The 57,671-nt window shown below is 46.6% G+C and carries 53 protein-coding genes and 1 tRNA gene (1 of these 54 running past the window's edge); 29 read left to right on the top strand and 25 right to left on the bottom strand.

Annotation, left to right across the window (positions count from 1 at the left end):
• Window positions 1–453, bottom strand: partial view of a S9 family peptidase gene (locus ACNA7P_RS01515; protein ID WP_416256833.1) — the 5' portion only. It extends 1,842 nt beyond the left edge of the window; only the first 453 of its 2,295 coding nucleotides appear in the window; the start codon lies at window positions 451–453; the stop codon falls past the left edge of the window.
• A gap of 240 nt (window positions 454–693) precedes the next feature.
• Between ACNA7P_RS01515 and prlC the strand changes: the two genes are divergently transcribed.
• On the top strand, window positions 694–2,772 hold the full coding sequence (prlC, locus tag ACNA7P_RS01510) for an oligopeptidase A (RefSeq protein ID WP_416256832.1): 2,079 nt from the start codon (window positions 694–696) through the stop codon (window positions 2,770–2,772).
• 93 nt (window positions 2,773–2,865) lie between these two features.
• On the opposite strand, the gene ACNA7P_RS01505 is transcribed toward prlC, so the two are convergent.
• Together ACNA7P_RS01505 and ACNA7P_RS01500 are read right to left on the bottom strand one after the other, a co-directional pair.
• A complete protein-coding gene (locus tag ACNA7P_RS01505) occupies window positions 2,866–3,144 on the bottom strand; it encodes a DUF2970 domain-containing protein (protein WP_416256831.1) in 279 nt (92 codons plus the stop codon).
• Window positions 3,145–3,165: 21 nt separating this feature from the next.
• The gene (locus ACNA7P_RS01500; RefSeq protein WP_416256830.1) at window positions 3,166–3,450 is read right to left on the bottom strand and encodes a hypothetical protein; all 285 of its coding nucleotides are present in this window, start codon (window positions 3,448–3,450) and stop codon (window positions 3,166–3,168) included.
• Between the two features lie 278 nt (window positions 3,451–3,728).
• Here ACNA7P_RS01500 and rpe point away from each other — a divergent pair, with 278 nt between their 5' ends.
• From rpe to ACNA7P_RS01485, 3 genes are all read left to right on the top strand, one after another.
• Window positions 3,729–4,406, top strand: coding sequence for a ribulose-phosphate 3-epimerase (gene rpe / locus ACNA7P_RS01495; protein WP_416256829.1), 678 nt, complete (start codon window positions 3,729–3,731; stop codon window positions 4,404–4,406).
• Between the two features lie 138 nt (window positions 4,407–4,544).
• Window positions 4,545–5,549, top strand: coding sequence for a tryptophan--tRNA ligase (trpS, locus tag ACNA7P_RS01490; RefSeq protein WP_416256828.1), 1,005 nt, complete (start codon window positions 4,545–4,547; stop codon window positions 5,547–5,549).
• 195 nt (window positions 5,550–5,744) lie between these two features.
• On the top strand, window positions 5,745–6,608 hold the full coding sequence (locus ACNA7P_RS01485; RefSeq protein WP_416256827.1) for a prohibitin family protein: 864 nt from the start codon (window positions 5,745–5,747) through the stop codon (window positions 6,606–6,608).
• Window positions 6,609–6,616: 8 nt separating this feature from the next.
• Here ACNA7P_RS01485 and ACNA7P_RS01480 read toward each other — a convergent pair whose 3' ends face one another.
• Window positions 6,617–7,501, bottom strand: coding sequence for a LysR family transcriptional regulator (locus ACNA7P_RS01480; protein ID WP_416256826.1), 885 nt, complete (start codon window positions 7,499–7,501; stop codon window positions 6,617–6,619).
• 167 nt (window positions 7,502–7,668) lie between these two features.
• Here ACNA7P_RS01480 and ACNA7P_RS01475 point away from each other — a divergent pair, with 167 nt between their 5' ends.
• The 8 genes from ACNA7P_RS01475 to ACNA7P_RS01440 all read left to right on the top strand — a co-directional run bounded on the left by ACNA7P_RS01475 (window position 7,669) and on the right by ACNA7P_RS01440 (window position 18,283).
• The gene (locus ACNA7P_RS01475) at window positions 7,669–10,389 is read left to right on the top strand and encodes a TonB-dependent receptor (protein WP_416256825.1); all 2,721 of its coding nucleotides are present in this window, start codon (window positions 7,669–7,671) and stop codon (window positions 10,387–10,389) included.
• A gap of 76 nt (window positions 10,390–10,465) precedes the next feature.
• A complete protein-coding gene (locus ACNA7P_RS01470; protein ID WP_416256824.1) occupies window positions 10,466–11,314 on the top strand; it encodes an N-formylglutamate amidohydrolase in 849 nt (282 codons plus the stop codon).
• Between the two features lie 8 nt (window positions 11,315–11,322).
• Window positions 11,323–12,786 carry a YfcC family protein gene (locus ACNA7P_RS01465; protein ID WP_416256823.1) on the top strand — a complete coding sequence of 488 codons (1,464 nt, stop codon included), beginning with the start codon at window positions 11,323–11,325 and terminating at the stop codon, window positions 12,784–12,786.
• Window positions 12,787–13,133: 347 nt separating this feature from the next.
• Complete coding sequence (locus tag ACNA7P_RS01460) at window positions 13,134–13,781, top strand: anthranilate synthase component II (RefSeq protein ID WP_416256822.1); 648 nt, start codon at window positions 13,134–13,136, stop codon at window positions 13,779–13,781.
• Between the two features lie 290 nt (window positions 13,782–14,071).
• On the top strand, window positions 14,072–15,283 hold the full coding sequence (locus tag ACNA7P_RS01455; RefSeq protein WP_416256884.1) for an aspartate aminotransferase family protein: 1,212 nt from the start codon (window positions 14,072–14,074) through the stop codon (window positions 15,281–15,283).
• Window positions 15,284–15,300: 17 nt separating this feature from the next.
• Entirely contained in the window at window positions 15,301–16,314 is a 1,014-nt protein-coding gene (astA, locus tag ACNA7P_RS01450) for an arginine N-succinyltransferase (RefSeq protein WP_416256821.1), read from the top strand.
• 55 nt (window positions 16,315–16,369) lie between these two features.
• Window positions 16,370–17,839, top strand: a complete 1,470-nt coding sequence (astD, locus tag ACNA7P_RS01445; protein WP_416256820.1) for a succinylglutamate-semialdehyde dehydrogenase — start codon at window positions 16,370–16,372, stop codon at window positions 17,837–17,839.
• A 42-nt stretch (window positions 17,840–17,881) separates the two neighbouring features.
• A complete protein-coding gene (locus tag ACNA7P_RS01440; RefSeq protein ID WP_416256883.1) occupies window positions 17,882–18,283 on the top strand; it encodes an OsmC family protein in 402 nt (133 codons plus the stop codon).
• 8 nt (window positions 18,284–18,291) lie between these two features.
• On the opposite strand, the gene ACNA7P_RS01435 is transcribed toward ACNA7P_RS01440, so the two are convergent.
• Together ACNA7P_RS01435 and ACNA7P_RS01430 are read right to left on the bottom strand one after the other, a co-directional pair.
• A complete protein-coding gene (locus ACNA7P_RS01435) occupies window positions 18,292–19,170 on the bottom strand; it encodes a phosphoribulokinase (protein WP_416256819.1) in 879 nt (292 codons plus the stop codon).
• 13 nt (window positions 19,171–19,183) lie between these two features.
• Complete coding sequence (locus ACNA7P_RS01430; RefSeq protein ID WP_416256818.1) at window positions 19,184–19,480, bottom strand: SlyX family protein; 297 nt, start codon at window positions 19,478–19,480, stop codon at window positions 19,184–19,186.
• Between the two features lie 172 nt (window positions 19,481–19,652).
• Here ACNA7P_RS01430 and ACNA7P_RS01425 point away from each other — a divergent pair, with 172 nt between their 5' ends.
• The gene (locus ACNA7P_RS01425) at window positions 19,653–20,645 is read left to right on the top strand and encodes an FKBP-type peptidyl-prolyl cis-trans isomerase (RefSeq protein WP_416256817.1); all 993 of its coding nucleotides are present in this window, start codon (window positions 19,653–19,655) and stop codon (window positions 20,643–20,645) included.
• A 215-nt stretch (window positions 20,646–20,860) separates the two neighbouring features.
• On the top strand, window positions 20,861–23,428 hold the full coding sequence (locus ACNA7P_RS01420; RefSeq protein WP_416256816.1) for an acylase: 2,568 nt from the start codon (window positions 20,861–20,863) through the stop codon (window positions 23,426–23,428).
• 74 nt (window positions 23,429–23,502) lie between these two features.
• On the opposite strand, the gene rsd is transcribed toward ACNA7P_RS01420, so the two are convergent.
• Window positions 23,503–23,985 (bottom strand): sigma D regulator, encoded by a 483-nt coding sequence (gene rsd, locus ACNA7P_RS01415; RefSeq protein WP_416256815.1) that lies wholly within the window; start codon window positions 23,983–23,985, stop codon window positions 23,503–23,505.
• A gap of 161 nt (window positions 23,986–24,146) precedes the next feature.
• Between rsd and nudC the strand changes: the two genes are divergently transcribed.
• The 4 genes from nudC to ACNA7P_RS01395 all read left to right on the top strand — a co-directional run bounded on the left by nudC (window position 24,147) and on the right by ACNA7P_RS01395 (window position 30,430).
• Complete coding sequence (gene nudC, locus ACNA7P_RS01410) at window positions 24,147–24,974, top strand: NAD(+) diphosphatase (RefSeq protein WP_416256814.1); 828 nt, start codon at window positions 24,147–24,149, stop codon at window positions 24,972–24,974.
• 37 nt (window positions 24,975–25,011) lie between these two features.
• Entirely contained in the window at window positions 25,012–26,079 is a 1,068-nt protein-coding gene (gene hemE, locus ACNA7P_RS01405) for a uroporphyrinogen decarboxylase (RefSeq protein WP_416256813.1), read from the top strand.
• 113 nt (window positions 26,080–26,192) lie between these two features.
• Entirely contained in the window at window positions 26,193–27,245 is a 1,053-nt protein-coding gene (locus tag ACNA7P_RS01400) for an efflux RND transporter periplasmic adaptor subunit (protein ID WP_416256812.1), read from the top strand.
• Between the two features lie 23 nt (window positions 27,246–27,268).
• Window positions 27,269–30,430 (top strand): efflux RND transporter permease subunit, encoded by a 3,162-nt coding sequence (locus ACNA7P_RS01395; RefSeq protein WP_416256811.1) that lies wholly within the window; start codon window positions 27,269–27,271, stop codon window positions 30,428–30,430.
• Window position 30,431: 1 nt separating this feature from the next.
• Here ACNA7P_RS01395 and ACNA7P_RS01390 read toward each other — a convergent pair whose 3' ends face one another.
• From ACNA7P_RS01390 to rsgA, 3 genes are read right to left on the bottom strand one after another with little or no spacing between them, the layout of a single operon-like run.
• Complete coding sequence (locus ACNA7P_RS01390) at window positions 30,432–31,151, bottom strand: glycerophosphodiester phosphodiesterase (protein ID WP_416256810.1); 720 nt, start codon at window positions 31,149–31,151, stop codon at window positions 30,432–30,434.
• Between the two features lie 15 nt (window positions 31,152–31,166).
• The gene (asd, locus tag ACNA7P_RS01385; protein WP_416256809.1) at window positions 31,167–32,078 is read right to left on the bottom strand and encodes an archaetidylserine decarboxylase; all 912 of its coding nucleotides are present in this window, start codon (window positions 32,076–32,078) and stop codon (window positions 31,167–31,169) included.
• A 9-nt stretch (window positions 32,079–32,087) separates the two neighbouring features.
• Window positions 32,088–33,107: a small ribosomal subunit biogenesis GTPase RsgA gene (gene rsgA, locus ACNA7P_RS01380; protein ID WP_416256808.1), complete on the bottom strand. Its 1,020-nt coding sequence runs from the start codon at window positions 33,105–33,107 to the stop codon at window positions 32,088–32,090.
• Between the two features lie 128 nt (window positions 33,108–33,235).
• Here rsgA and orn point away from each other — a divergent pair, with 128 nt between their 5' ends.
• From orn to maoP, 3 genes are all read left to right on the top strand, one after another.
• Window positions 33,236–33,793 (top strand): oligoribonuclease, encoded by a 558-nt coding sequence (gene orn, locus ACNA7P_RS01375; RefSeq protein ID WP_416256807.1) that lies wholly within the window; start codon window positions 33,236–33,238, stop codon window positions 33,791–33,793.
• Window positions 33,794–33,886: 93 nt separating this feature from the next.
• Window positions 33,887–33,961, top strand: a tRNA-Gly gene (locus tag ACNA7P_RS01370).
• 230 nt (window positions 33,962–34,191) lie between these two features.
• Window positions 34,192–34,560, top strand: coding sequence for a DUF413 domain-containing protein (gene maoP, locus ACNA7P_RS01365; protein ID WP_416256806.1), 369 nt, complete (start codon window positions 34,192–34,194; stop codon window positions 34,558–34,560).
• 59 nt (window positions 34,561–34,619) lie between these two features.
• Here maoP and purD read toward each other — a convergent pair whose 3' ends face one another.
• The 11 genes from purD to ACNA7P_RS01310 all read right to left on the bottom strand — a co-directional run bounded on the left by purD (window position 34,620) and on the right by ACNA7P_RS01310 (window position 46,477).
• A complete protein-coding gene (purD, locus tag ACNA7P_RS01360) occupies window positions 34,620–35,906 on the bottom strand; it encodes a phosphoribosylamine--glycine ligase (protein ID WP_416256805.1) in 1,287 nt (428 codons plus the stop codon).
• 8 nt (window positions 35,907–35,914) lie between these two features.
• Window positions 35,915–36,781, bottom strand: a complete 867-nt coding sequence (locus ACNA7P_RS01355; RefSeq protein ID WP_416256804.1) for a class I SAM-dependent methyltransferase — start codon at window positions 36,779–36,781, stop codon at window positions 35,915–35,917.
• Window positions 36,782–36,896: 115 nt separating this feature from the next.
• Window positions 36,897–38,468: a bifunctional phosphoribosylaminoimidazolecarboxamide formyltransferase/IMP cyclohydrolase gene (purH, locus tag ACNA7P_RS01350; protein WP_416256803.1), complete on the bottom strand. Its 1,572-nt coding sequence runs from the start codon at window positions 38,466–38,468 to the stop codon at window positions 36,897–36,899.
• A 159-nt stretch (window positions 38,469–38,627) separates the two neighbouring features.
• Window positions 38,628–39,449, bottom strand: coding sequence for a DsbC family protein (locus ACNA7P_RS01345; RefSeq protein WP_416256802.1), 822 nt, complete (start codon window positions 39,447–39,449; stop codon window positions 38,628–38,630).
• A 222-nt stretch (window positions 39,450–39,671) separates the two neighbouring features.
• On the bottom strand, window positions 39,672–39,968 hold the full coding sequence (fis, locus tag ACNA7P_RS01340) for a DNA-binding transcriptional regulator Fis (RefSeq protein ID WP_007419918.1): 297 nt from the start codon (window positions 39,966–39,968) through the stop codon (window positions 39,672–39,674).
• A gap of 10 nt (window positions 39,969–39,978) precedes the next feature.
• Complete coding sequence (gene dusB / locus ACNA7P_RS01335; protein WP_416256801.1) at window positions 39,979–40,962, bottom strand: tRNA dihydrouridine synthase DusB; 984 nt, start codon at window positions 40,960–40,962, stop codon at window positions 39,979–39,981.
• Window positions 40,963–41,210: 248 nt separating this feature from the next.
• On the bottom strand, window positions 41,211–42,092 hold the full coding sequence (prmA, locus tag ACNA7P_RS01330; RefSeq protein WP_416256800.1) for a 50S ribosomal protein L11 methyltransferase: 882 nt from the start codon (window positions 42,090–42,092) through the stop codon (window positions 41,211–41,213).
• Between the two features lie 118 nt (window positions 42,093–42,210).
• Window positions 42,211–43,554 (bottom strand): acetyl-CoA carboxylase biotin carboxylase subunit, encoded by a 1,344-nt coding sequence (accC, locus tag ACNA7P_RS01325; protein WP_416256799.1) that lies wholly within the window; start codon window positions 43,552–43,554, stop codon window positions 42,211–42,213.
• Between the two features lie 22 nt (window positions 43,555–43,576).
• Window positions 43,577–44,041 carry an acetyl-CoA carboxylase biotin carboxyl carrier protein gene (gene accB, locus ACNA7P_RS01320; protein WP_416256798.1) on the bottom strand — a complete coding sequence of 155 codons (465 nt, stop codon included), beginning with the start codon at window positions 44,039–44,041 and terminating at the stop codon, window positions 43,577–43,579.
• 34 nt (window positions 44,042–44,075) lie between these two features.
• Window positions 44,076–44,555 carry a type II 3-dehydroquinate dehydratase gene (aroQ, locus tag ACNA7P_RS01315; protein ID WP_416256797.1) on the bottom strand — a complete coding sequence of 160 codons (480 nt, stop codon included), beginning with the start codon at window positions 44,553–44,555 and terminating at the stop codon, window positions 44,076–44,078.
• Window positions 44,556–44,707: 152 nt separating this feature from the next.
• Window positions 44,708–46,477 carry a protein-disulfide reductase DsbD gene (locus ACNA7P_RS01310; protein WP_416256796.1) on the bottom strand — a complete coding sequence of 590 codons (1,770 nt, stop codon included), beginning with the start codon at window positions 46,475–46,477 and terminating at the stop codon, window positions 44,708–44,710.
• A 275-nt stretch (window positions 46,478–46,752) separates the two neighbouring features.
• Between ACNA7P_RS01310 and ACNA7P_RS01305 the strand changes: the two genes are divergently transcribed.
• From ACNA7P_RS01305 to ACNA7P_RS01290, 4 genes are all read left to right on the top strand, one after another.
• Complete coding sequence (locus tag ACNA7P_RS01305; RefSeq protein WP_416256795.1) at window positions 46,753–47,283, top strand: FxsA family protein; 531 nt, start codon at window positions 46,753–46,755, stop codon at window positions 47,281–47,283.
• A 130-nt stretch (window positions 47,284–47,413) separates the two neighbouring features.
• On the top strand, window positions 47,414–47,704 hold the full coding sequence (locus ACNA7P_RS01300; RefSeq protein ID WP_416256794.1) for a co-chaperone GroES: 291 nt from the start codon (window positions 47,414–47,416) through the stop codon (window positions 47,702–47,704).
• A 111-nt stretch (window positions 47,705–47,815) separates the two neighbouring features.
• Entirely contained in the window at window positions 47,816–49,447 is a 1,632-nt protein-coding gene (gene groL, locus ACNA7P_RS01295) for a chaperonin GroEL (protein WP_416256793.1), read from the top strand.
• A 191-nt stretch (window positions 49,448–49,638) separates the two neighbouring features.
• Window positions 49,639–50,196 (top strand): DUF3016 domain-containing protein, encoded by a 558-nt coding sequence (locus tag ACNA7P_RS01290; protein ID WP_416256792.1) that lies wholly within the window; start codon window positions 49,639–49,641, stop codon window positions 50,194–50,196.
• Window positions 50,197–50,273: 77 nt separating this feature from the next.
• On the opposite strand, the gene epmB is transcribed toward ACNA7P_RS01290, so the two are convergent.
• Window positions 50,274–51,272, bottom strand: a complete 999-nt coding sequence (gene epmB / locus ACNA7P_RS01285; RefSeq protein WP_416256791.1) for an EF-P beta-lysylation protein EpmB — start codon at window positions 51,270–51,272, stop codon at window positions 50,274–50,276.
• Window positions 51,273–51,379: 107 nt separating this feature from the next.
• On the opposite strand from epmB, the gene efp reads away from it, so the two are divergent.
• From efp to ACNA7P_RS01270, 3 genes are all read left to right on the top strand, one after another.
• Window positions 51,380–51,946 (top strand): elongation factor P, encoded by a 567-nt coding sequence (efp, locus tag ACNA7P_RS01280; protein WP_416256790.1) that lies wholly within the window; start codon window positions 51,380–51,382, stop codon window positions 51,944–51,946.
• Window positions 51,947–51,953: 7 nt separating this feature from the next.
• Window positions 51,954–52,931, top strand: a complete 978-nt coding sequence (epmA, locus tag ACNA7P_RS01275) for an elongation factor P--(R)-beta-lysine ligase (RefSeq protein ID WP_416256789.1) — start codon at window positions 51,954–51,956, stop codon at window positions 52,929–52,931.
• Window positions 52,932–53,001: 70 nt separating this feature from the next.
• Entirely contained in the window at window positions 53,002–53,430 is a 429-nt protein-coding gene (locus ACNA7P_RS01270; protein WP_416256788.1) for a MerC domain-containing protein, read from the top strand.
• Window positions 53,431–53,440: 10 nt separating this feature from the next.
• Here ACNA7P_RS01270 and trmA read toward each other — a convergent pair whose 3' ends face one another.
• Window positions 53,441–54,547: a tRNA (uridine(54)-C5)-methyltransferase TrmA gene (gene trmA, locus ACNA7P_RS01265; protein WP_416256882.1), complete on the bottom strand. Its 1,107-nt coding sequence runs from the start codon at window positions 54,545–54,547 to the stop codon at window positions 53,441–53,443.
• A 295-nt stretch (window positions 54,548–54,842) separates the two neighbouring features.
• Here trmA and ACNA7P_RS01260 point away from each other — a divergent pair, with 295 nt between their 5' ends.
• Entirely contained in the window at window positions 54,843–56,669 is a 1,827-nt protein-coding gene (locus ACNA7P_RS01260) for a S8 family serine peptidase (protein WP_416256787.1), read from the top strand.
• Between the two features lie 87 nt (window positions 56,670–56,756).
• Here ACNA7P_RS01260 and ACNA7P_RS01255 read toward each other — a convergent pair whose 3' ends face one another.
• Together ACNA7P_RS01255 and ACNA7P_RS01250 are read right to left on the bottom strand one after the other, a co-directional pair.
• The gene (locus tag ACNA7P_RS01255) at window positions 56,757–57,248 is read right to left on the bottom strand and encodes an RNA recognition motif domain-containing protein (protein WP_416256786.1); all 492 of its coding nucleotides are present in this window, start codon (window positions 57,246–57,248) and stop codon (window positions 56,757–56,759) included.
• 226 nt (window positions 57,249–57,474) lie between these two features.
• Window positions 57,475–57,671: hypothetical protein (locus ACNA7P_RS01250; RefSeq protein ID WP_416256785.1), on the bottom strand; the 197-nt coding region annotated here is incomplete at its 5' end.

The raw sequence follows: 57,671 nt of genomic DNA, 5'->3' as shown, positions 1-57,671 counted from the left end.
GCCAGAATGCAGATCTAACACCCAATAATCGCCCAAGGTGTGAGTACGCCATGAACGTTTCGTATTGGTGAAAATGAGCAACTGTTGGCCATCTTCAGACCATTCGTAGTTGGCAATACGCAACGGCTCTTCTGCACCTTCTGGCTGTAGTTGGGCGGCAAATACTAATACGGTGCGCTCCTCGGTTTCTGGATGATAGCGAACAATATCGCGGCCGCCGTTATCTGCAGCTTCTAGGGTAGTGTAGCCAGATCCATCGGCAAGCCAGCGCGTGGTAGGAAAGCTTTTTGCGCTAAACGTATTACTCGCGTATATATCTGCCAGTGAAAACGTAGTATCTGCCGGCATAGGGCTGTTTTGCCCGCGCGGCATTGGCGTTTCTGGGGCGCTCGCGCAAGCGCTTAAAAATAGCGCAGCACTAGCGGCCAGCGCCAAGTGTTGAAAAGTTTTCATGATAGTGTCCATTCTTAGTTTATAAGTATTGTTATTCATGTGTGATTGTAGCGGCTTTTTCGTATGAATAAACCCTATTCGAACGAACGAAAGCAGCACTTTAACTTGAACTCTTTGCTGCTGGCGTGAGTATTAACTATACCAGTATGAGGGTTATGTAACTCTAGCGCTTACCGCCCTTGAAATTGGCAGTTGCAGGCCTCACTTATTAGCTAAAGCATTAATCGCAAGGATATCTGCATGAGCGTTTCAACTACAGCAATTCCAAACAACAATACCTCGAACAATCCACTATTAGGTGAGTTTACCCATCCGCCGTTTCACGCCATTCGGCCAGAGCATGTTCGCCCGGCGGTAGAAGCTGGTATTGCCGAGTGTAAGCGAGTAATCAATGAGATCGCTACAAAAGAAGAGGGCGCGGCCGCGGCATTAACTTGGGCTACGGTAGTAGCGCCGTTAGAGCAAGCCGATGATCAACTTTCCAAAATATGGTCGCCGGTATCGCACCTGAACTCGGTAATGAGCGATGATGCCCTGCGTGAAGCCCATGATGGCTGTTTAGAAATGCTTTCCGAGTACTCAACTTGGGTAGGCCAGCACGAAGGTTTGTTTAAGGCTTATCAGCAACTGCGTGATAGTAGCGGGTTTAATGAGCTTAACATCCCCCAGCAACGGGTAATTACCGATACTATCCGCGATTTTGAGCTTTCTGGTGTTGGCTTACCAGCAGCAAAGAAAAAACGTTATGGCGATATTCAAAACCGTTTATCGCAACTTGGTTCGCAGTTCAGTAATAATGTACTTGATGCTACTAACCACTGGTTTGCTCATGTAACTGAGGCCGAGCAGCTGGCAGGTCTTCCTGAAAGCGCTGTAGCAGCGGCAAAAGAACTAGCAGAAGAAAAGGAATTGAGCGGTTGGGTGTTTACTCTTGATATCCCGAGTTACTTGCCGGTAATGATGTACGCGGATAGCGGCGAGCTGCGCAAGCAAATGTATCAAGCTTATGTAACCCGAGCATCAGAGCAGGGCCCAGATGCCGATAAGTTTGATAATAGTGCGTTGATTAATGAAACACTGGCGTTACGCCATGAATTAGCAGAGCTATTAGGCTTCAAGAGTTTCGCTGAAATGTCGTTAGCCACGAAAATGGCGGAAAGCCCCGAGCAAGTAGTGGGCTTTTTAGAAGATTTAGCCCAGCGTTCATTGCCGCAAGCACAAGCCGAGTTTGCTGAGATTGCTGAATTCGCCGCCAACACGCATGGCGTGGGCGAATTAAATGCCTGGGATATCCCATACTATGCTGAAAAGCTAAAACAGCAGGCCTTTGAAATTTCGGATGAACAGTTACGGCCATATTTCCCTGAACAAAATGTGGTGCAAGGGCTATTTACCGTGGCGGAGCGTTTGTTTGGCATCCGCATTGAAGAAGCGCAAGCCGAAACCTGGCACGAACATGTGCGCTACTTTGCAATTAAAGATCAGCAAGGCGAGTTGCGTGCTGGCTTTTATTTAGATCTGTATGCCCGCGCGAAAAAGCGTGGTGGCGCTTGGATGGCGGATTGCGCTGTGCGCCGCCGTTTACCCGATGGCAACCTACAACTACCGTTAGCTTATTTAACTTGTAACTTTAATAAGCCGGTAGGCGATAAACCTGCGCTATTTACGCATGATGAAGTAATTACCTTGTTCCATGAATTTGGCCATGGTTTGCATCATATGCTTACCAAAATTGATGTAGCCGGGGTATCGGGTATTAATGGCGTAGCTTGGGATGCGGTTGAATTACCGAGCCAGTTTTTAGAGAATTGGTGCTGGGAACCAGAAGCGCTAGCCTTTATTTCCGGCCATTATGAAACAGGCGAGCCGTTACCAGAAGATCTGTTAAATCGTATGTTAGCGGCACGTAATTTCCAAGCGGCCATGCAAATGGTGCGGCAGCTCGAGTTTTCTTTATTTGATATGCAAATTCACGCGGCAGCAGATGTAGATGTGCAAGCTGTGTTGAATAGTGTGCGGGATCACGTTGCGGTGGTAAAACCACCAGCATACAACCGTTTCCAGCACAGCTTTGGACATATCTTTGCGGGCGGCTATGCGGCAGGTTATTACAGCTATAAGTGGGCAGAGGTGCTTTCTGCCGATGCATATGCACGGTTTGAGGAAGAAGGTATTTTTAACGCAGAAACTGGCCGTGCATTTTTAGAGAACATTTTGGAGATGGGCGGCAGTAAAGATGCGATGGAGCTGTTTAAAGCGTTTCGTGGGCGTGAGCCAGATATCGCGCCATTATTGCGCCACTCAGGTATTGCCGCGTAATCGATATGCTTTGCTACAACAGAAAAGCGCGAGCTAATGCTCGCGCTTTTTAATCGATTCGTAGGCTGTTGCTTGTTTCTGTGAACTTAGGATTTAACGTAGCACTAATCCAACAATGCCGGCTATTGTAAGCACAAACAGTATTAGTAGCACCACAAACACAATGATATACACCAGTGGGTTGCCGGAGCTAAAATCACGTTTACGGTTCGCTTCAGTTTGCACGCCAAACAACGCTGCTAACACACTAAATACTACTGTGAACAAGCCAGGTTTTCGTGATTCTGGCTGTTTCTGTTCTGTGTTGACACTATTTTCTGTATTAGTACTACCTTCTGTATTGGCACTCTTTTCTGTATTGGCACTATGCACGCGTGAATTCCTTAACTGAGTTTACAATAAACTACGATTACTACTATGCAGCGCGTCTTTTTGTTGCTGTTGGCCAAAAATAAGCTCTAACAAATCTAAAAAATGGACCTGTGGCGAACGGCTTTTTCCTGTTGCCCAAGCGGCCCAATTAGCCTTGCCTGAGCAAGGTACTTGTTGCAACTTAGGTATTTCTCCCGGTAAGTTAATCGTTACCGTGCAATCCGTTGCGGGGCGCGAGCCGATCACTTGCACAAACATTGTGGCAACAAACATCACTGCCGCAATAGAAAGCGATACTTTAAACATATAATTCCCCGAACTTTGCTAACTAATTTATTACTACGCACTCGTTGAAAACTGCATACGTTTTATTAGTTAGCTTATAGTTACTTCTTGATTGCCAACCTAACGTAATAACACACGAGTTCAGTAACCTTGATACATGTTATTTACCAAGATTACTAAAGGCGTTTAATTTAGCAGCAAATGTTAAAATTTTCCATCACCGTTTTTAGGTGAACCTTCGCGTTGCAATTGCTAAACTATTGGCCAAAATAAGCGCAGCAACCTTAAAGGACCAGAAAATGGCAGAATTTCTCATTGCCCCATCTATTCTATCGGCCAATTTCGCCCGTTTAGGCGAAGAGGTAGATGCGGTGCTTGCCGCAGGCGCCGATGTAGTGCACTTCGATGTGATGGATAATCATTTCGTACCCAACTTAACCATTGGGCCAATGGTATGTGAAGCGCTACGCCAACATGGTGTTACCGCACCTATTGATGTGCATTTGATGGTGCAACCGGTAGATTCTTTGGTGCCGCAGTTTGCCGATGCGGGTGCCAGTATGATTACCTTCCACCCGGAAGCTTCGGTGCATATTGATCGCACCTTGCAGTTAATTAAAGATGCTGGTTGTAAAGCCGGGTTAGTGTTTAATCCAGCCACGCCATTACACTATTTAGATTATGTGATGGATAAAATCGATATGATTTTGCTGATGTCGGTAAATCCAGGCTTTGGTGGCCAGAGCTTTATTCCATCAACACTGGATAAATTACGCCAAGTGCGCGAGCGTATTGATGCCAGTGGGCGTAATATTGTGCTTGAGGTAGATGGTGGCGTGAAAGTAGATAACATTCGAGCAATCGCCGATGCCGGCGCCGATATGTTTGTGGCTGGCTCCGCCATATTTAACCAGCCCGATTACGCTGTAGTAATTGAAAAAATGCGGGCTGAACTTGCCGCCAGTAAGCGCGCATAGTAAGTGCGAATAGTAGCCAAACAACAATTGATACATCGCCAACATGAACTAAATTCATCTTGGTGCTCAATGAATATGAATGAAATTCATTTATAACGAGAATTTCACCAGAGCGAACAATAAATAGGTAAAAATATAATGTTAAAGCCAGTTGTATTAAGTGGATGCCAGCCTTCTGGACAATTAACCATTGGTAATTACATGGGAGCATTGCGGCAGTGGGTGAGTATGCAAGATAGCCACAATTGCCACTTTATGCTGGTTGATTTACATGCCATTACCGTGCGCCAAGATCCGCACGCATTGCGTAACGCAACCCTTGATGGCCTTGCTTTGTATATGGCATGTGGTTTAAACCCCGAGCGCAGCACCCTGTTCTTACAATCGCATGTACCAGAGCATTCCCAGCTTGCATGGATTTTGAATTGCTACACGCAAATGGGCGAGCTGAACCGCATGACCCAGTACAAAGATAAATCACAGAAGCAAGAATCGAACATGAACGCAGGTTTGTTTACCTACCCAGTGCTGATGGCCGCCGATATTTTGCTGTACAACGCGCATGAAGTGCCCGTAGGTAACGATCAAAAGCAGCACCTTGAATTAGCGCGCGATATTGCCACCCGTTTCAATAATATTTATGGCGATGTGTTTAAAGTGCCTGAGCCTTTTATTCCCCAGCACGGCGCGCGCATTATGAGCCTGCAAGACCCAACCAAAAAGATGTCGAAATCTGATGATAACGCCAATAACTATATTGGTTTGTTGGAAGAACCAAAGAAAATTGCGAAGAAAATAAAGCGCGCAGTAACCGATTCTGATGAGCTTGCTCGCATTTACTTTAATCCAGAAGAGAAGCCAGGCGTTTCTAACTTACTCACATTGTTATCAGGCGCCACTGGGCGCAGTATTGATGAACTTGTGCCAGAATACGAAGGCAAAATGTATGGCCACTTGAAAGGTGATGTGGCAGATGCAGTGGTAGCGTTCTTAGAGCCTATGCAAGAGCGTTTCCATGCAATCCGTAGCGATGAAGCCATGATGAATGCGGTGCTGGCGAAAGGTGCGGCAAAAGCCCGTGAAGTAGCTGCGGATACCGTTCGCCGGGTATATGATGCAGTAGGGTTTGTGCTATCACGGTAGGTTTTAAAAGTTGAGTTTCGCGTAAAATGCAAACCATAATGGGTGCAAGGAAAACCGCTGATAACAATTACAACGGAGAATAGTATGGGTTTTGGATTATCACTGATTGGGCTAGCCGTAGTGCTAATACTCGTAGTTTTAGGGGTTATTAAAGCAGTAGAAATTATTGGAAATAAAAATAAGGGAATTAAATAAATGTCGGCGAAAAAGAATGTAAGTGTTGTGGTAAGCATAATTGTGGGTGTTTTCATTTTGTTACTTTCGGTAGGCAGCTTTTACACTGTAGATGAAGGTGAGCGCGGTGTTGTGGTGCGTTACGGTAGCGTTGTTTCGGTTTCTGAGCCGGGCCTGCACTTTAAAATTCCATTGGTAGATGCGGTACGGAAGATTTCAACGCAAGAGCAAGTGGAAATGTATCAGCGTATGGAAGCCTATAGTAACGATCAGCAACCCGCTGTAATGAATATTTCTGTGCGCTATCAAATTGATAGTAGCCGAGTAGATGAAGTGTATCGTAATTTTGGTACCCGCCAGGCATTGATCGATCGCCAAGTAACACGGATTGTATTAGAAGAAGCGAAAACCGTGTTAGGCCAGTTCAATGCAGCAACCTCTATTCGCGAGCGTGGCCGGTTGAATGCAGAGATGGCAAGCGCGGTGCAAAATTCAGTAACGGGCCCAGTGATCATTTTGGGCGTGCAGGTGGAAGATGTTTCTTTCAGCGCGGCATACGAAGAGAGTGTTGAGCAGCGTATGCTCGCCGAAGTTGCGGTTGAGCGTGAGCGGCAAAACTTAGAGCGCGAGCGTGTTGAGGCCGATATTGTGCGTACGCGCGCTGCTGCTGAGGCCGATCGGGTGCGTGCGCAAGCACAAGCGGAAGCCGACGGCATTCGTTTACGGGGTAACGCTGAAGCGGAAGCCATTCGGGAGCGTGCCGCCGCGCTTGCCAACAACCCATTATTAGTTGAATTGGTAAAAGCGGAACAGTGGGATGGCAAGTTACCAACCACCATGCTACCAAACTCTGCGGTACCATTTATTGAAGCTAATAAACAATAATAAGGTTGCTAAAGCTTATCGAGGCAATGCTTATAAAACGCCTCGGTAAGCCTACTCATCGGTGTATGAGCTGAAGTAATAAACCCGTATTCAACAGAAATGCGTGGGCTAAAGTTACATATCACCGCGTGGTTGGCGAATTGACCTGCCAGTAATCCATTTACAATTGCAATACCCAATCCTCGTTTTGCAAAAGCGCATGCTGTAGCTACAGTATGCGTTTCTATTTTTACTTTAATGGGAATCCCTTCTGCACGAAACGAATTTTCGATTTGGCCGCGAGAATATCGCCCTTTTCCAAGTAAAATTAGCGATTCGCTGCGCAGATCTTCGGGTTTCAGTAACTTCTTCTTTGCTAACGGATGGTTGGGTGCCATTACGCATACCATGTGCCCTTTTAATATGGGTTCTGCGGTTAACCCAGGGTGAACTTCAGGTAACTGAATGAATCCGCAATCTACCGTTCGCCGCGCTACTAATTCTCGGGCAGAATCTGGACTTCGGGAATCTAAGCTAACTCGCACGTTAGGGTGCAGGCGCATAAAATCGGCAACTACATCTGCTAGTGGGCCCGAGAGAAAGCTCACGGGAGCTACTATTTTTAATGACCCCGCATTTGAATTAAATAAATTTGAAGCTAGGGCGCCAAGACGTTCTACGCTAGAGAGCGCAAGTTCCACATCTTTTCGCATGGCGATGGCTTCATCAGTGGGTACTAAGCGGCTATGTTCGCGATAAAATAATTGAAAACCAACATAGTTTTCAAATGCTGATATTAAACGTGAAATAGCAGGTTGGGTAGTACCTAATCTGTTCGCTGCTGCGGTAGCAGAGCCTGTTTCTAATACAGAATAAAAAGCTTCTAAGGCACGTAAACTTGGTTGGCTGCTCATATGGTGGCTCCCATGATATGAACGTTAAGAATACCATCATCCCATAACATAATGTTATACCATGATACTATGAATGCATAATATTGCATGGGTGAATTTTCGCTGCTAATTTTCACCTCGAACTACAAAATTCTAACAACACTGATGAAAACAAGATGAGGCTAATTATGAAAACGCCACAATTCCAGTTCAGCACAGTAGCGATATCGGTTTTTGCAATTCTGGGGGCTATGTCGGCTTCTCCGGTATTACATGCCCAAGAAGCAGAAGCTGCGGAAGAAAACGAGCGCATTGAAACGATCGCCATTACAGGCTCGCGAATTGCCCGAGCTGATCAATCAAATTCTCCCGTACAGGTAATTGACGAAGAAGCACTTAATATTCGAGGTGCATTGAGCCTTGGTGAGATTTTACAAGAGCTCCCTTCCGTTGGTGCGAGCTTAAACAGTAACGGCACTGCAGGAACTAGCCACGGTGCTTCTAGTTTGAATTTAAGAAATCTAGGCGAAAATCGTTCATTAGTGTTGGTGAATGGCCAACGTTGGGTGAATGGCGCTGGTACACGCGGATTCCGAGATTTTGTTGATTTAAACACGATCCCCTCCATTATGATTAATCGAGTGGAAGTGTTGCAAGACGGGGCTACTGCGATTTATGGCGCCGATGCAATAGCCGGTGTAGTGAATATGTATACCCATCGAGATTATGTGGGTACGCAGGTAAAAGCTTTCTATGGAGAAAGTTCCAGAGGTGATCGTGAATCGGTAAATGTTGATGTTCTTCACGGCCAAGATTTCGGCAACAATAATTTTATGGTGGCTTTTAGTTACGCGGACCAAAAACCTATTTTTTCGCAAGATCGCTCTCTAACAGCCGTTCCACTTAACGGGCTCTCGTTTGGTACTACTGAGGGCATTATTAGAGCACCACAATTACAAGATTTATATGATTTTGATACCTCGGGTGGTATTACCAGAAACCCAGGTTCCGATGGTATGAACCCTGATAGTTGGCGACAAATTACGGCTAACGATCGATACAACCGCTGGGACAATAACTATGTAATGGGCCCTTCAACACGCACCTCTGTTTTTGCCCAGTACTTAATGCCACTTGATAAGGTAAATGTTCGCTTAGAAGCGTTATTTAACCGCCGTGAATCAGACCAACAGTTCTCGCCGGCCCCTCCCGCTATTTTTGCTACTCGGGGAATGTTTATTCCCAATAATCCTGATGTAAATCCATTTGGCGTTGAGCTTGGCGGTAGTGGCTTCCGTATCGATAACTATTTTGATGAGCTTGGCCCGCGAGTGAACGCACAAACAGTTGATACATCACGCATTGGTGTGTCTTTTGATGGCTATATAAATGCTAACTGGGATTGGGATGCATTTGTTTCTTATGCGCGCAATCGTGCCGAGTTTGTTTCGAACAATCAAATTAATTTAGATAATTTGGCGCTAGGTTTACGTGCTTGCGATACCACAGGTGTTGGTAATGTTGCTGCAGCGGCCGGTTGTGTGCCAGTAAATATCTTTAATGATTTAACGCCAGCAATGGCAGATTACATTCGTTTTACTGGTAGAGATACCAATGAATCGCGGCAAACCAATGCGAATTTCAATGTGAGTGGTTTTATTACTGAGTTGCCAGCCGGTGATTTACAGATGGCAGCGGGTATTGAATACCGAAAGGAAGAAGGTATTGATACACCCGACAGTTTCATCAGTAGCGAACCGCAAGTAGTATCGGGTGATCGCCGCACATCTTCTGCCCCGCGAACTGGAACACGTGGTGATTATGATTTATACGAAGCCTATGCTGAATTCAGTATACCGCTGTTAGCTGATCGCGCTGGTATCGATATGCTCGAACTTACAGCTGCTGGCCGTTTCTCTGATTACAGCACCTTTGGTAGTACCTTCAACACTAAATTTGGCCTTAGCTGGCGAGTAAATGATGATGTTATGTTCCGTGGTACTTTTGCTGAAGGTTTCCGCGCTCCTTCGGTTCTTGAATTATTTGAAGGGCAGCGTTCAACCTTTGCACCAGTAGCAGACCCATGTTCAGGTGGCGCTAATTTGCCGGGATGTTCGGGAGTTCCTAACGATTATGTGCAAGGTGAAACACAAGTGCCTGCAACAGTAGGTGGTAACAATGATCTGCAACCTGAAACATCGGAGAACGTTTCTGTTGGTTTGGTATACACCCCTCAAGCTCTGAGTGGCTTCAGTTTTACTCTCGATTACTTTGATATTCAAATCGACGACACTATAAGCACCTTTGGTGCGCAAAACCTAGTTAACCTATGTGCTAATACAGGGCGTAATTGTGGTGTAATCACACGTAATAACAGTGGTGAAATTATCAATATTATTGATGGTCCGGTAAATCTTAACAGCACCTCGGTAAAAGGTATTGACGCGGTAGGGCGTTATAACTTTGATACTGATTTAGGTAACTGGGATGTAATGTTAAGCGTTTCTAAGCTTGAAGAGTTTAAAGAGGTGTCTACTTTAGCGGATGGCTCTTCGGTGGTTGATGATCGCACTGGCCGCGCTTTTTCAAGAGAAGCTTACCCTGAATGGCGTAGTAACTTGAACGTGCAATGGCGCCGAGATGCTTGGTACGCCAACTATAGCTGGCGCCATATTGGTGATAGCAAGGAAACATTCCAAGGTGAAGATCGCAAAATTGGCTCAGTGTTTTATCACAATGCTGCGGTAGCTTATGATTTCTCGAATGGTTTAACTGCTCGGGTTGGTATGAACAATATCACTGATAAGCAACCTCCAGTTTCTCGGGTTAACATTAATATCAACTTCGATATTAATACCTATAACCCAGTAGGCCGATTTAGTTATGTTCAGTTAGTGTATAACTTCTAATTGTCTGGAATAGGGAGCAGAACCATTCGGTTCTGCTCCCTTTGCTTTCCCTTTTTTGTTATATCGAGGAAATCTCATGACCAACCTGGAGAGCTTTCAGTTACTGCAAAATACAACAGGGCTTCTGCCTTTAGTGTTTGATTCACCTCATAGCAGTTCGCATTTTCCAAACACCTTTCCCACACTCGCCAGCGAAACGGAACTTAAAACCGGCTGGGATGCATATGTTGATGAGTTGTGGCGGCCTGCGGTAGATCTAGGTGCAACAATGATTGCAGCTCAGTTTTCGCGCATGTATATCGATCCGAATCGTGCCGAAACGGATATTGATATAAGGTTGCTAGATGGTGAATGGCCCTATGCTATCGAAAGTACCGAGTATTCTGAGCGCGGTATGGGTTTGCTGCGTCGTTTTGCACTTCCAGGCAAACCTATGTATGCCAACCCCCTGCCCGTAAACGAGGTAATGATGCGTATTGAACGATATCATCGCCCTTATCACGAGTGTTTACGTGAATTATTAGATTATTTCGCTGCTAGTTTCGGGGGGGTATGGCACATTGATTGTCATTCCATGAAATCGCAAGGTAATGCTATGAATATAGACGCAGGCGCGGCTAGGCCCGACATTGTTTTGGGTGATGTTAATGGCGCTTCTGCAAATCCTGAGTTCACAGCATATATCGCCACTGCATTTAAGGATTTAGGTTATAAAGTTGCCATAAACTACCCTTATAAAGGGGGATATTGTGTTCGAGCTTATGGAAAACCAGCCTTAAATAGACACAGCCTGCAGATTGAAATTAACCGGGCTTTATATATGAACGAATCGGCTTTCACTAAAAACTCGAAGTTTTCAGAGTTTCAAGCTGATTTAAAGATTGTCTCTGAGCGCATTGCGCAATATGTAAATGCACAACTTTAGAGGTTGCAATGAAGAAAGAGCTGGATGGCGGTGATAAGAAAGAGAAAATTAGTGCAAAGTTACCTGCGCAAAAGAACTCTTTTAATAATACGGCTCTGAAAGTTGAGCGCAAGGGCAGTAACCCGATTATCATTTTGATGAGTATACTACTACTCGCTGCGGCGCTTACGTATTGGGTTGGTTCGGGAGAATTTGCCCGCGATGGTAATTTAGTGGTGCCTGGTTCTTTTCAAAGTGTTGAAAAAGACCGCTCGATTAGCAACCTTTGGCGAGTGAGTGATAGTGCTGATGTAGCACAACCGGTAAGCATAATTCAAATTGCGATGGCTATCCCACTTGGTTTAGAGCGTGGTGCGAACCTTATTTTTATGGTGTTAATTATCGGTGGCATGTTTGGTATTTTAACCAAAGCAGGCGCCGTTACCGCTGGGCTAGAACGCTTATTGGGCGCTCTGCGTGGCAATGTTTATGTGCTAGTGCCAACATTGATGTTTGTATTTGCTGCGGGGAGCACTTTTCTTGGCCTAGCTTCCGAATATCTGCTGATTATTCCGCTCATGGTGGAAATGGCCCGGCGTTTGGGGATGTCGAATTTAATGGGTTTGGCTATCCTTACGATATCAGTGAAAGCTGGTTTTCTCGCTTCTGTTACCAACCCTGTGGCGCTTACTGTTGCGCAACCATTGGTTGATGTTCCGGTATTTAGCGGCATTAGTATGCGATTAGTTGCATTTTTCGTATTTACTATTGTGGGTATTATTTTCATGATGGTAATGATTAAACGCTCTGGCTTTGATCCGGATGCTGTTATCGAATTCGATACCTCCAAACTAAGCTTTCGGCATGCGCTCATGCTTTTAGTATTATGCGCAGGCATAGGTTTGTTGGTGTATGCGTCTACCACCTGGGGGTGGCGTAATCAGCAGCTTACCGCATTTTATATTGGTTTAGCGGTAGTGCTAGCAAGCATTAGTGGTTTGGGTGCAAGTGGGGCTGCCGATGCGTTCGTGGAGGGGATGCGGAAAATACTGTTAGCTGCAATTTTAATTGGCGTAGCGTTCGCAATTGCAGTAACGCTGCAAAATGGGCAAATTCTAGATACCGTTATTTTTCGGCTAACCAGCATTGTGGGTGAAGATAACCCGTTATTGGCGGTGCAAGGGATGTTTGTTTCGCAATTGCTCCTCGATTTTCTTATTCCATCAACTTCAGGCCAAGCGGCTGTGAGCATGCCGATACTTGGCCCTATTGGTCAATTGGTTGGGTTAACACCTAATACCACGGTTTTGGCGTTTTTGTTTGGTAATGGCATATCCACAATTTTCACCCCTACTTCAGGCACGTTATTGGCCTATTTGGCTACTGCTCAAGTACCTTGGGCAACATGGGCTAAATTTGTTCTGCCACTCGTTGGTATTTATATTGTGTTGTGCGTTTTACTATTAGCTATTGCAGTTTTAGTAGGTTATTGAAGTGGGATTTGGTTATCGAAGTGAAAAAAGAGCTAACCACAGTGTGGCTAGCTCTTTACGGTTAGAACTTGCATGCAAATGTGCTTAGAAGCGGAAGTTTAAACCCACAGCAAAGCCATCAAAAGCTGTAATGGTTGCAATAGCGATATATTTCATCTTCATAATGTTGTTCATTTCCTTGAGTTACCTCTAGTGTTGAAAATTAACATGAGCTATCGGGCTGTAACGCACTGGTAACGGGGGTTAAAGGTTATGTTAATAGGTAGCGAAATTAAGGGTTTCTTTACGAAAGGAAGCTAATGCTATAATTGCGGCGCAATAGAAACTCTACTAATAAAGGCTGTGCAATGCTGTTAATGCTCGATAATTATGATTCGTTTACCCATAACCTAGTGCGCTATTTTCGTGAACTGGGGCAAGAGGTGCGGGTAGAACGCAACGATGCATTAACTGTGGCTGATATTCGAGCGTTGCAGCCAGCCGCTCTGGTGATATCGCCGGGCCCCTGTACACCCAATGAAGCAGGCATTTGTTTAGCAGCGATTGAACAGCTTGCTGGGGAGCTACCTATTTTAGGTGTGTGCTTAGGGCATCAAGCGATTGGCCAAGTATTTGGCGGAAAGGTAGTGCGTGCCCATGAAGTAATGCATGGCAAGCGCTCTCGGGTACGCCATGATCCAAGCGCGCTATTTGCTGATATCCCGGAGTATTTCGATGTGGTGCGCTATCACTCACTGGTGCTGGAGCAATCTTCGCTGCCGGAATGTTTAAAAGCTACCGCGTGGGTGGCGGATGCGGGAATGAGGGCAGAAGTTATGGCACTGGAGCATCGCGAACTACCGATATTTGGCGTACAGTTTCACCCGGAATCTGTACTGAGCGAGTATGGCCACCAAGTGCTGGCGAACTTCTGTAAGTTACTACCGGGTTTAACCGTTGAGCAGCAACATGCGCTGCAATCGACGAACCGGGAAGTGTTACCGCAAGGGTTTTAAAGTTTCTCTGTAATTAAACCTTAGAATAAATATTACCTAATCGGGTTGTAGCGCCATACATCTGCACGCATCATTTACACTTCATTGCATACTTATGCGCCTTATTCGCAAAACTAATTTTTCGCTTCTAGCCCTTTTTCCATAACGCTTTAACAGCACAGACATTTACCTTCATTCATGGCATAATAGGCGTATTCTGTACTTGTATGTACAAACGTATTTGTTTTGTTGAACCTCATAGAGCGTATCGTAAATACGCCTCAAAGGAGAGCTTGTAAATGTCTAATGTTATGCCAGTAACTCGCGCGTTATTTGATGAAGTAATGGTGCCGAACTACAATCCTGCGGCAATCATTCCTGTACGCGGCGAAGGTTCGCGGGTTTGGGATCAAGAAAACCGCGAATACATTGATTTTGCAGGCGGTATTGCAGTGAGCTGCCTAGGCCATTGCCACCCGGCAATGGTGAATGCACTTACCGAGCAGGCCAACAAGCTGTGGCATCTAAGTAATGTGCTTACTAATGAACCGGCTTTGCGTTTAGCTAAAAAACTTACCGATGCCACGTTCGCCGAGCGCGTATATTTCGCCAACTCAGGCGCGGAAGCCAACGAAGCAGCGCTAAAGCTAGCACGCCGTTGGGCATTGGAAGTTTACGGTGAACAGAAGCAAGAAATTATCGCTTTCCACAAAGGTTTCCACGGCCGTACATTCTTTACCGTTACTGTAGGTGGGCAAGCAGCTTACTCTGATGGTTTCGGACCAAAGCCAGGTGGTGTGCAGCACGTAGAGTTTAATAACCTCGAGAGTTTAGCGGCGGTGATGTCGGATAGCACCTGTGCTGTAATGATTGAGCCGTTGCAAGGTGAAGGTGGCGTAGTTCCGGGCACGAAAGAGTTTTTAAAAGGTGTGCGCGAATTGTGTGATAAGCACAATGCATTGCTGATTTTCGATGAAGTGCAAAGTGGTTTCGGCCGCACCGGAACTCTGTATGCGTACGAGCAAACCGGAATTACTCCCGATATTTTAACCACCGCAAAAGCACTTGGTGGCGGTTTCCCAATTGGCGCGATGCTTACTACTGCAGAAATTGCTGCGCACTTAAAGCCAGGCACCCACGGCAGCACTTATGGTGGGAATCCATTAGGCTGTGCTGTAGCGGAAGCCGTGATGGATGTTGTAAACACCAAAGCAGTGCTCGATGGCGTGAAAGAGCGTGAACAGTGGTTCCGCGATGCGCTGCGGAAGATTAACGATAAGTACGATGTGTTCGAAGAAGTGCGCGGCCAAGGCTTGCTGTTAGGTGCGGCACTGAACGAGAAATACAAAGGCAAAGCCCGTGAGTTTTTGGTAGCTGGCGCTGAAGAGGGTGTAATGGTGCTGGTAGCAGGTATGGATGTAATTCGATTTACACCTTCGCTAGTAATTACCGAAACTGATATCGCCCAAGGTATGGCGCGATTTGAAGCAGCAGTAGCCAAAGTAGTAGCTGCACACAGTTAATAACAAAGGGAATTACTATGTTAGTAGTTCGTCCGATCACCGCAGGTGATTACGATGCCTTATACGATTGCGCAGTAGAATCGGGGCACGGCTTCACCTCGCTGCCAGTAGATGAAACCCTGCTGCGCCGACGTATTGAAGGCGCTCAGGAAGCATTTGCGAAAACCTCGCTAAAGCAGCCAGGCGAAGAAGGGTATCTGTTCGTGATGGAAGATACCAAGAGCGGCCAAATTGTGGGCGTGAGTGGCATTGAAGCTGCGGTAGGCTTAACGAATGCGTTTTACCACTACCATCTTGGTAAAGTGGTACACCATTCGCGTAAACACAATATTTATAACGCTTTACAAACACTTACCCTGTGTAATGATTACACTGGGGTAAGTGAGTTGTGCACGCTGTTTTTACGTGAGCCATACCGAGAAGGGCGCAATGGCAGAGTGCTATCTAAGTTTCGCTTGTTGTTCATGGCACAGTTTCGTGAGCGTTTCGCCAAGCAAGTAATTGCGGAAATGCGGGGCATTTCTGATGAGAACGGCCGCTCACCATTTTGGAACTGGCTTGAGAAGCACTTTTTCACCATGGATTTCCCAAGCGCTGATTATCTTACGGGTATTGGTGAAAAAACCTTTATTGCTGAGTTAATGCCGCGCTTTCCCATTTACGTAAATATGTTAGATAAAGCTGCTCAAGATGTGATTGCTAAAGTGCACCAGAATACTTTACCTGCATTAAAGCTATTGCAATCTGAAGGTTTCCGCTACCGCGGTTATGTGGATATTTTTGACGCGGGGCCAACCGTAGAGGCTGAAGTAAGCCAATTGCGCTCGGTGCGCGAGAGCCGCTTAATTACCGTGCAAATTGGCCAACCGGAAGTGAGCGAGAATGTGTTGATATGCAACACCAAGCTAACAGATTTCCGTGCCTGCCAAGCCGATGTAAATTGCTGTGGCGATAATGTAATTTTAACCCAAGAACAAGCCGATGCCTTGCAGGTAACTGCAGGTGATTCAGTGCGCTTAGCACCTTTATAGGGCTTTTTTTAAATGCACCTAATCAGTTCGGTGATGCAAATTAGGGGAAGGATATATGAGTTCGAAAACGTTATTTATTGATGGCCAATGGTTAGCTGGCGCTGGTGAAAACATGGTGTCTGTCGATCCAGCAAAGAACCAAGAGATTTGGCGGGGCCAAGCGGCTACCGCGGAGCAAGTTGATGCAGCCATGCAGGCCGCACGGAAGGCATTTCCGGCGTGGTCACGCACGAGCTTTGCCGATCGTTTAGCGATTGTGCAGAAGTTCTCTCAGCTTCTAGAAGAAAACAAAGAGGCGTTAGCACTGGTAATCGCTAAAGATACCGGTAAGCCGTTGTGGGAAACCCGCACAGAAGTGGCTGCCATGATAGGCAAAGCGACAATTTCTGAGCGCGCATATCACGAGCGTACGGGCGTTGTAGAGAATGACATGCCTGGTGCTAAGGCATTTATTCGCCACAAGCCTCATGGTGTTGTGGCTGTATTTGGCCCCTATAATTTCCCAGGCCACTTGCCGAACGGCCATATTATTCCAGCCTTGTTGGCAGGCAATGTGGTAGTGTTTAAGCCGAGTGAGCTTACCCCTTATGTTGCTGAAGAAACAGTGAAGCTGTGGCAACAAGCAGGCCTGCCTGCTGGCGTGCTGAACTTGGTGCAAGGCTTTGTTACTACTGGTAAAGCACTCACCTCACATGCGGAGATGGATGGCCTGTTCTTTACTGGCTCTTCTACCACAGGCAAATTACTGCATGAGCAATTTGGTGGCCGGCCAGATAAGATTCTTGCGCTTGAAATGGGTGGCAATAATGCACTTATCGTAAAAGGTGTAAGAGATGTAGATGCTGCGGTGCATAACATTGTGCAATCGGCGTTTGTTACTAGTGGCCAGCGCTGTACCTGCTCACGCAGAGTATTTATTGAAAATAATGCCAATGGCGATGCGATTTTGCAGCGCTTGCTCGAAGTAACGAAGAATATCCAAGTGGGTGTTTACGATGCGGAAGATCAGCCGTTTATGGGCGCAATGATTTCTGCAAAAGCGGCTGCGGGTATGGTTTCTGCGCAGAAGCAGTTGCTGGCCAATGGCGCTGAAGTGCTGGTAGAAATGCAGCAAGCTGATAGCGAAAAAGGGTTCGTAACACCGGGTATTTTAGATGTAACCCATATTCGGGAAATGCCAGATGAAGAGCATTTCGGGCCACTATTGAAAGTGTATCGCTACACTGATTTTGCTGCGGCTATCGCGGAAGCGAACAATACCCGTTTCGGGCTTTCTGCGGGCTTACTGGCCGATGAGCGCGCCGATTGGGAGCATTTCTTTACCCATATTCGTGCTGGTATCGTGAACTGGAACAAGCCTATTACAGGCGCCAGTAGCGCAGCACCTTTTGGTGGCATTGGCGAAAGCGGTAACCATCGGCCAAGTGCTTATTATGCTGCCGATTACTGTGCTTACCCAGTAGCTTCCGTAGAAGCTGAAAAGGTAGATTTCCCGGCTACATTAAACCCGGGTTTACGCTTTTAAGGAGAGGCTATGAATAATGCAACGAACACGGCACCGGCGCCTATGAGCGCCAAGGTGCAATGGCTTGATGGTAATAAATTTGTGGCTACTTCAGGTAGTGGCCACGCCGTGGTGTTCGATGGCGATAAAGCCGTAGGCGCTAGCCCAATGGAAATGGTACTGATGGCCGCGGGAAGCTGCTCTTCGGTAGATGTGGTAAGTATTTTGCAGAAAACCAAGCAGCAATTCGTGCGCTGTGAAGTTGCGGTGGAAGGCAAGCGCGCGAATGCCGTGCCAGCTGTGTTCACCGATATTCACCTACACTTCACTGTGTATGGTAATGATATTGAAGAGAAACATGTAGAGCGGGCAGTGAAATTGAGTGCCGATAAATATTGTTCGGTTTCAATTATGCTCGGTGCTAGCGTAAATATTACGCATAGCTTTAGCGTACTCGCAGGTTAACTGCGAGCCTATTTCTTATTGGCAACCAAACGTTTCGCTAGTATCCGTTCAATTAGCGGTGTGAGGATCAACTCCATCGCTAATCCCATCTTGCCGCCCGGCACTACCAGCGTGTTAATACGCGACATAAATGAGCCATCAATCATCTGCAAGTAATATGGAAAATTCGCATCAGAAATTCCGCGGAAGCGAATTACTACAAAACTTTCATCCATAGATGGAATATCTTTGGCGCTAAATGGGTTCGATGTATCCACCGTAGGCACACGCTGAAAGTTAATATGGGTACGCGAAAATTGCGGTACGATGTGGTGAATGTAATCGTCCATACTGCGCACAATACTTTGCGCAACAGATTCACGAGAATGCCCCCGTTCTGAGGTATCCCGAATAATTTTCTGAATCCACTCTAGGTTGGCGATCGGCACCATACCGATCATTAAATCTACATGCTTGGCTACATCATAATTCTCCCCAACTGCGGCACCATGTAACCCCTCATAGAACAGTAAATCGGTTTCTTTCGGTAATGGTTCCCATGGTGTGAAGGTGCCGGGCATTTGATTGTAGGGCACCGCATCATCAAAACTATGTAAATAATGGCGGTATTCGCCTTGGCCACTTTCGCCGTAGGTTTTGAAAAGGGCTTCAAGGGCCTGCAGATCGTTGGCTTCTGGGCCGAAGTAGCTAATGTGTTTGCCTTGCTCTTGTGCTTTGCGAATCGCCATATCCATTTCGGGGCGGGTGTAGCGGTGAAAGCTATCACCTTCAACGAAGGCTGCATTTACTCTCAGCGAACGGAAAATATGCCGCACTGCTTGGCTGGTTGTGGTGGTTCCCGAACCAGATGAACCGGTAACCGCTATAACTGGGTGGTGTGCTGACATATATCAAACTTCCTTAATAATGAGGTGGACGCTCGTCGGCAGATGATGGCGCTGAGCTTTCAGGAATTTGCTGCACGCGCTCAGCCATTATCATGATGTGCTTTTGGATGCGCTGCAACTCATCGCTTTGCTTCGCAACTAAACGGTTTAATTCGCTAATGGTATCTTCCTGAAATGCCAATTGGCTTTCTAGATCAATAACCCGTTGCTCGAGGGCAGCGTAGCCTTTGTCAGAAGAGAGCGTGTTTTTATCTGCCGTAGATTCTGATTCTATCGGTACATTTTGTGATTCAGCCGGAAATTCCGTCATTCTTTCGTTATCCCGTAGTCATTCATGGTCATTTACGTATATGATAGGCGCCTGTTTGTGTGGTGATTTGCAGTTATGTTAACGCACACAATGATCTTGAAATTGGGGTAGCACCGTTTTGGTATTATCCTAACGCGTTCAGCGTTGAACCTACATGATAGCGGAGAAATTCATGAAGTTAATGATTAAATTCTTGTCGGTGGCGTTTATGGCCGTAGTTTTAGTAGCCTGTGGTGGCCATGCACCGGGAGAAGTAAATCTAAATGATGAAACAGATTTGCGTTCATACGCTGTGGGTGCCGCTTCTTTGCGGGAAGCTCGTCAGTTAATTGACAACGTTTTAGAGCAATATCCAGACCTTGATGATGCGGACAAGCAAGAAGCAATGATTGTGGGCTTCTTAGATTTGTTGCATTTGCAACCGCGTGCCGAAGTAGAGCGCTTTGAATATGAGCTTACTGCCCGCGGTATCACTGCAGATGATATGTTGGTTGGTTTGCCGCCTATCGAAGAGTTTACTCTTGCAGAAGACGATGAAGTGAGCGAAATGCTATATACCTTAGGTGCGTATATGGCTGTGCAAGTGCTTACCGTAGACGATTACTTAGGCGATTATGGCAAAGGCTTAAGCGGCGCTGCCGTGGTAGCTGGTTTCTCAGATTCAGTTCGTGGTGAAAGCCGCTTGAATGATGACGAAATTGATGAGCAGTGGGAAATAATCCGTGACATCCTAACTCAGCCTGCACCGGGCGAAGTACCTGGCGCTGATAATTTAAGCATTGGTGAAGCGTTTCAAGAACAGAATGCAGCCCGCGACGGTGTAGTTGTTACCGATAGTGGTTTACAGTACGAAGTAATTCGCGAAGGCGATGGTGAGCGTCCTGAAGCTACTGATAACGTAATGGTTCACTATGAAGGCTCGCTGGTTACCGGTGAAGTATTCGATAGCTCTTATGAGCGTGGTGAGCCAATTAGCTTTCCACTGAATCGAGTAATTTCTGGCTGGACCGAAGGTTTGCAGTTAATGCAAGTTGGCGCTAAATACCGTTTTGTAATTCCAGCAAATTTAGCATACGGCGCTACCGAGCGAGCAAATGGTGTAATTCAACCTTATTCAACGTTGATTTTTGAGGTTGAATTGTTGGATATTAACCCAGCAGAGTAAGATTCTAGCCGGCTATCGCGAAGCTCCAGCTCTTTAGCGCCGTGCCGTTGTAGAGTTTGTTATAAATTTTTACAAAAAGGCTTCCAATTTGGAAGCCTTTGCTTTTTTAGAAGATTACTAAGTGGTTTGACCTTTCCTTAGTTGCCGTTAATACTCGAAGGGTCTGTTTTAATCCGCAGGCTGCCAACGAGAGCGAGAATAATAAGGAATGCATAATGAAAACTCACGTACCCACTTCACTACGGCCGCTGCAGCTCGGCGCATTAGCGCTAGCATGCTCGGTAGCATTAGCTGGCTGTTTTGGTTCTTCATCAACGAGCCCAACAGTATTCACAGAAACGAATCCGCCAACCGGAACGCCGCCGCCACCATATCCACCGGCAACGTCTAATTATCAATTTCCAGAAGTAACGGTGTATGCTCCAGGTGAAGTATCAGCAGAAATTCGCCGAACCGATTTTGGTGTACCGCATATTACTTCCGATAGCCTTGAAGGCATTGCCTTTGGAACCGCATTCGCATTTGCAGAAGATAATATTTGTGTTTTAGCAGATCAAATTGTGCGCTTTAACTCGCAACGATCTGCGTATTTTGGCCCTGATGCCGTGTTAGGTTCGGGCGATAGTGGCAACGTAATTAACGATTTTACTTACAAAGCGCTTGGCATCCGTGCTTTAGCCGAACAAAACATTGGTAACTTGAGCACTCATAGCCAGGCTTTATTGCAGGGTTACGCTGCAGGTTACAATCATTACCTTAGTGAAACGGGTGTAGAAAACATAGCCCCGCCTTGTGCTGGCATGCCGTGGGTACGCGATATTACTGATGTAGATATGCTTACCTATGCACTTGGTGTTGCCTTACTGCCAGGTGCAGCCAACTTCTTACAACCATTATTTATTGGTGTGCCGCCGGGCGAAAATTTCCAACCTACGCCAGTTGCCGGCGCAACCGCACTGAATAGTTCGTTTACCGCGCAATCCGTAACTATGCCAGAAGTAAACCCTTCAGAGTTAGGCTCAAATGGTTGGGCGCTCGGTAGTGATGTTACCGCCAGTGGCAACGGTATGTTGTTGGCAAACCCGCACTTCCCCCACGTTGGTAACCAACGTTTTTGGCGCTTCGGTATCGAAATTCCGGGCGAAATGAAAGTTGTAGGTGGTTCACTCTCGGGTATGCCGGGTGTTGTGAATATTGGTTACAACGAAAACATTGCCTGGACCCACACCTTCTCTACCGCTGAGCGCTTCATTGTGTATCAGTTGGAATTAGATACCAGTGATGCGTCTGGGCTTACTTACTTAGTAGATGGTGAACCACACCAAATTCAGCCCGAAACCTATCAAATTCAGGTGGCTACTGGGCCGGGTAGCGCGATTACATTGGAGAAAACTTTTTATCACAGCTCGTTTGGCCCAATGCTGACCATTCCTGGTGCGTTTGAATGGGGAGCCGATTTAGTAGGTACTACTTCAGCTTTTGCATTGCATGATGCGAACCTACCAAACTGGGATATTTTAGACCACTGGTTAGGCTTAAATCTTGCTTCTGATATTGATGAAGTAGAATCAGTGTTTGGTAAATACACGGGTTTGATTTTCAATAACGCGATGGTGGCTGATAAACACGGTGATGTATTCTTCACGGATGGTTCATCTGTGCCTGATTTGCGCCCTGAAGCCTTACAAACAATTCGTACCAGTTTACCGTTGCTGGCCATTCGTGGCCAAGCACCATTTACTTTAGTGCCCGGGAATAGCGATATCTTCCGGCCGCTTGGTAAAGTACCGCACCAACGCGCGCCAAGATTACGCCGCAGTGATTTCGTGCAAAACTCGAATGATAGTTTCTGGTTAACCAACCCGGAAGCACCGATCATGAGTAATGAGAATGCGGATCTATTGTTGTTCGGGCCGGTGAATAATCAGCAAACCTTACGTTCACGTATGGGTCAGAAGAAACTAACGGAAATCGCTTCAGTTTCACTTACTGAGCTTGAGGAAACTTTGTTTAGCAATCGTGCGTTCCTAGGTGAAGAGCTGTTAGCCGATCTTCTTTCTGCATGCTCATCCCAAGGCGCCGCACCAGTGCTAGTTGGTGAAGCCGAGGTAAGCATTGTACAAGCCTGTGCTGCGTTAGCAATGTGGGATGGCCGCATGGACAAAGCTAGTGTAGGTGCAATGGTGTTCCGTGAATTTGCGGAGAAATTTAGCCGCAACCCTACGTGGGCTATTCCTTATACAGTGCAGCAACCACTCACTACCCCTTCAGGTTTAGGCAGTAATCAGCAAGCGGTGCAATTGTTAGCCCAAGCGGTACAAACAATAGATCAAGCCGGGCTTGATATCATGGCGCCGCTAGGCGATGTGCAATTTGTTGAGCGTAGCTTACCCAATGGAGTTGCTAGTGGTAATCGCCTGCCATGGGGTGGCGCAAATAACATTGAAGGTGGCTTCAATGTGTTTCGTTCCCAAGGTGCGGAAGATGGCACATTGTTGCCACGCCATCGTTATCCTTCGTTGCCGGGCACTCAGCTTTCAGAAGAGGGATATCACATTACGAGTGGCTCGAGCTGGATGTTTGTGATGGAGTTTACTGAAGATGGGCCAGTTGGCCGCGGGTTACTTACTTATTCGCAGTCTTCAGATATTCGTTCGCCACATTACATTGATCAAACTGAGTTGTATTCAGATATGCCGCAGTTGGCGCCGATATGGTTCCAGCGTGCCGATATTGAAGCGAATACTATTTCGATTCGCACGGTAGGGGCAGCAGAAGAATAAATAATGCTGTAGATGCGAAAACGAGAAGCGAAAACGGCTGCCCAATTGGCAGCCGTTTTTTAAGTACGTTTTATCTATTGTGGTGCGCCTAACACCTCATGTGCGGCAAGAAGCGCAATAAGCTTATCTTCCAGCTCCAAACGATTTTGCAAAGCCTCGCCAAGTGCAGATATATCGGTGATAAAGCTTGGTAGTTCATCGGTATCCAATACTTCGGCGTAGCTATCATGGAAACTTAATGCAATCTCGGTAGTATCAGCGATGAGCGGGTAAACTTGATTCGCAAACGAAAGAGTAGATTGATTGTGGGCGCTGGCTTCCTCAAGGATGTGATCGTACAGTTCAAAATGGCCTGCAGATGCGTAATCGATGAGAATTTCACAGAACTCGCGAATCTCGGCTGCAGCGGGTAGCTGCTCAGAGTTTTGTTGATACGGAGGCAATCCGGCTATTTTACAATAGCGCACAAGTAAATCTTGGCGCTCATCAAGCCAGCGATCTAATGCTTGGTGCAACCCCGCCCATTGTTCCTTTGCTGCTGTGTTCCGGCGTAACATGCGAACTCCTTGATTGCCCTCAGCCTTTGCCGAGGCAATACCACTGTACTGCGAGTGTAGAATCAAAATCAATAGTATTTACAGCATTTAGATCAAGTAACGGGCTTTTCACTGATCTTATTTAAGGTAAACTGCGAAGCGAAGTTAACTGCGGAGGTATCATGATTCAACCGGATATTGTGCCAGAACCGAACGAGCAAGTGTGGTGGTTTATTGTTTCTGGCAATCAAATGTTGCTAGCCGAACAGCCAGAAGAGGCTGCGCTACCATTTTTGGATGCAACCAAAGTGCCAGGAGCAAACACCGAGTACACTGCCAAAATTGGTACCTACCGTGATGCACCAGCGTTTATGTTAATGCAAGATTCCCCGGCTATGGTGCTACCAGGATATCATTGGCAGCCGTTGCGGAATTCCATGGCAATGGGCGATGCGGATCTTTTTGCATTAGGCGGCCGTGCTTGCCAAATTCAGCACTTTTTGGGCACGCATCGTTTTTGTGGGCGTTGCGGCAGCCATACGGTGCAAAGCCGCGATGAGCTGGCGGTAGTTTGCCCTGAATGCGAATTCACCTGTTATCCACGCATTTCTCCGTGCATTATTGTGGCTATTTATCGCGATACAGGGAGTAGTCCCGAATTACTGCTCGCCCGCGGGGTTAGGCATCCGGAAGGTATGTTTTCGGTGCTGGCTGGTTTTGTGGAAAGTGGTGAATCATTAGAGCAATGCTTGCACCGTGAAGTATTTGAAGAAGCGGGAGTTTTAGTAACGGATGTGCGCTATGTTACCAGCCAAATTTGGCCCTTCCCGCATTCGCTGATGGCGGGATTTATCGCGCGCTATGCCGGTGGTGATTTGGTGTTAGAGCCAACAGAGCTTTTAGAAGGCGGTTGGTTTGCGCTAGATCAGCTTCCACGTACACCACCATCGGGTACAATCGCTGCCAAGTTAATCGCAACGGTAAAAGCTGAAGTTAACGCTAGCTCCTGATAGAATTACCGCATTGAAATCGAGGAAAACTGAAACTATGTCGCAAGAATTGAAAAACGATCGCTATTTACGCGCTTTACTCCGCCAACCGGTAGACCGCACACCTATTTGGATGATGCGTCAAGCAGGCCGTTATTTGCCAGAGTATCGCGAAGTGCGTGGGCAAGCTGGCGATTTTATGAGCCTTTGTAGAAATGCAGAACTAGCCTGTGAAGTAACCCTGCAACCATTGCGCCGCTTTCCCTTGGATGCTGCAATTCTATTTTCAGATATCCTTACTATTCCTGATGCAATGGGGCTTGGTTTGTATTTCGAACAAGGCGAGGGGCCACGCTTTAAGAATCCAATTCGTGATGCTCAAGCGGTTGCTAAATTACCAGTGCCAGATCCTGAAGATGAGCTTGGCTATGTAATGAAAGCGGTAAGTACGATTCGTAAAGCATTGAATGGCGATGTGCCACTTATTGGTTTCTCCGGTAGCCCGTGGACATTGGCAACCTACATGGTGGAAGGTGGCAGTACCAAGAACTTTTCTATCGTAAAAGCGATGATGTATCGGGAACCAGAAGTGATGCACCAGCTGTTAGATAAGCTTGCGCAATCGGTAACCTCATATTTAAATGCGCAGATTGCCAATGGTGCGCAATCGGTAATGATTTTTGATACTTGGGGTGGTGTGTTATCACCACGTGATTATGAAGAGTTTTCACTGCGTTACATGGCGCAAATTGTTGATGGTCTTACTCGTGAAAACGAGGGAAGAAAAGTGCCGGTAACCTTGTTTACCAAAGGTGGTGGCCAGTGGCTTGATATCATGGCGGCTACCGGTTGTGATGCTCTAGGCGTAGATTGGACCACGGACTTAGCCACAGCCCGAGCGAAAGTAGGCGATAAAGTTGCCTTGCAAGGTAATATGGACCCAAGCGTACTGTATGCAAGCCCAGAGCGTATTCGCGATGAAGTTGAAATTATTTTATCGAGCTATGGCAAAGGCGCTGGTCATGTGTTCAACCTAGGCCATGGCATTCACCCAGAAGTGAATCCAGATCACGCGGGTGCCTTTATTAACGCAGTACATGAGCTAAGCCCGAAATACCATAAGTGATCGTTTTTGCGACCAATTCCGATATATAAGCGTTGAAGGCGCCCGAGAGCATGGCGCCTTTGCGTTACAATGCACGTATATAGTTGTATTGATATCGAAATGCTGGGAGCATTATGGCTAAGCGATTTTTTTTCACCCCACTTACTGTTGTTGTTGTAGTTGTTGCTGCAATTGTTGGCTATTTATACTTTTCTGAAGAAGAGCAAGCGGGTGGCCAGCGTGGCCCGCAAACAGCCAATGTAGTTGGCGACACTGCTCGGATTATGGAATTCCGTGATGTGATTGAGGGCTTGGGAACCTCACAAGCGCGTGAATCAGTAGATATCATGGCGCGGGTTTCGCAAAGTATTCGAGAAATATACTTTCGTGATGGCGAAGATGTAGAGAAAGGGCAGTTGCTAGTTACCCTGCAAGATCGCGAAGAAGTTGCGCGAGTGCAAGAGCTTGAATTCCGTTTAGCGGATACACGTAGGCAACTAGAGCGCTTACGCGATTTGGCGCGCGAAAATGCCGCATCGCGCAGCATGATCGATGAACAAGAAGTACGAGTTGAACAAACCGCCGCCGAGCTTGAAGTGGCGCGTTCGCGCCTAGAAGAACTTACTATTCACGCTCCCTTTGCTGGCCGCCTTGGTATCCGCCAAGTGAGCCCGGGCCAATTAGTACGCCCAGGTGATGTGATTACCACACTTGATGATATTTCCCCAATTTATGTAGATTTCTCCGTTCCAGAACTGTATCTGCCAAGTTTAGCTGCAGGGCAACGCGTTGCGGCAATTTCAGCAGCATACCCAGGCCGTGAATTTGATGGTGAAATTGTTAGTGTAGCCTCACGTGTTAATCCGGTAACCCGCTCTATTATGGTGCGGGCTGCGATTGCCAATGATAATCACGAATTACGCCCAGGTATGTTGTTACGCGTACAATTGGAGCGCAGTGTAGACCACACCTTAATGATTCCAGAAGCTGCGGTAATTCCGATACGTAATGAACAATTCGTGTACCGCGTGGAAGATGACCGAGCAGTGCGCACTGTAGTTACCATTGGCCGCCGTTTACCAGGCTGGGTAGAAATTACCGGCGGTATCAGTGAAGGCGATATGATCATTGTTGAAGGTACCATTCGTGTTCGCGATGGTTTGCCCGTTAACGTGAATTTGCGCTAATTAGAGAATCGGAGCGGTAGCCCATGTTTTTATCAGATGCCTCAGTAAAGCGCCCGGTTTTCGCCACGGTAATCAACGTGCTGTTGATTATTTTTGGGGTGGTTGCTTTCACCTCGTTACCATTGCGCGAATACCCAAATATTGAACCGCCGGTAGTTTCGGTAAACACCAATTATCCGGGTGCCAACGCCGAGATTATTGAATCCCAAATCACTCAAGTAATTGAAGAACGAATTAGCGGTATTGATGGTATTAAAACCATTACTTCTCGTAGCCGTGAAGGCAGCTCACGTATTACCATCGAATTCGAGGGCAATCGTGATATTGATTCTGCTGCCAATGATGTTCGAGAACGGGTACAGCGGGTAATCCGTAGCCTTCCTGAGCAAGTTTTACCACCGGAGGTTACCAAAGCCAATGCCGATGAAGATACGGTAGTTTGGTATAACCTGCGCAGTGAAAATATGACCACCTTAGAGCTCACGGATTTTGCCAATCGCTATCTGGTGGATCGGCTCTCGGTGGTGGATGGGGTAGCCCGCGTGAATATTGGGGGAGAGCGCCGCTATGCCATGAAGTTGTGGCTTGATAGAAATGCAATGGCTGCGCGTGGTATTACTGTTACCGATATTGAAAATCGCCTCCGTGCAGAGAATGTAGAGCTACCAGCCGGTAACATTGAATCTCGCGACCGTGAATTTTCAGTGCGAGTTTCCCGTAGCTATTTATCCCCTGCCGATTTCGCCAACTTAAGTATCGTATCGGGTTCTGATGGTTATTTAGTTCGTTTAGGCGAGGTGGCTCGGGTTTCACTTGAAGCTGAAGATGATCGCTCGGAATTCCGTGGTAATGGTATCAATATGATTGGTTTAGGGATAATCCGCCAATCCGATGCCAATACGCTTGATGTAGTGGACAACGTGAACCGAGAAGTGGAGCGCATGCGTGCCACATTACCGGCCAGTATGATCTTAGTGCCAAGCTATGATTCCTCCATATTTATTCGTGATTCTGTAAAAGAAGTGTACAACACCTTATTTATTGCGATGGCGATGGTGGTGATTGTTATCTACCTGTTCTTGGGGAATTTACGGGTAACGCTAATTCCGGCCATTACTGTTCCAGTGGCATTGCTAGCATCCTACATTGTGCTCTACGCTATGGGCTTCTCCATCAACTTACTTACGCTGCTGGCTCTGGTACTCGCCATCGGGCTGGTGGTAGATGATTCGATTGTTGTACTAGAGAATATTTATCGGCGCGTGGAAGCGGGCGATCCACCATTGCTTGCTGCCTATCGAGGCGCTCGCGAGGTAGGGTTTGCCGTTGTGGCCACCACCTTAGTATTAATCTCCGTATTCGTGCCCCTAGTATTTTTGGAGGGCAACATTGGTCAACTGTTTACTGAATTCGCCATAGCCCTCGCGGCTGCGGTGGCCTTCTCAAGTATCACAGCACTTACACTTTCGCCAATGTTGTGCTCGAAAATCTTGAAAAAGAAAGAGAAATCGACAGGTTTTAGCGCGTTTGTAGACCGTAACTTTAAGAAATTAGAAGTACGCTATGAAAATGTGGTGAAAAAAACGATTACCATCCCAAGTATGGCGTTTGCATTGGTGATTCTTTCTGCCGCAGCTGCGTATTTATTGCTTGATCGGATTGGCCAAGAGTTTGTGCCACCAGAAGATCGCGGTAACTTCTTTGTTTCTGTGCGTGCCGCGGAAGGCGCCAGTATTGAATCCAATTTGCGTAACATGGATAAGGTAGAGCAGGTGCTATTACCTTACCTTGATGAAGGTAAAATTGACCGATTGATCGTGCGTACCCCTGGCTGGGGCACTAGTGCTGGTATTGCTATAGTAGGTACAATTCCTTTTAGTGAGCGCGATTGGAGCTCGTTTGAGTTAATGGCGGAAGTACGGGAAAAGTTAGCAGAAATTCCGGATGTAGTTGCCTTTGCTAATATGCGCAGTGGTATTCGCGGCGGTGGTGGATCACGGCCTATCGAGTTTGTGCTGCAAGGCAATACGTATGAAGAACTTGCCCGTTATCGGGATATCGTGATTGAGAAAGCGTCAGAAAACTCTGGTTTCTTGTCGTTAGATAGCGATTATGATGAAACCGTGCCTCAGCTATCCGTACAAATCAACCAAGAGCGCGCGGCTGATTTAGGCGTTTCGATTGGTGATATTGGCCGTACGCTCGAAAGTATGTTGGGCCAACGTCGAGTTACGCGTTATCAAGACCGCGGTGAAGAATATAACGTGATCTTAGAAGGCGAGCGGGATGATTATCGCACACCACAAGCTATTGATAACATCTATGTTCGCTCTCAACGAACTGGCGAACTGGTGCCGATGTCGAACTTGGTAACGGTTACTGAAGGCGCAACTGCCCGCCAGTTGAACCGCTATAACCGGATGCGTGCTGTTACCATTACCAGTGATTTAGCGGATGGCTACTCGTTAGGTGAGGCGCTAACGTACTTAGAAAATATTGTTGCTGAACACTTACCAGATGATGTGATGATTGATTACAAAGGCCAATCGTTGTTGTATCAGGAGGGCGGGAGCACCATTATCTTTATCTTCGCCTTGGCTTTGGCAATTACCTTCTTGGTACTCGCGGCTCAGTTTGAAAGTTTTGTGCATCCGTTTGTGATTATCTTAACGGTACCACTGGCTGTGTTTGGAGCAACGGCAGGGCTTTATCTTACCGGGCAAACTATCAATATCTATAGCCAGATAGGTATCGTGATGTTGATTGGTTTAGCAGCGAAAAATGGTATTTTAATTGTTGAGTTTGCGAACCAACTGCGCGATGCGGGTATGCGCTTTGAAGATGCACTTGCACGTGCTTCGCGCTTACGTTTGCGGCCAATTATTATGACCGCATTCACAACGCTAATGAGTGCTTTACCACTGGTGTTGGCTTCAGGCCCAGGGGCAGAAAACCGATTTGTAATTGGTATCGTAATCTTCTCGGGTGTTGCCTTCTCGGCATTCATGACCATTTTCTTAGTGCCCGCGTTATACATGGGCTTAGCGAAGAATACTGGCTCACCGAAACAATTAGCACGTGAGCTTGAGAAGCTAGAAGCGGAATACCCAGATCGCCGTGGTGAAGTAGATGAAGTAGCGGAAGCGATACAGGAAACCCAAGAGCCTGAACCGAAAGGCGCTTGAGTTAAATGTTATAGGGGGATTGGTTACTCAATCCCGCTATTATATTGCGGCTATTTTGCGGGTGGTTGGTGAAAATACCATCCACCCCGTACTCTTGCATCAAGCGAATATCTTCAGGTTCATCTACCGTGTAAACAAACACCTGTAATCCTCGGTTATGCGCGTCATCGATAAATTCTTGGCTAACAAAGCCCACGTCTATATGTACCGACCAGGCGTGGAGTTCTTCCGCAAAAGCAGCTAACCGTAACGGTGAGCCTGCGGTTAACGCCCCAATTCGAAGTTGAGAATTACGTGTTTTTAGCGTATTCAACCACTGATGGTTGAACGACGATACGATGATATTTTCGAACTGAAAGGAATACTCATCGATAGCATGCTGAACATGGTTGAGTAATAACTCGAGGCTTACTGGGCTTTTTATTTCAATATTTAGCATACAGCGGCCCCGAACCAGCGCGAGAACTTCACGCAGAGTAGGGATAGGCTGTTGGTTAAAAACTTTGAGTGCCGCCACCTGCGTTTTCGTGAGATCAATAAAGCGGCCTGGTTGCGCTGCTAATCGCCGCAAGTAGCGATCGTGAAACACAAAAATTTCATCTTCAACCTGCATGATATCAATTTCGATCCCATCAGCATGGGTATCGAGCGCACGTTTGAATGCTGCAATGGTATTCTCGGGGGCTTCTAGGCTAGCACCCCGGTGCGCGATAATGAGCATGCTATCTCCTTCGCTTTACTCTGCAACCTTGGTGTTGCTATTCGTAGTGCTTGGTTGCTGGCCTTTTAGCTCACCAAATACCGAGCCCATGCGGGTAACCACGCCAGGTGCAAGGCTTTCGGTAAACTCAACCATGTTCTCTGGGAATACCAGTACTACAGTTGAACCTAACTTGAAGCGGCCCATTTCGGCACCTATATCAAGTTCAATTTTATTCAGGCCTGCGTTTGGATACTCCCACGTATGCACGCATGGCCCGGTAGGCGGTGTAACGGTGCCAGCCCAAACCGTTTCGATGCTGGCCACAATGGTAGCGCCTACTAGCACCATTGCAAATGGGCCATTGGCACTATCAAATACTGCCACTACGCGCTCATTACGGGCAAATAGATTAGGTACATTATCCGCAGTAAAAGGATTCACTGAAAATAAATCGCCAGGCACATAAATCATTTGCCGAAGGGTGCCTGTTAATGGCATATGAATCCGATGATAATCGCGAGGTGCTAAGTAGATCGTTGCAAAGGTACCGTTATGGAACTCTTGCGCCAAGGCCTTATCGCCACCCAGTAGGGCTTGCATGCTGTAATCATGGTTTTTCGCTTGTACTATGCTATCACCTTGAATAGGCCCAAGCTGGCTAACCGTGCCATCAACAGGATGCGCTAGCTGGCCTTCGTTCGCTAGTAATGGCCGTGCATCGGCTTTAAGCTCGCGGGTGAAAAATGCATTAAAGGTTGGGTATTGGCGAAAATCAGGCTCTGCCGCCTCACTCATATCTACGTTGTAACGATTCACAAACCACTGGGTAAATGTGCGAGTGAACCAACCGGCTTCGGCACTGGCAAACTTACCCATAGCGCGCGACATGAAGTGCTTTGGGGCAATGTACTGTAAAGCGATTTTTAGGCGATCAAAGTTAGCCACAGTGGCTCCTTAATTCTGGTCTAGCGATTGAATAATGCGATGATAATTGTCGAGGCGGCCCGCGTCTAGTTTCCCTTCCGCTACGGCGGCTTGTAACGCACAGCCAGGGTCGGTTAGGTGCTTGCAATCGCGAAATTTACAGCCGCCGAGAAAAGGGCGGAAATCTTTGAAACAATAGGTAACGCGATCGGCATCGATATGCCACAAACCAAACTCACGAATACCTGGGGAATCGATGAGTGCTCCGCCATTCAGCAGTGGATACCAGCGCGCCACGGTAGTGGTGTGTTGGCCAAGCCCTGAGTTATTCGAGAGAGCGCCAATCGCCAAGCTTACTTCGGGGAGTGCAGCTTGCACTAGCGACGATTTGCCCACGCCAGATTGGCCTACCAATACCGATACTTTTCCTTGAAAGGCGTTGCGCAGCGCTTCAATACCTTCATTCGTGGTAGCGCTAGCGTGAAACACTGGATAGCCCATAGCTTCATAAACTGATAAACGCTGGGCAATAAATGCAGCTTCATCAGCAGCAATGAGATCGGTTTTATTCATAACGATAATTGGCTCGATGCCTGCATCTTCGCAGGCCACCAAATAGCGATCGATAATCTGGTCGGAAAACGCGGGTTGTGGGCTTGATACAATAAATATTTGCTCTACGTTGGCAGCAATAGGTTTAATGCCATCATATTGATCCGGCCGGCATAACACGGAAGCTCGTTCTTCTACTGCTTCAACGATACCACCCAAACCTTTTTCATTTACAGGAGCCCGCCGCCACGCCACAAAATCACCAGTAACTAAGCCAGCTACAGTACGGCGAATGTTACAGCGGAAAATGTCACCTTCGGCATCAATAATATCAGCGTGCTGACCAAATCGGCTAACTACGCGGCCAGTTTCCAAGTTGCCAAGTTGATCATCTAACCACTCAGTATCTTGTTGAATCTGCCGTTTTGCTAAGCGCTTTTCTTGGTTTACTTTTACTCGGCGCAGTTGCCCTTTGGTTAATTTCGCTCGTTTTGCCAATCTAAGTTCCGCTGTTGTTTGCGTTGATAGCTGCATGATAGCAAATACTAGCCAATACAGTTATAGGAAGTTAACCATTTCCGTTGCCTGCGTGGTAGCATTATGGCAATGGAACAAGGAGATAAACAATGAGTGAGAATGCTGGGCGTTTAATTTGGATTGATTTAGAAATGACAGGCTTAAGCCCTGAAGAAGATGTCATTATTGAGATTGCTACCATTGTTACCGATGACGAGTTAAATATTCTTGCTGAAGGCCCGGTAATTGCTGTTCATCAAAGCGATGAACGCATGCAAGGCATGGATGCGTGGAATACCAAAACCCATGGTGAATCCGGGCTCACCAAACGTGTTAAAGAAAGCTCGCATCGTGAAGCCGAAGCAGAAGCGGCTACGATAGAGTTTTTGGCGCAACATGTTGCTGCAGGTGCATCGCCTATGTGCGGTAACAGTATTTGCCAAGATCGTCGTTTTCTCGCCCGTTATATGCCGAATTTAGAGGCCTTTTTCCATTATCGAAATCTTGATGTAAGCACGGTTAAAGAGCTTGCAAAACGCTGGCAGCCAAATATTTTGGCGGGCTTCCAAAAGCATAATAAGCATGAAGCTTTAGCTGATATTATCGAATCAATTGAAGAATTGCGTTATTACCGTGAACATTTTTTCATCGAACAGGCAAAATCTTAAATAAAGGGGGTTGCATTACCCCCTAGATTCAGTAAAATGCGCTCCGCAGTAGCGATACAGCAAGTGCTTCTTGTAGTACTAAAGTAACAAAAAGCGGGAATAGCTCAGTGGTAGAGCACAACCTTGCCAAGGTTGGGGTCGCGAGTTCGAATCTCGTTTCCCGCTCCAAATATAGAAAAGCAGCCTTTATGGCTGCTTTTTGCTTTTCTACGTTGGTGGTTATGGCTAGAGGTTATGGCCAGTGGCTATGCCAGTAATTAATCTAGCGCCTAAAGCAAGGATAATTACTGAAATCGTTCGAAAAAGATTGACAAAGCTATTTTTCACCTCTATATCGTCAACTAAATGCGGCAGCACGCTGCCTTCTGTAACAAAGTTGTCTGAATGGTGGAAATGATATGGCGACTACAACCCGTGAAACTTTGCTTCGGAAACCGTTTAACGATTTTCGGAATTACCCTTATGGTTTTGCACGCTCTGGGGATTTCTCAATACGCGAGAGCGATGCATTGTTGCATTATGGCTGCTTAATTAATGCGATGTTGGTTGGTGATTTCTCACCAAAAACCGCAGAAGATAAAGCACTATTGGCGGTTGCGCGTGGCGAAAAAGAAGCTGAAACCGCTGTAGAGAAAGCGTGGGCTAAATATCAAGCACGCATTAATCGACCCAAGGTAGGCAGTATGTACGGCCGTTCCAAAGTGGTAGATGATGGTGAATTTGGTAGTAGCAGCACCACTGAAGATGATTTGGTGGTAGAAGATTAAACAATGGCTCCCTTGGGAGCCATTGTTGTTACTACGCTTGTTTTGCTAACCGCGAGCGATTATTTGTTCTGCTCGCGCGTAATGGCGCGATGGGCGATATCGGTGCGGAAATATGCATTGTTCCAATGAATGGCATGTACAAGCTCGTAAGCGCGTTGTTGCGCTTCGGTAACGTTGTTACCTAATGCGGTACAGCACAGCACTCTACCACCGGCAGTAACCACCTTACCATCTGCTAACTGTGTGCCTGCATGGAAGGTTTTACTATCTTCCGTAGCTGGCAGTATGCCGGTGATCTCATCACCCTTGTTATAGCTATCAGGATAGCCACCTGCTGCCATAACTACACCAACTGCGGCTCTGGTATCAAATTCTATTGGCGTAGCGCCTAAACGGCCCGCAAGCGCATCTAAGCACAGTTCCACTAGATCAGAATGCAACCGCAACATAATGGGTTGAGTTTCAGGGTCGCCAAAGCGGCAATTGTATTCTAATACCTTGGCGCTGCCGTTTGGAGCGATCATTAGGCCCGCATATAAAAAGCCTACGTAGGTGTTGCCTTCGGCACGCATGCCATCTACGGTTGGTTGCATAACATTGGCCATTACCCAATCATTTACCGCTTGAGTAACTACAGGAGCTGGTGAGTACGCGCCCATGCCACCGGTATTCGGGCCTTTATCATTATTATCACGGGCTTTATGATCTTGGCTGGATGCAAATGGCAAAATCGTATCGCCATCTACCATGGCAATAAAGCTCGCTTCTTCACCAACTAAGAATTCCTCCACCACCACGCGGCTGCCAGCCTCACCAAACTTATTACCGGCGAGCATATCTTCAATCGCGGCATCTGCTTGCTCGAGGCTTTCAGCGATAATTACGCCTTTGCCGGCAGCTAAACCATCGGCTTTAATTACAATGGGTAGCGAATTGGCGCGAACATAGGCTTTTGCCGGTTCGATTTCCGTAAAGTTCGCATAGGCTGCCGTAGGAATATTGTGGCGCGCCAAAAAATCTTTGCAGAATGCTTTCGAGCCTTCCAATTGTGCAGCACCCTTGGTTGGGCCAAAAATCGCTAAACCATGAGCTTGAAAGGTATTTACAACACCTTTCACTAGTGGCGCCTCCGGCCCTACAATAGTGAGGTCAATTTTTTCTTGTTGCGCGAACGCAAGCAAGGCATCGATATCCTCAACATCAATGGCAATATTGGTTACCATTTTTTCGGCCGCAGTTCCTGCGTTGCCAGGGGCTACAAATACATGCTCTACACGGGTAGATTGGGCCGCCTTCCATGCCAAGGCATGCTCGCGGCCGCCACCACCAATAATCAAAACTTTCATGGTTTCACTCATTCACTCGTTGCGGGTTTAATAAACTTTAAAGTGAAGCGATCACTTTCACCAATACTCTCATAGTACTCGCGATTTTCATCACCTAAGCGCAAGCTCGGCGGTAATGTCCATACACCACGAGGATGATCAGCTGTATCTAGTGGGTTAGCGTTCACTTCGCTGCTATCCGCTAACACGAAGCCTGCCTGTTCAGCGTAGTGCACTACCAGGCTTTGTTTGATATAGCCGGATGTTTGCATATCTTCATCGGCGCGCTCTTCAGGTAAGCGATGATCCACTACACCAAGCACACCACCCGGCTTCAGGGCTGTATAGAAGGTAGCAAATGCGCCTGCTAATCCCTCGTCGCTATCGCCCATATACCAGTTATGTACATTGCGGAAAGTGAGTACTACATCTGCTGTTCCAGCTGGTGCAATGGCGCTTTGTTCTGTAGGTGCAAACTCGGTAAGAATTACATTCGCAAAAAGGGCATCGGAAGCGATGCGATCCTTATAGCGGTTGCGCGAGTTTACGTATCCTTCACGAGTTTCCGATGCAGGAAAATGTGCCGCATAAAACTGACCTTCAGCATGTAGGTACGGCGCCAAGATCTCACTATACCAGCCACCGCCTGGCCAAATTTCTACTACGGTCATGTTCGGCTCTACACCAAAGAACGTAAGCGTTTCTACTGGATTACGAAATTGATCACGTTGCTTGTTCGCGGGGGTTCGCGAAGGGTTATCTAAGATGCTAGTTAAGCTGTGCTCGGCTGCTACTTCGGCTTCGGCTACTGTTGCCTCTTGTTGTACAGCCGGTTGGCAGGCAACCAATGCGAAACTAAGTAATAGGGTACTGCTGCAAAAAATGGAACGTTTCATAAGAAGAACCTCTATAAGTGTTTGCTTATCCTAGTAGCCCAAATGCAGAGGGGCAATGTTTATGCCCCTCACATTGATATTTAATTACGCATTCATAGTGCCAATCTTGTTCTCTTTAATGGCGGAAATGGCGCATGCCAGTGAACACCATGGCAATACCATGTTCGTTCGCAGCGGCAATAATTTCCTCATCGCGAATGGAACCACCCGGCTGAATAATGGCTTTAATACCAGCCTCGGCTGCGGCATCGATGGCATCACGGAATGGGAAAAATGCATCAGATGCCATTACCGACCCTGCCACTTCTAATCCTTCATCATGGGCCTTTAATGCGGCCACTTTGCCACTGTATACGCGGCTCATTTGGCCTGCGCCCACACCAATGGTCATGCCATCTTTGGCATACACAATGGCGTTTGATTTCACATAACGCACTACCTTCCAAGCAAACAGCAAATCATTTAATTGAGCGCTATCAGGCTTGTTATCGGTTACTATTTGCAATTCACTTTCAGGCACTACCGCGTGGTCAATATCTTGCACTAATAAGCCGCCTTGCACCCGCTTAAAATCAAGTTGTGCGGTACGCTCAGCAAAGGCTTCCGTTACCAATAAACGCACGTTCTTTTTCGCAGCTACAATGGTTTGTGCTTTCTTACTGGCGCCTGGCGCAATAATTACCTCTACAAATTGGCGCGTAATAATGGCATGTGCTGTGGCTTCATCCAGTGGTTCGTTAAAGGCAATAATGCCACCAAAAGCAGAAGTAGGATCGGTTTTATAAGCGCGTTCATAAGCTTCCAAAATGGAGCTGCCAACAGCAACGCCACATGGGTTTGCGTGCTTCACGATCACACAAGCAGGTGAGGTAAATGATTTCACGCATTCAAGAGCAGCATCGGTATCAGCAATGTTGTTAAATGAAAGCTCTTTGCCTTGCAGTTGCGTAGATGATGCAACACTGGCTTCATGATGGCTTGGATCTACATAAAACGCAGCACTTTGATGGCTATTTTCGCCATAGCGTAAGTTTTGCTTTTTCTCGAGTTGAAAATTTAAAGTGCGCGGGAAGCGCTCGGGCTGGTCATGGCTATGTAGGCGTTGGCCAAAATAGTTGGCAATCATGCCATCGTAAGCAGCTGTATGCTCGAACGCGGCTACCGCTAAATCGAAACGAGTAGTATTAGTAACACCATCAAACTCGGCTAATTCACCTAGTACACGATCATAATCATGGGCGTTTACGATAATGGTTACATCATTATGGTTTTTCGCCGCGGCTCTTACCATGGTTGGGCCGCCGATATCGATGTTCTCTACAGCATCGGTAAAGCTACAGCCTGGCTTTTTCACCGTTTCTGCGAATGGGTATAAGTTAACAGCCACTAAATCGATGCCGCCAATATCTTGTTCGGCCATCACAGCCTGATCTTGATCCCGGCGAGCAAGAATTCCGCCATGAATTTTAGGGTGTAAGGTTTTTACGCGGCCATCCATGATTTCTTTCTGGCCGGTGTAATTGGCTACTTCAATTACTGGAATACCCGCTTCTTCAAGAAGCTTGGCAGTGCCGCCGGTGGAGAGAATTTCAACACCGCGCTGGTGCAACGCACTGGCGAAATCAACAATACCGGTTTTATCGGAAACACTTAACAACGCACGATGAATAGGGCGGATCTGGCTCATGGTCAGTTCTCGTTTTTTACTAGCTTGAGAGGGAAATTACCTTTGCGGCACAGGTTTTTACAGGTGCGGAAAAGATAATCAAGGCGCGGTTGCGTATTATACGGGAAAAGCGGCCAGATGCGAATCTCTGGCCGCGGGGTTTTTTGCTGCTAGTGGCTATTAATTTGCGCTACGCATCTGTTGAATAATTGCTTCTGCACTATTAAACCCGGCAATAACACCACCGGTAGATTTAATAATAAATGGGGTGCCAGAAATTCCGATACGTTGGCCCATTGCGTAGCCTTCAGCTACGGCGCTGGTGCATGCGCTGGTATCACCAACTAGGGCGTAGTGTTCTGTGCTAGCGCCAGTTTTGAAATCATGCATCGCTTGGGCAGAGTTGTCGGCGCATGTAATTTGTAATAATTGTTGATAATCCCTACCGCCTCCAAGGCCACTGCGCGGATAAGGGATATATTCTATAGTTACGCCCGCAGCTGCCAACTGTTTTTGTTGCTCGTGTAAGCGTTGGCAATAAGGGCAAGTTGGATCGGTAAACACCCAGATTGTGCCGAGCTCGGGAACGTTCTCGTTAGCTGGAAAGCTAACCAAAATGTTAGGGCTAATTGAGCCTATTTCCTGAATTGCTAAATCGGCAATCTGTTGGTTTCGGTACTCGCCAGATAGGTTGGTAATCGTTGCGAGGGCGAATAAATCACCCACTATGGCATAATCACCCTCGGCCGTAACCACCATGCCTTGGCCAGCAAGAGATATTTCATAAAAACCGGGAAAGCCAAAGGAACTTAAATCGCGCATAAAACGGATAGAGCTATTAGTAAATTGCGGATTTTGTTGCCGCACCCGCTCAACCAACTGATCAGGGTTGATGTCTCCGGCTGCGGATTGTGTTGGCGTACCGGCATTGTTCGGCAGCAACTGCCATACCAGCCCGCCAGCGAGTAGGGCGCCAATTAAAAAGGCAATTACAGTTTTCATAACCATCCTATTTGTGAATTAAATACTAGAGATGCACTTTAACCGAGCGCGTAGGAGATGGCAAAGCGTATACTGTGTTTACTCATAAATAGCGGGTAATGCAGTAATCGTTTATCCGCCTAGCACCAACAAAAAAGCCAACTCTAAGAGTTGGCTTTGGCAACACACGCCATTGCTTGTGTATTCACAGTAACCACAACAGTGATTAGTGTATTGGCAATCTTAGTTCATGCCGTATTTTTTTAATTTTTTCCGTAAGGTGCCACGGTTAATGCCTAGCATGGTAGCTGCGCGAGTTTGGTTACCGCGGGTATAGGTCATTACTTCTTCAAGCAAAGGTGCTTCAACTTCTGCTAATACTAATTCATAAAGATCATCTGGATCTTGGCCGTCAAGTTGCTTGAGGAAGTTATTTAGCGCCTGCTTTACCGAATTCCGCAATGGCTTCGGGTTAGAATTTTGGCCAATGGTAGTCAAAGGCGTGGTTACTGCATCACGATTTCCGTTTTGGTCAAACATAATAGCGCTCTTATCTCTCGTTAAAGTTAACAAAATACTCTTCAAGTGCAGCAAGTTGTGCTTCAGCTGATTCTAACGCATTAAAACTGCGGCGGAACTGTTCTGAGCCTGGAGCTTGCTGCAAATTCCCTTGCATATACCAGCTAATGTGCTTACGAGCGATTCGCATACCGCGATGCTCGCCGTGTAATTCATGTAGCTGGCGCAAATGCCGATTCATTACTTGGGCTATTTCAGTGCCAGTAGGCGGCGCAAGCTGCTTCCCGGTTTTGAGGTAGTGCACGATTTCTCGGAATATCCAAGGATTTCCTTGAGCGCCGCGCCCTACCATCACTGCGTCGGCAGCGGTGTATTCGAGTACTTCCCGTGCTTTCTGGGGAGAAGTAATATCACCATTGGCAATTACCGGAATGTTTATCGCATTCTTAATTGCAGCAATGGTGTCGTATTCCGCATTGCCTTTATACATACAAGCGCGAGTTCGCCCATGCACGGCTAACGCTTGAATGCCCGCTTGTTCTGCAATTTTCGCAATGGTTACGCCATTACGATGGTTCGGGGCCCAGCCCGTTCTTATTTTCAATGTAACCGGCACATTTACGGCCGCAACTACACTGTGCAGAATTCGCGTTACTAACTCAGGATCTTGTAACAGCGCCGAGCCAGCTAGCTTTTTATTTACCTTTTTCGCTGGGCAACCCATGTTGATATCAATGATTTGAGCACCTTCAGCAACATTATGCTGAGCGGCCAAAGCCATTAATTCTGGATCGGAACCGGCAATTTGCACTGAGCGAATGCCCGGTTCATCGCGATGCACCATTCTCGCCTTCGATTTTTCGGTATTCCACACTCTCGGATTACTCGAAAGCATCTCCGAAACGGCCATACCGGCCCCTAACTCCACGCACAAGCGACGAAATGGCAAATCCGTAACACCCGCCATTGGAGCAAGTAACACATTATTCGAAAGTTGATAGGAGCCAATCCGCATCGGTTATTTTCTGTTCAGCGAAAGGGGAGAGAATTTTAGGGAATTTCAGCTAGAAAGGAAAGGCGATAAAGTAATCAAAAGTACATAAAATTGCAATTTTTGCTCTTGACTTTATCGCCGCTGAAATGCTGATTGTGTTTATTTGTTAAACAAATGTAGTGAACACTGGGCTTTGTTGGTGAATTTAATGAGCCGCAGCGGATTCAGCTCAGCTTAGCGGTGGCGCAAAATGCGGAAAATCTGCGCCCTCACGATACTCGTGTGCCGTTTAAAAAACACCAATCTCCGCTTTCACGCACTGGGGCGAACTCAATTATTGGCCGGTATGCGGCCATAACATCTTCGGCTTGGCGCAATAGAATTCCCGACATGGCAATACTCCCTCCCACCTTTAAGTAGCTAAGGATTACTGGGGCGAGTTCTTGCAATGGCCCGGCAAGGATGTTCGCTACCACTAAATCCACTGCTACATTTGGCGCGTTTTCGGGTAAATATACTGAGAATTGTTCAGCAACAGCATTCAATTCGGCATTTTCTAGTGTGGCTTTTAGTGCTTGCTGATCAATATCGGTACCAATGCAACTGGCGGCGCCGAGCTTTAATGCCGCAATGCCTAAAATGCCTGAGCCACAGCCGAAATCAACGGTGCTCTTTCCGGCTAAATCTTGCTCGGCTAGCCACTGTAAACAAAGCGCTGTAGTTGGGTGAGTTCCGGTACCAAAGGCCATGCCAGGATCGAGTAAAATATTCGCCGCATCGGCAACGGGAGGCTGATGCCATGAAGGTACCACCCACAAGTTGTTACCAAAATCGATGGGCTTAAAGTTATCCATCCATTCGCGTTCCCAATCTTTATCTTCCAGCTGATCGGTTTTGTAGCGCAAGGGTTTAGCTAAGAAACTTACCTTTTGTAAATTCTTAATAATTGGTGCCATATCGGTTTCAGCAGGATACAACCCGGTAACTTGAGTAAGCTCCCACAGCGGCACTTCACCTGGCGCGGGTTCAAAAATGGGGGCATCTTTAGCATCGCGGTAGGTTACCGCTTGGGCTTTATTTGCCATCAGAATATCACCAAGTTGGCGGCCGTAATCTTGCTTCGTGGTAAGGGTTATTTGAATCCAAGGCATAACATTCTCTTTACTGGGCGATATGAACAAGCAATGGGTTTTACCGCATTACAGGAAACAAAAAAGCTCAGGGGTTACCTGAGCTTTTTATTATACCGGAAAGTTTATCACAGCAGGCTTAACTCATGCCTAGCTTTTTCTCTAGATAATGAATATTCGTGCCGCCGTTTTGGAAGTTTTCATCGGCCATAATGTCTTTTTGTAGTGGCGTATTGGTTTTAATGCCTTCAACAATAAGCTCACTTAAAGCGTTGCGCATGCGCGCAATAGCTACATCACGATTTTCACCATAGGTGATCAACTTACCAATCATCGAATCATAGTTTGGTGGTACGCGGTATTCGGTATAAATATGCGAATCCCAACGCACGCCCATTCCGCCCGGTGGGTGGAAACGTGTAATTAAGCCAGGTGATGGCAAGAAGCTTTTGGGGTCTTCGGCATTGATACGGCACTCAATGGCATGCCCACGCACTATAACATCTTCTTGGCTAATCGAGAGCGGCCGGCCTGCGGCAATGCGCAACTGCTCTTTCACTAAATCAATTCCAGTAACCATTTCGCTTACCGGATGCTCTACTTGAATACGAGTGTTCATTTCAATGAAATAGAACTCGCCATTCTCATATAAGAACTCAAATGTACCGGCGCCGCGATAACCAATTTCAACACAGGCTCGGGCACAACGTTCACCAATGCTTTTGCGCATTTCAGGGGTAATGCCCGGTGCTGGCGCTTCTTCAACTACCTTCTGATGGCGCCGTTGCATGGAACAATCACGCTCGCCAAGGTGAATTGCATTACCTTGGCCATCTGCCAACACCTGAATTTCGATGTGGCGTGGGTTTTCCAGGAACTTCTCCATGTAAACCACTGGGTTACCAAATGCAGCGCGTGCTTCAGTTTGAGTTGCTTGAATTGATTTCAACAGATCTTTTTCTTCGCGAACAACCCGCATACCGCGGCCACCGCCACCGCCAGATGCTTTGATGATTACTGGATAACCAATACGCTTGGCTATCTTTTTATTCTTCTCATCATCGTCATCTAGTGGCCCGCCTGAACCCGGTACACACGGAACACCGGCTTGCTTCATCGCTTCAATAGCTGCCACTTTATCGCCCATGATGCGAATTACATCAGGAGTTGGGCCAACGAAGATGAAGCCAGAGTTTTCCACTTGTTCAGCGAAATCTGCGTTTTCAGCTAGAAAACCGTAGCCAGGGTGAATGGCCGCAGCATCAGTAACTTCCGCAGCGCTTATAATGCGTGGGATGTTCAAGTAACTTTCTGTTGCAGAAGCAGGGCCAATACAAATTGATTCATCTGCAAGCAACACGTGTTTTAAATTTTTATCTACCGTAGAGTGAACCGCTACGGTTTTGATGCCTAACTCTTTACAGGCACGCAAAATGCGTAGGGCGATTTCACCACGGTTTGCAATTACAACTTTATCCAGCATAACGATTGCCTTTTTAGGTGGTTTATTCGATTACGAATAGCGGCTGATCGAACTCAACCGGAGCTTCGTTATCCACCAAAATTTGTTTCACAACACCAGCTACTTCAGCTTCGATGTGGTTCATCATTTTCATTGCTTCAACGATACATAAGGTATCGCCAACATTTACGCGTTGGCCAACCGCTACGAATGCTTTTGAACCCGGAGCTGGAGATTCATAGAATGTACCAACCATTGGTGAGCGCACGATGTTGCCAGAAATTTCTTCTTTGGCTGGAGCGCTCTCCGCTGCTGGAGCTGCAGCCGGTGTTGCTTGTGCTGGAGCGCCGTATGCTTGTGGCGCTGAAGCATAATGCATCATTTGCGGCTGTGGAGCAGTAGAATGGCGGCTAATGCGAACTGATTCTTCACCTTCGGTGATTTCCAGTTCCGCAATTCCTGATTCTTCTAATAGCTCGATTAACTTCTTAATTTTGCGAATATCCATTGTATACGTAACCTTTATAGAGAGTTGTAATGGTTTATTTGTTGTTGCCTAACCACGTTACTGCTGCAGTTAGTGCGAATTCATAACCTTTGGCGCCAAGGCCGCAAATTACGCCGTGGGCGCAATCAGAAAAATAAGAGTGGCGGCGAAACGGTTCGCGCGCATGCACATTTGATAAATGTACTTCAATAAATGGAATGGCAACCCCAAGCAGTGCATCACGTAATGCCACACTGGTGTGGGTAAACGCCGCCGGATTAATAATGATGAAATCAACTTCATTGCGCGCCTGATGCACAATGTTGATCAGTTCGTGCTCAGCATTGCTTTGCTCGCAGCGCACCTGGCAACGAAGAGCTTTGCCTAGCTGCTTTAAGTTCGATTCAATATCTGCAAGCGTAGTGGCGCCATAGAGCTCGGGTTCACGTGTGCCGAGCAAATTTAGATTGGGGCCGTTTATTACTAACACGGTTGCATCTGATATTTGGGTAGTATTTGCGCTTTTTTTGGTCATTGTGCTGCTATCTGCTGCGAAATTGAAAGAAACGCCATCATATACAAAATGACCCGAAACTTTTAGCTTAGTTCGGGTCATTATAAGGTTAATTTCTATTTTCGCAGCAAAATACTGGTCTTATCAGCGAAATTCGCCGCAACTACTCACACTTATTGCTGTTGTTGGAGTTGCTCTAAGCGCTGCTTAAACTGCTCTGCATTCATGAACCCAGTAACTCGCCAAGCACTCATTTCTTCGCCTTGCAGATTGAAGAAGAGGATGGTGGGTAAACCCAGCACTCGATATTCGCTGAGGAGTTCGGTGTTGGTAGCATTTACTTGTGTTACATCGGCTTGTAACACTGCAAAGTTGGCGAGGCTAGCTTGCACATCGGCATCGCTAAATGTGTAACGTTCCAGCTCTAAGCACGCGGTACACCAATCGGCATACAGATCGAGCATTACCCACTGGCCTTCCGCTGAGGCTTGGCTTACGTGTTGTTGCAGTTCTGTTAAATTTTGCACGTGGGTGAATTGCAGCTTGTTGGCTTCAAAGCTGCCATCCACATATGGTTTCTGCCAATTTACGCCAATGCCTGCGCCAATAATAAGAATCAACGCAGCGATGGTGCGGCCACGAATGCCGAGCTGTTGATAGAGCTCGCGGTAGATAATAATAGCGCTGCCAATAAAGAAAAGAATCCAGAGCCACGCCGCGGCCTTTAACGGCAGTAGGCGCTCAGCCAAGAATAGGGCTACGGCGAGCATCAAAATACCGAACATAATTTTTACGGTATTCATCCACGGGCCAGTTTTTGGCAATAGCTTACCGCCCGAAGTGCCGATAATAATAAGCGGGATACCCATACCCATGCTCAGCGCATACAGCACTACGCCACCTACCAATACATCGCCTGATTGGGCAATGAATAACAGCGCCCCAGATAACGGTGCGGTAGTGCAAGGCGAGGCGATCATGCCGGAAATAACACCCATGCCAAATACGCTTGGGTAGGCGCCACCTTTCTGGCTTTGGCTAATTTCAGTGAGCTTGTTCCGCCAGCTAGCTGGTAAATCAAAGCCGATAGTGCCAAACATCGCGAGCGCGAAAATAACAAACAATGCTGCAAGTACGCCGAGCAATACTGGGTGCTGTAAATAGGCTTGGTACTGCATGCCGGCAAGTGCCACAAGAATACCAAGTAGCGTGTAAGTAATGGCCATGCCTTGTACATACACAAACGAGAGCATGAAGCCCCTACGTAGGGTAAATGGCGTTTTTTGGCCCATGCGTTGGCCAATAATAATACCCGAGATAATCGGATACATCGGAAACACGCAAGGAGTAAACGCGAGGCCTAGGCCCAAGAGTAAGAATATTCCTGCAGTAAGCGCGAGGCGGTCTGGTTGTAGCCACTGAAATACGCCGCTAGGAGCAGGCTCCGCAGAGAAATCTTGCAGCTGGTAACTACCTGCCTCTGCCTCACCTGATGTAGCTTGTAGGGCAATTTCTGCAGTAGTAGGTGCGTAGCACAAACCAGCATCGGCACAGCCTTGATAACGTAAGGTAAGAATATCGCCAACATTAGCTGCTGCTAAATCCACTACTAGGGTTACTTCATTGCGGTAAATGTTTACATCGCCAAAGAACTCATCGTTATAAGGCTTGGCTTCAGGAAGAGTTACATCGGCTACTAAGCTTTCAGGAGTGAGCCCAAAACGATGCTGGTAAAGGTAATAGCCTTCGGTAATCTGGAAATTAATAAATAGTGTATCACCATGCTGCTCATAGCTCAGGGGAAAGGCTTCTTGAACGGGTAAGAACTCGCCGCTGTTGTTACTAAAAAATGATTGCTGGGCGCTAGCGCTACTTACCGCTGCGGCAAGCAGAATAATGCCAAGAAAGAGTGTTTTCGCCCAACTATTGATTAATGCCAACATAAATTACCAATACCGCTTATCGTTTGCATGCAATTGCATAGATGTTTGTGGGGCTCCGATATTAGCGTTTTCTAATGCTGATGTCGAAACCAAGAATGTAAATTACTGATGTTTAACCGATGCTTGCAGCCAACTCAAATAGGCGGGCAAGCCACTGCTAATCAGTAATGCACTCACTAAGATATTCTGATAGCGAATGCTGTAATTCAAAATATGCCCTTGAAATTAACTGCATCATGCCCCATTAAGAGTTTATAACCAAGACAGGACAGATTATGTTTCCAGTACTTTTTTTACTCTTTGTTGGTATGCCACTGCTTGAAATTTTAGTGCTCATTCAGGTGGGCTCGGTAATCGGTGGCTTGAATACCATTTTGGTGTTAGTTGTTACCGCAGTGATTGGCGCGGCGTTAGTGCGCGGCCAAGGTATGCAAGCCTACCAAAAAGCACAACAACGGATGGCGATGGGCGAAATGCCTGGTATTCAGCTTGCAGAGGGCATTCTTATTTTCGTAGCAGGCTTAATGTTTGTTACTCCAGGCTTAATAACAGATGCATTTGCTGTGTTGCTGTTGATTCCGCCAGTGCGCCAAGCGCTGGCAAAGAAAATGATGGCGCGTATGCAAGTGCAAATGAGCGGTGGCGCAAGTTTTACCTCATTTGGTTTTCGCAGTGGTGGGCAAAGTTCGCCGTTTCAACAACGTCCGGGAGCAGGCCCAGATAATGGCCGCACTTTCGATGGTGAATACTCGGAGAAAGAGGAAGAGCGCCGCAGGTTAGAACGAGAAAACAGCGATCGTAATTAAATAGAGAAATTTTTTTTCGTGTGGGGGCTTGGAAAGATTCAACCTGCCCCCATTTGTAGGGCATAACATTCTTTAACACCGGCCACTTGGCCTTTCGTTAATTATCAACATTGATATGGGAGTATCACGAATGAAACTTCGTCCATTGCATGATCGTGTGATTGTGAAACGTGCAGAAGCAGAGAGCAAATCACCCGGCGGTATCGTATTAACCGGTTCCGCGGCTGAAAAATCAACGCGCGGAGAAATAGTAGCGGTGGGTAACGGCCGTATTCTTGAGAACGGTGATGTGAAAGCGCTTGACGTAAAAGTTGGTGATGTTGTGTTGTTCAGTGAAGGGTATGGCGTGAAAGCCGAGAAAATTGACGGCGAAGAGTACCTAATTATGAGCGAAGCAGACATTTTAGCGATCGTTGAGTAATCACGTGTTGCTTAGGTGTGGTTATGTGCAGCGCACGTAATCGCAACGCACAACTCATAATGCATACATTGAAATCGAGAAATTTTAACGAATTCAGAAAGGAACAAAATCATGGCAGCTAAAGAAGTTAAGTTTGGTAACTCAGCACGTCAAAAAATGCTGAAAGGCGTAAATGTATTAGCAGATGCAGTAAAAGTAACGTTGGGCCCGAAAGGCCGCAACGTAGTTTTAGACAAATCATATGGTTCACCGATCATCACCAAAGATGGTGTAACTGTAGCCAAAGAAATCGAGCTAGAAGATAAGTTCGAGAATATGGGCGCGCAGATGGTGAAAGAAGTAGCATCAAAAGCGAACGATGAAGCGGGTGATGGTACTACTACAGCAACTGTTTTAGCTCAATCGATTGTTACCGAAGGGCTAAAAGCCGTTGCCGCTGGTATGAACCCAATGGATTTGAAGCGCGGTATTGATAAGGCAGTAATTGCAGCTGTTGAAGAGCTGAAGAAGATTTCTCAGCCGTGCTCAGATAACAAAGCGATTGCACAAGTAGGTACGATTTCTGCGAACTCCGATGCAACTATCGGTGAAATCATTGCGAAAGCGATGGATAAAGTGGGCAAAGAAGGCGTAATCACTGTTGAAGAGGGCCAAGGCTTGCAAGATGAGCTGGATGTGGTTGAAGGTATGCAGTTCGATCGTGGTTACCTATCTCCTTACTTTATCAACAATCAAGAAGCTGGCACCGTTGAGTTAGATAGCCCGCTAATTTTGTTGGTAGATAAGAAAATCAGCAACATTCGTGAATTGTTGCCAGTGCTTGAAGCTACTGCAAAATCAGGTAAGCCATTGTTGATGATCGCCGAAGATGTTGAAGGCGAAGCATTAGCAACACTAGTAGTAAATAACATGCGCGGCATCGTGAAAGTAGCAGCTGTGAAAGCTCCAGGCTTCGGTGATCGCCGCAAAGCGATGTTACAAGATATCGCTGCATTAACTGGCGGTACGGTAATTTCTGAAGAAATCGGCATGGAGCTTGAGAAAGCTACTGTTGATCAACTAGGTAGCGCGAAACGTGTAGTGATTAATAAAGATAACACTACTATTGTTGATGGCGCTGGCGACCAAGCAACGATTGAAGGCCGCGTAACGCAAATTCGTCAACAAATCGAAGAAACTTCTTCTGATTACGATAAAGAAAAGCTACAAGAGCGTTTGGCTAAGTTAGCTGGCGGTGTAGCAGTAATTAAAGTTGGTGCCGCTACTGAAGTGGAAATGAAAGAGAAGAAAGATCGTGTTGAAGATGCGTTGCACGCAACTCGCGCAGCCGTAGAAGAAGGTGTAGTACCTGGTGGTGGTGTTGCATTGGTTCGCGCAGCAAGCAAGTTAGCTGATTTACGCGGTATCAACGAAGAACAGAACGTAGGTATTAAAATTGCCCTACGGGCAATGGAAGCGCCACTACGCCAAATCGCAATGAACGCTGGCGCTGAAGGCTCTGTAGTAGCCAACAACGTGAAAAACGGTGAAGGCAACTACGGCTACAACGCCGGTAACGATACTTACGGCGATATGCTAGAGATGGGTATTCTAGACCCAACCAAAGTAACGCGTTCTGCATTACAGTTCGCTTCTTCAATTGCTGGCTTAATGATAACCACCGAAGCCATGATTGCAGAATTGCCGAAAGATGAAGCACCAGCAATGCCTGGCGGCGATATGGGCATGGGCGGCATGATGTAAATTTGAGCTTTAAAGTTCAAAGTGAAAAAAGGTGATGTTTCGGCATCACCTTTTTTTTATGCCAGAAAATGCATAGAAAAATTTAGTTTTGCTTTTGATTTATTTACCATTTCTTAAGGTTTATATGCTTGAGGTTTGTACTAATCTAGCCTATATCTATAGGGTGTTAGTTAGCCACATCAGGAGGGCTTATGTTGCATAATACATTTCTAAACATGAAGCATAGCGTAGCAAAAATTGTTTTACGTCCGCTTCATATAGCGCTCGTTGCTGGCTTGTTATTGCCACTACAAGCATTGGCGGCAGAGGTTGAAGTTACTTGGCATGAACCAAGTAGCTATCGCGATATTCAAGCTGCAGGAAGCAATCAATCTAACTTTGAACAGCGGGTAATGGAGGCTTTCGATGCGAAGTTTGCAGAGTTAGCGGCCAAACTGCCAGCTGATCAGCGCTTACATATTACTGTAACCAATGTTGATTTGGCCGGAACAGTGGTAATGCGCGATGTTGGCGGCACAATGCAAGAATATCGCTATGTTCGCCACATGGATTTCCCGTATATGGAGCTTAGCTACACGCTTTACGATGCAGATGGCAGCGTGTTGCAGCAAGGCGAAGATAAGATTAAAGGTAGAGAAGTACCAGGCCAAGGGTTGCAAACTTCGCAACGTCGCCGCGGTACTAATATGCTTGAGTATGAAAGCGTAATGCTGGATAGTTGGTTTAAAGAAACCTTTGAGCAAAGTTAAACGATAGAGAGTACAAACCAGAGGGGCAGATGCTTGGCATTGGCCCCTTTTTTATTGCGGTGTTCTTTACATCCATTTTAGAGCGGCGTTTTACTTGCTTCCCCACCAATTTCTCTAACTAACTTAGGTACCAAGAATCCAGGCAATACTTTTAGTAATTCTGCATGCAGATGTTTGGCTTGGCGATCGGTAATCGCAAAATGAGCCGCGCCGCTCACTTTATCTAATTGGTGCAGGTAGTAGGGTAACACGCCGGCCGCAAATAACGCTTCGCTAAGCTCTGTAAGCGCTGCTACGGAATCATTTACACCGGCTAAGAGTACGCTTTGGTTTAACACTGTAATACCCTTCTGGCGCCATGCCTCGAGCTTCTTTTGCAATGTAGCGGTGATTTCATTGGCATGGTTTGCATGCAATACCAAAATAATCTGTAAACCGGTATTGGCCAAGCCTTCAGCAAGCTCGGCAGTAAGCCGATCGGGAATTACTATCGGTAGCCGGGAGTGAATTCGCAGGCGTTTGATTTGTGGAAGCGCTGTTAAACGTTTGGCGGCCTTCATTACTTGGGCATCGTTCGCCATTAGCGGATCGCCGCCACTCAAAATCACTTCGTTCACTTCTGGGTGTTGCAGCAGGTATGCTTCAATATGCTGCCACTTTTCTTGGCTTAAATGATGATTCTCATAGGGGAAATGGCGGCGAAAGCAATACCGGCAATTAATTGCACAGCCGCCGCGAAAGATTAATAGTACCCGTGAGCCATACTTATGTAGCAGCCCTGCAGCAGCGGCTGCTTCATTCTCAATCAGTGGATCCGTGCTATAGCCGGGCACTTCCGCAAACTCATCTGCTTTCGGCATTACTTGTAAGAGCAGCGGATCGTTACTGTTACCAACTTCCATTAAGCTGGCGAAATAGCGTGGAACCCGCATAGGGAATAGGCTACGGGCGCTTTCGTGGGTACGAACCCAAGGTTCTGGAAGCTGTAGTAATTGGCCTAGTTCGGCAGGAGAACTGATGGCTTCCGCAATTTGCCGTTGCCAGTTCGCTTGTATTTGTATTTCCACGCTATTCATTAACCGCTAATTTATCGAATGTTCGTTTATTATTTTACCTGAAATCTTACTGGTATTGGTTTATTATTAGGCCGTTTTGTACATGCTTGAGATAAAATGAGGGGCATATGGCCAATTTCAGCACAAATGAATTTAAAGCCGGTTTGAAAATCATGCAAGATGGTGAACCGTGCGTAATTTTAGAAAACGAAATGGTGAAGCCTGGTAAAGGCCAAGCATTTAGCCGCGTGCGCATTCGCAAACTGCTTTCCGGTAAAGTGGTGGAAAAAACCTTTAAATCGGGTGATAGCGTTGAAGGTGCCGATGTAGTGGATGTAGAACTAGCTTACTTATACAGTGATGGCGAGTTCTGGCACTTTATGAACAACGAAACATTCGAGCAGATCGCTGCAGATGAAGCCGCGGTTGCCGATAACTTGAAATGGTTGGTTGAGCAAGACGTATGTACCATTACTCTATGGAACGGCAAGCCAATCAACGTAGCTCCACCAAACTTTGTGGAGCTAGAAATCACTGAAACCGACCCTGGTTTGAAAGGTGATACAGCTGGCACCGGTGGCAAACCTGCCACATTAAGCACTGGCGCAGTTGTTCGTGTGCCGCTGTTTGTGCAAACTGGTGAAGTAATTAAAGTAGATACTCGTTCTGGCGAATATGTTTCGCGAGTAAAGTAAGCTATTTATGCCGAGTAAAGATTGGCAGCCTTGTGCCAGTTGGCAGGCAATGCAAGAGCGCGCGGATATGCAACGTTGTATTCGCGCGTTTTTTGCTTCTCGTGGGGTACTAGAAGTAGAAACCCCATTACTGGCTAGAGCCGGGGTTACCGATGTGCACTTGCACAACGCCACCACTCGCCTGCAAGGGCCAGGTATGCCCACGCCCACCGATTTCTATCTGCAAACATCTCCTGAATACGCCATGAAGCGCATGCTGGCGGCTGGCAGTGGTGCTATTTTTCAGCTTTGCAAAGTAGTGCGGGATGATGAAATTAGCCGTAGGCATAATCCTGAATTTACCTTGTTGGAGTGGTATCGCCCGGGTTTCGATGATCTGCAATTAATGGCAGAACTAGATGAATTAATGCAGGTATTGTTGCAAGCCATGCCGGCCCAAACGATTACCTATCAAGATGCTTTTTTGCAGTGTATTGGTGTAGATCCATTGGCTTCAAACAGTAAACCTGCGGTGTTAGATGCGCTGAATACTGCAGGTTTTGGTGATGCGGTAAGCATAGATGATCACCTAGATACGCTATTACAGTTAGCAATGAGCATGCTAGTAGAGCCCAAATTGGGCCAAGAAAGGCCATGCTTTGTGAGCCATTTTCCAGCTAGCCAAGCTGCATTAGCTCGCATTGATAAAGATGATGCTCGCGTTTCGCGGCGTTTTGAGTTGTTTTATCAAGGCTTAGAGCTTGCCAATGGTTTTTGGGAGCTTACTGATGCTCAGCAGCAACGCGCGCGCTTTGTCGCAGATAACGCAAAACGAGTTGCATCAGGGTTATCACAACAGCCCATTGATGAAGCCTTTTTGGCTGCGTTAGAGCATGGTTTGCCTGATTGTAGCGGTGTTGCGGTAGGGGTAGATCGCTTACTCATGTTGAAATTAGGAACCCGCGATATTGCTGATGTTCTGGCCTTTCCAGTGCAGCGAGCTTGAAATGTTATACTATTACAGTGTAGAATATAAATGATAGTATTTTCCCATCTTCCGAACACGGAGTTCCTTAATGCACCATAAACCACTCGATAAAGCTGGAATCATTGTCGCCGTTCTATGCGCGCTGCATTGTTTGCTGGTGCCTGTGGTATTGCCAACGTTGGCGTTAATGGGGCTATCATTTTTAGGGTATGAACTGTTTGAGCGCATCATTCTTGGTTTAAGTTTGTTCATTGGTGGGATTGCCGTAGTGATGGGCATGCGCCATCATCAGAGCTGGTTTCCGCTGCTATTTTTAATTCTTGGTGGTGTGTTGTATTTTAACAAAGACACGTTAGGGCATGGCATGGAGCCACTAATGATTGTTGCAGGTGCCGCTTTAATTGTTGTAGCGCATATCCTGAATTTATACCTTTGCCGAATTCGCCATCACAAGCCATGCGAAGATGTTGAAGAATTACTTAATGAAGATGGGGCGCTCGACGAGCCAACCCGCTAACGCCCACCTGTTATTTTCTACTTAAATACACACCTGCTTCAATGTGATGAGTAAACGGAAACTGATCAAACAAAGCTGCCGCTTCCACATTGTGTGTGGTTTGCAACGCAACTAAGTTTTCCGCAAGGGTTTCTGGGTTGCAGCTGATATAAATAATATGCTCAAACTCACCTACCATTGCCAGCGTGTCTGCGTCTAAACCAGCGCGTGGCGGATCTACTAGTACCGTTTTAAAATCATAATCACTTAAACGCATATCCTGCAGCCTGCTTGGTAGCGTTTCACCGCGCATAGCTGCTGCACATTCCTCTGCAGGTAATCGTTCAATTCGTGCATTAGTAATGTTATTTAGAGCGATATTTGTTTGTGCTGAGGTAACTGAGCTGCGGCTGATTTCAGTGCCCAAAACATTACGGAAGTGTTTAGCGAGCGGCAAACTAAAGTTGCCATTGCCACAATACAGTTCCAGTAAATCATGCTGGGTGTCACCAGCAACAGCGCATGCCCATTCAATCATATTTGTATTTACGCTAGCGTTTGGCTGCGTGAAGCTATTCTCGATGTGTTCAAAATAGTAATCTTGGCCATTTACGGTAAGGCATTCAGTTACCCGATCGCGGTGCACCAGAACCTTTTGCTTCCGGGCTCTACCAATAAAATCAACTTTGCCGTAAGCGGAGAAATCTTGCTGCATTTGCTCGATAGCGGTTTGCCAATCATCATCGAGTGCTTTGTGATACAGCATCGAGATAAGCGCTTCGCCTGTGGTGCTGGTAAGAAAATCTACTTGGAAAAGCTTGCGGCGCAAAATCTCTTTATCGCGCACGTAATCGAGCACTAACGGCATCAACTGGTTAATTCGTAGGTTTGCCGCTGGTAACTGATCTACCCGATACTTTTCCCGTGTTTCCGGGTTGAACATAACGTAAAAAAGGTCATCGCCTTCGTGCCATACACGGAACTCAGCTCGCATTCGGTAATGCTGCGGCGGGGATGGAAACACACTTACTTTAGGGCTGGAAAACGGTGCTAATAAAGTATTCAAACGGTGTTCTTTTTCTTGCAGCTGCTCGTTGTAAAGGGCTGCAAGCGTTGGCTCCTGGCTAGGGTTTCCCATCATTCATTCCTAATACTACATAAATTTTGAACATCCACGGATGCTTGTCGCAAGGCCATATTTTAGCGTAAACGCACAAGCAATGCTGCGTTGATTTTGTGTTGTGCAAAGATGTTAAGAAACCCCTTTTAAAACTATTACTTTCGTAGAAGAGGGGGAAACCCCTATTTCATAAAATGTAACGATTTGTTAACAATAGAGCCTGAGCGAAAATAATGATAACAGCTCATTGTTGGCATGGAATGCAGTGCAGTTGCGATACGGATAATATTAACAACAAAAAGGTTCCTAACTAATGACAAGTAAAACAAGATTTAAAAAGAGTGTACTAGTAGCAGCTATTGCTTCCGTGTTTACATCGCCAATGCTGCTCGCAGATGTTTCTGCGAATGAAGAGCAACGCGTTATTGTTGCATTCCAGCCAGGCGCCAAAGCCGCTGTTGCCCAAGCCGTTGAGCGTGCCGGTGGCCGTAAAGAAGTGGATTTGGCGAATGACAATGCATTTGCTATCACCGTTCCTGCCCAAGCTATCCGTGGTTTAGAGAGAAATCCGAACGTTTTATACATTGAAGAAGATGTAAAACGAGAGCTATTCAGCAGCGAATTTGAACCAGGCCAACCATATGGAATTGGCATGGTGCAAGCAGATCAGTTAAGTGCAGCACTAGCGGGTAACCGCAAGGTTTGTGTAATCGATTCAGGTTATGATTTAGGCCACCCGGATCTACAAACATCAGGCGTAGATGGCGTTTTTGATAGTGGCACAGGTAACTGGTTTACCGATGAAAACGGCCATGGTACTCATGTAACAGGTACGATAGCCGCACTCGCTAATGGCGTTGGTGTAGTGGGCGTAATTCCTAATGGCCAATTAAATATTCATGTTGTTAAAGTGTTTGGTGTTGATCGTTGGGCCTACTCTTCAAACCTAATTGCAGCAGCTGATCAGTGTGCAAATTACGGCTCAAACGTAATTAATATGAGCCTCGGTGGCACTTTCTCAAGTACTACTGAACGAAATGCATTTCAACGTTTAAATGACGATGGCGTATTAAGCATCGCGGCAGCAGGTAATAGCGGTAACACGCAACTTTCGTATCCAGCATCTTATCCTGCGGTGTTATCTGTAGCTGCAGTAGATCGTGATGGTAACCATGCTTCATTCTCACAGCGCAATAGTGCAGTTGAAATCGCTGCGCCAGGTGTGGATGTTATGTCTACTGTGCCGCGCGGTACCGGATCGTTAGCACTATTCTCTGCTGGAGGGTCTACTTTTAGTGGTTTAGGTATGGATGGTTCGCCAAATGGTGAAGCTTCTGGAGACCTCGTAAATTGTGGTTTAGGTACATCTACGTGCCAAGGCGCCCAAGGTAATGTGTGTTTAATCGAGCGTGGCCAAATTAGCTTTGCCGATAAAGTACTTGCTTGCCAAAACGGTGGTGGTGTCGGCGCTGTTATCTATAATAACGAAGCCGGCCCACTAAGCGGCACCTTAGGTGGCGTAACAGTAAGTATTCCTGCCTTAGGAATTAGCCAAGCTGATGGTCAAGCTGCTTTAGGTAGCATTGGTTCATCTGCATCAGTAAGCGTTGGCGCAAGTGATTGGGCAGCCTTTAACGGTACCTCAATGGCATCGCCACATGTAGCTGGTGTAGCGGCGTTGGTATGGAGCTACTTCACGGAATGTTCGAATGACGAGATTCGTGCAGCATTGAATGCTACCGCGGAAGATCGTGGCGCATCAGGTCGGGATAACCTATATGGTTACGGCATCGTAAAAGCAAAAGATGCTTACGATTACCTAACAGCGAATGGCTGTGCTGGGGGCGATACTGGAGGCGGTGATGGTGGTGATACTGGCGGCGGTGATGACGGCGACACGAGCATCACGGTAAGCGGCACTACATATAAAGTACAAGGCCGTGTGCGTACCGATCTAACTTGGTCTGGTGCGGATTCATCAAGTGTAACTATCTTCCGTAACGGTTCTTCAGTAGCTACCGTTTCGAATACAGGTTCTTATACTGATGCTACGAACATTCGTGGTGGCGGTACATTAACTTACAAAGTATGTGAAGCTGGAACACAAACGTGTTCAGACGAGATTACTGTTTCTTACTAACCCCAACCGGTAAGATTGAGTGATGTAAAAGAGGCCAGCAAATGCTGGCCTCTTTTTTGGTGCGTACTAACAAACTAAAAGAATATACTACTCATCATCTTGTTCTGCATGAGCAGTGCGTACTTTAAGGGTGCGCCCCTCAAAATCACGATCATTTAATTTCGCTAGCGCTAAATCAGCACCAGTTGCGTCCATTTCTACAAAACCATAGCCCTTTTTTCTACCTGTACGTCGATCTTTTACTAATCGAACATCGGTAACATCGCCATAACGACCAAAGAGGGCGATAACATCTTCCTCAGATACCTTAAAGGGTAAGTTGCCAACGTATAACGTTCGGCCATCCACACCTTTCTTAGTTTTATGAGTAGGTTGCTGTGTTGCCGCGGTTTTAGATTTCCGCTGCGCAAGATAGAAATTGATGTATGGCGTTACAACACCGCCGAGAAAGGTACCAAGAGCAATGAGTGATACAATTGTGGTATCAGCTGAATCCACGAACAGTTGCGCGATAATGGTAAAAACAGCAGCTACTATTGCGGCAACAACAATGTGAAGGCCAGAGGATGCACGAGTCATGAGATTTCCTTGATTAACTAATAAATAGGTGATTAAAAATGTATAAAGAAGTAGAGCACATACAACAAAAAAGAACGTCTACTGTATATTAGCTTAGCATAAATATAATTTTTGCTCAGTTTTGTTCAATAACTGTGCAAACGAATAGAATTACCTAAAAGAGGTGTTGACGAAACTTCAAAAACCCCTAAAATGCGCACCTCGTCTTCGGGCGGATGGCAAAACCCTAAAAGTACACGTTATCTATTAAGGTTTTGGCCGTTTTGTAGTTAGCCAGCATGTAGAAATAGAAAAACTTTTCGAAAGCGGTTGACAGCAAAAATGAGGCGTGTAGAATGCGCACCTCGCTACGAGCTCCACTGAGCCGAGCAACGTTCTTTAACAATATATCAAGCCAAGTAATCTGTGTGGGCACTTGCGCAA

The sequence above is a fragment of the Aliidiomarina sp. genome (genome assembly GCF_047920995.1).
In the GTDB taxonomy this organism is placed as follows: Bacteria; Pseudomonadota; Gammaproteobacteria; order Enterobacterales; family Alteromonadaceae; genus Aliidiomarina.
Note: the sequence above shows the minus strand (reverse complement) of the source record. Positions and strands in the feature narration are given on the sequence as shown.

Coding starts and splice junctions, on each gene's coding strand:
- prlC (WP_416256832.1), top strand. CDS start 694: ATGAGCGTTTCAACTACAGCAATTCCAAACAACAATACCTCGAACAAT.
- ACNA7P_RS01500 (WP_416256830.1), bottom strand. CDS start 3,450: ATGTTTAAAGTATCGCTTTCTATTGCGGCAGTGATGTTTGTTGCCACA.
- rpe (WP_416256829.1), top strand. CDS start 3,729: ATGGCAGAATTTCTCATTGCCCCATCTATTCTATCGGCCAATTTCGCC.
- trpS (WP_416256828.1), top strand. CDS start 4,545: ATGTTAAAGCCAGTTGTATTAAGTGGATGCCAGCCTTCTGGACAATTA.
- ACNA7P_RS01485 (WP_416256827.1), top strand. CDS start 5,745: ATGTCGGCGAAAAAGAATGTAAGTGTTGTGGTAAGCATAATTGTGGGT.
- ACNA7P_RS01480 (WP_416256826.1), bottom strand. CDS start 7,501: ATGAGCAGCCAACCAAGTTTACGTGCCTTAGAAGCTTTTTATTCTGTA.
- ACNA7P_RS01475 (WP_416256825.1), top strand. CDS start 7,669: ATGAAAACGCCACAATTCCAGTTCAGCACAGTAGCGATATCGGTTTTT.
- ACNA7P_RS01470 (WP_416256824.1), top strand. CDS start 10,466: ATGACCAACCTGGAGAGCTTTCAGTTACTGCAAAATACAACAGGGCTT.
- ACNA7P_RS01465 (WP_416256823.1), top strand. CDS start 11,323: ATGAAGAAAGAGCTGGATGGCGGTGATAAGAAAGAGAAAATTAGTGCA.
- ACNA7P_RS01460 (WP_416256822.1), top strand. CDS start 13,134: ATGCTGTTAATGCTCGATAATTATGATTCGTTTACCCATAACCTAGTG.
- ACNA7P_RS01455 (WP_416256884.1), top strand. CDS start 14,072: ATGCCAGTAACTCGCGCGTTATTTGATGAAGTAATGGTGCCGAACTAC.
- astA (WP_416256821.1), top strand. CDS start 15,301: ATGTTAGTAGTTCGTCCGATCACCGCAGGTGATTACGATGCCTTATAC.
- astD (WP_416256820.1), top strand. CDS start 16,370: ATGAGTTCGAAAACGTTATTTATTGATGGCCAATGGTTAGCTGGCGCT.
- ACNA7P_RS01440 (WP_416256883.1), top strand. CDS start 17,882: ATGAGCGCCAAGGTGCAATGGCTTGATGGTAATAAATTTGTGGCTACT.
- ACNA7P_RS01435 (WP_416256819.1), bottom strand. CDS start 19,170: ATGTCAGCACACCACCCAGTTATAGCGGTTACCGGTTCATCTGGTTCG.
- ACNA7P_RS01430 (WP_416256818.1), bottom strand. CDS start 19,480: ATGACGGAATTTCCGGCTGAATCACAAAATGTACCGATAGAATCAGAA.
- ACNA7P_RS01425 (WP_416256817.1), top strand. CDS start 19,653: ATGAAGTTAATGATTAAATTCTTGTCGGTGGCGTTTATGGCCGTAGTT.
- ACNA7P_RS01420 (WP_416256816.1), top strand. CDS start 20,861: ATGAAAACTCACGTACCCACTTCACTACGGCCGCTGCAGCTCGGCGCA.
- rsd (WP_416256815.1), bottom strand. CDS start 23,985: ATGTTACGCCGGAACACAGCAGCAAAGGAACAATGGGCGGGGTTGCAC.
- nudC (WP_416256814.1), top strand. CDS start 24,147: ATGATTCAACCGGATATTGTGCCAGAACCGAACGAGCAAGTGTGGTGG.
- hemE (WP_416256813.1), top strand. CDS start 25,012: ATGTCGCAAGAATTGAAAAACGATCGCTATTTACGCGCTTTACTCCGC.
- ACNA7P_RS01400 (WP_416256812.1), top strand. CDS start 26,193: ATGGCTAAGCGATTTTTTTTCACCCCACTTACTGTTGTTGTTGTAGTT.
- ACNA7P_RS01395 (WP_416256811.1), top strand. CDS start 27,269: ATGTTTTTATCAGATGCCTCAGTAAAGCGCCCGGTTTTCGCCACGGTA.
- ACNA7P_RS01390 (WP_416256810.1), bottom strand. CDS start 31,151: ATGCTCATTATCGCGCACCGGGGTGCTAGCCTAGAAGCCCCCGAGAAT.
- orn (WP_416256807.1), top strand. CDS start 33,236: ATGAGTGAGAATGCTGGGCGTTTAATTTGGATTGATTTAGAAATGACA.
- maoP (WP_416256806.1), top strand. CDS start 34,192: ATGGCGACTACAACCCGTGAAACTTTGCTTCGGAAACCGTTTAACGAT.
- purD (WP_416256805.1), bottom strand. CDS start 35,906: ATGAAAGTTTTGATTATTGGTGGTGGCGGCCGCGAGCATGCCTTGGCA.
- ACNA7P_RS01355 (WP_416256804.1), bottom strand. CDS start 36,781: ATGAAACGTTCCATTTTTTGCAGCAGTACCCTATTACTTAGTTTCGCA.
- purH (WP_416256803.1), bottom strand. CDS start 38,468: ATGAGCCAGATCCGCCCTATTCATCGTGCGTTGTTAAGTGTTTCCGAT.
- ACNA7P_RS01345 (WP_416256802.1), bottom strand. CDS start 39,449: ATGAAAACTGTAATTGCCTTTTTAATTGGCGCCCTACTCGCTGGCGGG.
- fis (WP_007419918.1), bottom strand. CDS start 39,968: ATGTTTGACCAAAACGGAAATCGTGATGCAGTAACCACGCCTTTGACT.
- dusB (WP_416256801.1), bottom strand. CDS start 40,962: ATGCGGATTGGCTCCTATCAACTTTCGAATAATGTGTTACTTGCTCCA.
- prmA (WP_416256800.1), bottom strand. CDS start 42,092: ATGCCTTGGATTCAAATAACCCTTACCACGAAGCAAGATTACGGCCGC.
- accC (WP_416256799.1), bottom strand. CDS start 43,554: ATGCTGGATAAAGTTGTAATTGCAAACCGTGGTGAAATCGCCCTACGC.
- accB (WP_416256798.1), bottom strand. CDS start 44,041: ATGGATATTCGCAAAATTAAGAAGTTAATCGAGCTATTAGAAGAATCA.
- aroQ (WP_416256797.1), bottom strand. CDS start 44,555: ATGACCAAAAAAAGCGCAAATACTACCCAAATATCAGATGCAACCGTG.
- ACNA7P_RS01310 (WP_416256796.1), bottom strand. CDS start 46,477: ATGTTGGCATTAATCAATAGTTGGGCGAAAACACTCTTTCTTGGCATT.
- ACNA7P_RS01305 (WP_416256795.1), top strand. CDS start 46,753: ATGTTTCCAGTACTTTTTTTACTCTTTGTTGGTATGCCACTGCTTGAA.
- ACNA7P_RS01300 (WP_416256794.1), top strand. CDS start 47,414: ATGAAACTTCGTCCATTGCATGATCGTGTGATTGTGAAACGTGCAGAA.
- groL (WP_416256793.1), top strand. CDS start 47,816: ATGGCAGCTAAAGAAGTTAAGTTTGGTAACTCAGCACGTCAAAAAATG.
- ACNA7P_RS01290 (WP_416256792.1), top strand. CDS start 49,639: ATGTTGCATAATACATTTCTAAACATGAAGCATAGCGTAGCAAAAATT.
- epmB (WP_416256791.1), bottom strand. CDS start 51,272: ATGAATAGCGTGGAAATACAAATACAAGCGAACTGGCAACGGCAAATT.
- efp (WP_416256790.1), top strand. CDS start 51,380: ATGGCCAATTTCAGCACAAATGAATTTAAAGCCGGTTTGAAAATCATG.
- epmA (WP_416256789.1), top strand. CDS start 51,954: ATGCCGAGTAAAGATTGGCAGCCTTGTGCCAGTTGGCAGGCAATGCAA.
- ACNA7P_RS01270 (WP_416256788.1), top strand. CDS start 53,002: ATGCACCATAAACCACTCGATAAAGCTGGAATCATTGTCGCCGTTCTA.
- trmA (WP_416256882.1), bottom strand. CDS start 54,547: ATGGGAAACCCTAGCCAGGAGCCAACGCTTGCAGCCCTTTACAACGAG.
- ACNA7P_RS01260 (WP_416256787.1), top strand. CDS start 54,843: ATGACAAGTAAAACAAGATTTAAAAAGAGTGTACTAGTAGCAGCTATT.
- ACNA7P_RS01255 (WP_416256786.1), bottom strand. CDS start 57,248: ATGACTCGTGCATCCTCTGGCCTTCACATTGTTGTTGCCGCAATAGTA.